Origin of the sequence: Dickeya fangzhongdai, from assembly GCF_002812485.1 — a bacterium.
Classification (GTDB): Bacteria; Pseudomonadota; Gammaproteobacteria; order Enterobacterales; family Enterobacteriaceae; genus Dickeya; species Dickeya fangzhongdai.
The window spans coordinates 689,933-747,136 of record NZ_CP025003.1 but is presented as its reverse complement, the minus strand read 5'-3'; the positions used below and the strand labels follow the sequence as shown (position 1 = coordinate 747,136).

Annotated in this window: 55 protein-coding genes and 1 tRNA gene (2 of these 56 only partly in view); 23 read left to right on the top strand and 33 right to left on the bottom strand. The window is 55.7% G+C overall.

The features are described 5' to 3' along the window. Positions 1-1,216, bottom strand: the 5' portion of a protein-coding gene (gene ftsH / locus CVE23_RS03565; RefSeq protein ID WP_071605151.1) for an ATP-dependent zinc metalloprotease FtsH. 737 nt of this gene lie to the left of the window's left edge; only the first 1,216 of its 1,953 coding nucleotides appear in the window; it begins with the start codon at positions 1,214-1,216; its stop codon lies beyond the left edge, outside the window. A 47-nt stretch (positions 1,217-1,263) separates the two neighbouring features. Beyond that, complete coding sequence (rlmE, locus tag CVE23_RS03560; protein ID WP_038662433.1) at positions 1,264-1,893, bottom strand: 23S rRNA (uridine(2552)-2'-O)-methyltransferase RlmE; 630 nt, start codon at positions 1,891-1,893, stop codon at positions 1,264-1,266. Positions 1,894-2,051: 158 nt separating this feature from the next. Between rlmE and yhbY the strand changes: the two genes are divergently transcribed. After that, the gene (gene yhbY, locus CVE23_RS03555; protein WP_013316313.1) at positions 2,052-2,345 is read left to right on the top strand and encodes a ribosome assembly RNA-binding protein YhbY; all 294 of its coding nucleotides are present in this window, start codon (positions 2,052-2,054) and stop codon (positions 2,343-2,345) included. Between the two features lie 125 nt (positions 2,346-2,470). On the opposite strand, the gene greA is transcribed toward yhbY, so the two are convergent. Then, positions 2,471-2,947, bottom strand: a complete 477-nt coding sequence (gene greA, locus CVE23_RS03550) for a transcription elongation factor GreA (RefSeq protein WP_019843796.1) — start codon at positions 2,945-2,947, stop codon at positions 2,471-2,473. Positions 2,948-3,163: 216 nt separating this feature from the next. Between greA and dacB the strand changes: the two genes are divergently transcribed. Further along, positions 3,164-4,597 (top strand): serine-type D-Ala-D-Ala carboxypeptidase, encoded by a 1,434-nt coding sequence (gene dacB / locus CVE23_RS03545; RefSeq protein ID WP_100848915.1) that lies wholly within the window; start codon positions 3,164-3,166, stop codon positions 4,595-4,597. 105 nt (positions 4,598-4,702) lie between these two features. Here dacB and cgtA read toward each other — a convergent pair whose 3' ends face one another. The 4 genes from cgtA to rplU form a co-directional block, all read right to left on the bottom strand. Continuing rightward, a complete protein-coding gene (gene cgtA, locus CVE23_RS03540) occupies positions 4,703-5,878 on the bottom strand; it encodes an Obg family GTPase CgtA (protein ID WP_100848914.1) in 1,176 nt (391 codons plus the stop codon). A 266-nt stretch (positions 5,879-6,144) separates the two neighbouring features. Further along, on the bottom strand, positions 6,145-7,089 hold the full coding sequence (locus CVE23_RS03535; RefSeq protein ID WP_049854587.1) for a DMT family transporter: 945 nt from the start codon (positions 7,087-7,089) through the stop codon (positions 6,145-6,147). A gap of 121 nt (positions 7,090-7,210) precedes the next feature. Beyond that, a complete protein-coding gene (rpmA, locus tag CVE23_RS03530; protein ID WP_022632116.1) occupies positions 7,211-7,468 on the bottom strand; it encodes a 50S ribosomal protein L27 in 258 nt (85 codons plus the stop codon). A 19-nt stretch (positions 7,469-7,487) separates the two neighbouring features. Continuing rightward, on the bottom strand, positions 7,488-7,799 hold the full coding sequence (gene rplU, locus CVE23_RS03525) for a 50S ribosomal protein L21 (protein WP_016943772.1): 312 nt from the start codon (positions 7,797-7,799) through the stop codon (positions 7,488-7,490). 260 nt (positions 7,800-8,059) lie between these two features. Here rplU and ispB point away from each other — a divergent pair, with 260 nt between their 5' ends. Next, a complete protein-coding gene (gene ispB / locus CVE23_RS03520; protein WP_100848913.1) occupies positions 8,060-9,031 on the top strand; it encodes an octaprenyl diphosphate synthase in 972 nt (323 codons plus the stop codon). A gap of 1 nt (position 9,032) precedes the next feature. Here ispB and CVE23_RS03515 read toward each other — a convergent pair whose 3' ends face one another. Further along, complete coding sequence (locus tag CVE23_RS03515) at positions 9,033-9,407, bottom strand: DNA-binding protein (RefSeq protein ID WP_038920789.1); 375 nt, start codon at positions 9,405-9,407, stop codon at positions 9,033-9,035. Between the two features lie 226 nt (positions 9,408-9,633). Continuing rightward, positions 9,634-10,020 carry a DNA-binding protein gene (locus CVE23_RS03510; RefSeq protein WP_100848912.1) on the bottom strand — a complete coding sequence of 129 codons (387 nt, stop codon included), beginning with the start codon at positions 10,018-10,020 and terminating at the stop codon, positions 9,634-9,636. Between the two features lie 188 nt (positions 10,021-10,208). On the opposite strand from CVE23_RS03510, the gene CVE23_RS03505 reads away from it, so the two are divergent. Further along, a complete protein-coding gene (locus CVE23_RS03505) occupies positions 10,209-10,490 on the top strand; it encodes a helix-turn-helix domain-containing protein (RefSeq protein ID WP_022632112.1) in 282 nt (93 codons plus the stop codon). 70 nt (positions 10,491-10,560) lie between these two features. On the opposite strand, the gene mdh is transcribed toward CVE23_RS03505, so the two are convergent. Further along, positions 10,561-11,502: a malate dehydrogenase gene (gene mdh / locus CVE23_RS03500; RefSeq protein ID WP_038662455.1), complete on the bottom strand. Its 942-nt coding sequence runs from the start codon at positions 11,500-11,502 to the stop codon at positions 10,561-10,563. Positions 11,503-11,992: 490 nt separating this feature from the next. Here mdh and argR point away from each other — a divergent pair, with 490 nt between their 5' ends. Then, a complete protein-coding gene (gene argR / locus CVE23_RS03495) occupies positions 11,993-12,463 on the top strand; it encodes a transcriptional regulator ArgR (protein ID WP_013316302.1) in 471 nt (156 codons plus the stop codon). A gap of 45 nt (positions 12,464-12,508) precedes the next feature. Here the strand turns inward: argR and tsaD are convergent, their stop codons facing one another. After that, positions 12,509-13,522 carry a tRNA (adenosine(37)-N6)-threonylcarbamoyltransferase complex transferase subunit TsaD gene (tsaD, locus tag CVE23_RS03490; RefSeq protein ID WP_038917799.1) on the bottom strand — a complete coding sequence of 338 codons (1,014 nt, stop codon included), beginning with the start codon at positions 13,520-13,522 and terminating at the stop codon, positions 12,509-12,511. A gap of 246 nt (positions 13,523-13,768) precedes the next feature. Here tsaD and rpsU point away from each other — a divergent pair, with 246 nt between their 5' ends. The 4 genes from rpsU (at position 13,769) to CVE23_RS03470 (ending at position 18,196) form a co-directional block, all read left to right on the top strand. Continuing rightward, entirely contained in the window at positions 13,769-13,984 is a 216-nt protein-coding gene (rpsU, locus tag CVE23_RS03485; RefSeq protein ID WP_001144069.1) for a 30S ribosomal protein S21, read from the top strand. A 127-nt stretch (positions 13,985-14,111) separates the two neighbouring features. Continuing rightward, on the top strand, positions 14,112-15,866 hold the full coding sequence (gene dnaG / locus CVE23_RS03480) for a DNA primase (RefSeq protein WP_042858619.1): 1,755 nt from the start codon (positions 14,112-14,114) through the stop codon (positions 15,864-15,866). A 156-nt stretch (positions 15,867-16,022) separates the two neighbouring features. Next, on the top strand, positions 16,023-17,858 hold the full coding sequence (gene rpoD, locus CVE23_RS03475) for an RNA polymerase sigma factor RpoD (RefSeq protein WP_049854589.1): 1,836 nt from the start codon (positions 16,023-16,025) through the stop codon (positions 17,856-17,858). A gap of 262 nt (positions 17,859-18,120) precedes the next feature. Beyond that, positions 18,121-18,196 (top strand) — tRNA-Ile (locus CVE23_RS03470). A gap of 149 nt (positions 18,197-18,345) precedes the next feature. On the opposite strand, the gene CVE23_RS03465 is transcribed toward CVE23_RS03470, so the two are convergent. The 4 genes from CVE23_RS03465 to CVE23_RS03450 are packed head-to-tail and all read right to left on the bottom strand — an operon-like array spanning position 18,346 to position 21,486. Further along, entirely contained in the window at positions 18,346-19,347 is a 1,002-nt protein-coding gene (locus CVE23_RS03465) for an NADP-dependent oxidoreductase (protein WP_038917797.1), read from the bottom strand. 29 nt (positions 19,348-19,376) lie between these two features. After that, a complete protein-coding gene (locus CVE23_RS03460; RefSeq protein WP_100848911.1) occupies positions 19,377-19,781 on the bottom strand; it encodes a hypothetical protein in 405 nt (134 codons plus the stop codon). Between the two features lie 16 nt (positions 19,782-19,797). Continuing rightward, positions 19,798-20,610: an oxidoreductase gene (locus tag CVE23_RS03455; protein ID WP_100848910.1), complete on the bottom strand. Its 813-nt coding sequence runs from the start codon at positions 20,608-20,610 to the stop codon at positions 19,798-19,800. Between the two features lie 12 nt (positions 20,611-20,622). Continuing rightward, positions 20,623-21,486 carry an SDR family NAD(P)-dependent oxidoreductase gene (locus tag CVE23_RS03450; protein ID WP_038917794.1) on the bottom strand — a complete coding sequence of 288 codons (864 nt, stop codon included), beginning with the start codon at positions 21,484-21,486 and terminating at the stop codon, positions 20,623-20,625. Between the two features lie 111 nt (positions 21,487-21,597). Here CVE23_RS03450 and CVE23_RS03445 point away from each other — a divergent pair, with 111 nt between their 5' ends. Both CVE23_RS03445 and CVE23_RS03440 read left to right on the top strand, forming a co-directional pair. Then, on the top strand, positions 21,598-22,647 hold the full coding sequence (locus CVE23_RS03445; RefSeq protein ID WP_100848909.1) for an aldo/keto reductase: 1,050 nt from the start codon (positions 21,598-21,600) through the stop codon (positions 22,645-22,647). Positions 22,648-22,739: 92 nt separating this feature from the next. Beyond that, positions 22,740-23,321: a TetR/AcrR family transcriptional regulator gene (locus CVE23_RS03440; protein WP_100848908.1), complete on the top strand. Its 582-nt coding sequence runs from the start codon at positions 22,740-22,742 to the stop codon at positions 23,319-23,321. Positions 23,322-23,350: 29 nt separating this feature from the next. Here CVE23_RS03440 and CVE23_RS03435 read toward each other — a convergent pair whose 3' ends face one another. From CVE23_RS03435 to rlmG, 12 genes are all read right to left on the bottom strand, one after another. Beyond that, complete coding sequence (locus tag CVE23_RS03435) at positions 23,351-24,322, bottom strand: FAD:protein FMN transferase (protein ID WP_049854594.1); 972 nt, start codon at positions 24,320-24,322, stop codon at positions 23,351-23,353. Positions 24,323-24,425: 103 nt separating this feature from the next. Next, complete coding sequence (locus tag CVE23_RS03430) at positions 24,426-27,203, bottom strand: flavocytochrome c (protein ID WP_100848907.1); 2,778 nt, start codon at positions 27,201-27,203, stop codon at positions 24,426-24,428. Positions 27,204-27,899: 696 nt separating this feature from the next. Then, positions 27,900-29,336: a coniferyl aldehyde dehydrogenase gene (locus CVE23_RS03425; protein ID WP_100848906.1), complete on the bottom strand. Its 1,437-nt coding sequence runs from the start codon at positions 29,334-29,336 to the stop codon at positions 27,900-27,902. Between the two features lie 160 nt (positions 29,337-29,496). Continuing rightward, on the bottom strand, positions 29,497-30,546 hold the full coding sequence (gene apbE / locus CVE23_RS03420) for an FAD:protein FMN transferase ApbE (RefSeq protein ID WP_038917788.1): 1,050 nt from the start codon (positions 30,544-30,546) through the stop codon (positions 29,497-29,499). A 223-nt stretch (positions 30,547-30,769) separates the two neighbouring features. Beyond that, the gene (spy, locus tag CVE23_RS03415; protein WP_038917787.1) at positions 30,770-31,237 is read right to left on the bottom strand and encodes an ATP-independent periplasmic protein-refolding chaperone Spy; all 468 of its coding nucleotides are present in this window, start codon (positions 31,235-31,237) and stop codon (positions 30,770-30,772) included. A gap of 282 nt (positions 31,238-31,519) precedes the next feature. Continuing rightward, positions 31,520-32,911 carry a hexose-6-phosphate:phosphate antiporter gene (gene uhpT / locus CVE23_RS03410; RefSeq protein WP_100848905.1) on the bottom strand — a complete coding sequence of 464 codons (1,392 nt, stop codon included), beginning with the start codon at positions 32,909-32,911 and terminating at the stop codon, positions 31,520-31,522. Between the two features lie 254 nt (positions 32,912-33,165). Continuing rightward, a complete protein-coding gene (gene uhpC / locus CVE23_RS03405) occupies positions 33,166-34,527 on the bottom strand; it encodes an MFS transporter (protein WP_049854599.1) in 1,362 nt (453 codons plus the stop codon). Next, the gene (gene uhpB, locus CVE23_RS03400) at positions 34,527-36,038 is read right to left on the bottom strand and encodes a signal transduction histidine-protein kinase/phosphatase UhpB (RefSeq protein ID WP_038917785.1); all 1,512 of its coding nucleotides are present in this window, start codon (positions 36,036-36,038) and stop codon (positions 34,527-34,529) included. The genes uhpC and uhpB overlap by 1 nt, the downstream gene beginning before the upstream one ends. Then, positions 36,038-36,628, bottom strand: a complete 591-nt coding sequence (gene uhpA, locus CVE23_RS03395) for a response regulator transcription factor UhpA (RefSeq protein WP_038917784.1) — start codon at positions 36,626-36,628, stop codon at positions 36,038-36,040. The genes uhpB and uhpA overlap by 1 nt, the downstream gene beginning before the upstream one ends. 144 nt (positions 36,629-36,772) lie before the next feature. Further along, the gene (locus tag CVE23_RS03390) at positions 36,773-37,720 is read right to left on the bottom strand and encodes a pectate lyase family protein (protein WP_038917782.1); all 948 of its coding nucleotides are present in this window, start codon (positions 37,718-37,720) and stop codon (positions 36,773-36,775) included. A gap of 431 nt (positions 37,721-38,151) precedes the next feature. Then, a complete protein-coding gene (locus CVE23_RS03385) occupies positions 38,152-38,448 on the bottom strand; it encodes an MbeD/MobD family mobilization/exclusion family protein (RefSeq protein ID WP_100848904.1) in 297 nt (98 codons plus the stop codon). A gap of 80 nt (positions 38,449-38,528) precedes the next feature. Beyond that, positions 38,529-39,680, bottom strand: coding sequence for a 23S rRNA (guanine(1835)-N(2))-methyltransferase RlmG (gene rlmG / locus CVE23_RS03380; protein WP_100848903.1), 1,152 nt, complete (start codon positions 39,678-39,680; stop codon positions 38,529-38,531). 435 nt (positions 39,681-40,115) lie between these two features. On the opposite strand from rlmG, the gene CVE23_RS03375 reads away from it, so the two are divergent. Beyond that, a complete protein-coding gene (locus CVE23_RS03375; RefSeq protein ID WP_100848902.1) occupies positions 40,116-41,069 on the top strand; it encodes a TerC family protein in 954 nt (317 codons plus the stop codon). 45 nt (positions 41,070-41,114) lie between these two features. On the opposite strand, the gene CVE23_RS03370 is transcribed toward CVE23_RS03375, so the two are convergent. The 4 genes from CVE23_RS03370 to uxaC all read right to left on the bottom strand — a co-directional run bounded on the left by CVE23_RS03370 (position 41,115) and on the right by uxaC (position 46,465). Next, complete coding sequence (locus CVE23_RS03370) at positions 41,115-41,660, bottom strand: YgjV family protein (protein ID WP_038662528.1); 546 nt, start codon at positions 41,658-41,660, stop codon at positions 41,115-41,117. Positions 41,661-41,790: 130 nt separating this feature from the next. After that, positions 41,791-43,281 carry a UxaA family hydrolase gene (locus CVE23_RS03365; protein WP_038917776.1) on the bottom strand — a complete coding sequence of 497 codons (1,491 nt, stop codon included), beginning with the start codon at positions 43,279-43,281 and terminating at the stop codon, positions 41,791-41,793. An 18-nt stretch (positions 43,282-43,299) separates the two neighbouring features. Beyond that, positions 43,300-44,751 carry a tagaturonate reductase gene (locus CVE23_RS03360; protein ID WP_100848901.1) on the bottom strand — a complete coding sequence of 484 codons (1,452 nt, stop codon included), beginning with the start codon at positions 44,749-44,751 and terminating at the stop codon, positions 43,300-43,302. A gap of 304 nt (positions 44,752-45,055) precedes the next feature. Continuing rightward, on the bottom strand, positions 45,056-46,465 hold the full coding sequence (gene uxaC, locus CVE23_RS03355) for a glucuronate isomerase (RefSeq protein WP_100848900.1): 1,410 nt from the start codon (positions 46,463-46,465) through the stop codon (positions 45,056-45,058). A gap of 516 nt (positions 46,466-46,981) precedes the next feature. Between uxaC and CVE23_RS03350 the strand changes: the two genes are divergently transcribed. The 9 genes from CVE23_RS03350 to CVE23_RS03310 all read left to right on the top strand — a co-directional run bounded on the left by CVE23_RS03350 (position 46,982) and on the right by CVE23_RS03310 (position 54,027). Continuing rightward, entirely contained in the window at positions 46,982-48,283 is a 1,302-nt protein-coding gene (locus tag CVE23_RS03350; protein WP_100850400.1) for an MFS transporter, read from the top strand. Positions 48,284-48,524: 241 nt separating this feature from the next. After that, positions 48,525-49,304, top strand: coding sequence for a transcriptional regulator ExuR (exuR, locus tag CVE23_RS03345; protein ID WP_022632078.1), 780 nt, complete (start codon positions 48,525-48,527; stop codon positions 49,302-49,304). A gap of 734 nt (positions 49,305-50,038) precedes the next feature. Next, the gene (locus CVE23_RS03340) at positions 50,039-50,713 is read left to right on the top strand and encodes a DedA family protein (protein WP_038917773.1); all 675 of its coding nucleotides are present in this window, start codon (positions 50,039-50,041) and stop codon (positions 50,711-50,713) included. 3 nt (positions 50,714-50,716) lie between these two features. Next, positions 50,717-51,067, top strand: coding sequence for an EnvZ/OmpR regulon moderator MzrA (mzrA, locus tag CVE23_RS03335; RefSeq protein WP_038917772.1), 351 nt, complete (start codon positions 50,717-50,719; stop codon positions 51,065-51,067). A gap of 187 nt (positions 51,068-51,254) precedes the next feature. After that, positions 51,255-51,560: an ElaB/YgaM/YqjD family protein gene (locus CVE23_RS03330; RefSeq protein WP_038917771.1), complete on the top strand. Its 306-nt coding sequence runs from the start codon at positions 51,255-51,257 to the stop codon at positions 51,558-51,560. Positions 51,561-51,563: 3 nt separating this feature from the next. After that, on the top strand, positions 51,564-51,962 hold the full coding sequence (locus tag CVE23_RS03325; RefSeq protein WP_038662552.1) for a phage holin family protein: 399 nt from the start codon (positions 51,564-51,566) through the stop codon (positions 51,960-51,962). Beyond that, entirely contained in the window at positions 51,959-52,255 is a 297-nt protein-coding gene (locus CVE23_RS03320; protein WP_049854606.1) for a YqjK-like family protein, read from the top strand. The genes CVE23_RS03325 and CVE23_RS03320 overlap by 4 nt, the downstream gene beginning before the upstream one ends. A 285-nt stretch (positions 52,256-52,540) precedes the next feature. Further along, positions 52,541-52,936: a DoxX family protein gene (locus tag CVE23_RS03315; protein WP_038662558.1), complete on the top strand. Its 396-nt coding sequence runs from the start codon at positions 52,541-52,543 to the stop codon at positions 52,934-52,936. Positions 52,937-53,040: 104 nt separating this feature from the next. Beyond that, positions 53,041-54,027, top strand: coding sequence for a glutathione S-transferase family protein (locus CVE23_RS03310; RefSeq protein ID WP_100848899.1), 987 nt, complete (start codon positions 53,041-53,043; stop codon positions 54,025-54,027). 106 nt (positions 54,028-54,133) lie between these two features. On the opposite strand, the gene CVE23_RS03305 is transcribed toward CVE23_RS03310, so the two are convergent. Beyond that, positions 54,134-55,030: a LysR family transcriptional regulator gene (locus tag CVE23_RS03305; RefSeq protein ID WP_038917767.1), complete on the bottom strand. Its 897-nt coding sequence runs from the start codon at positions 55,028-55,030 to the stop codon at positions 54,134-54,136. A gap of 109 nt (positions 55,031-55,139) precedes the next feature. Between CVE23_RS03305 and CVE23_RS03300 the strand changes: the two genes are divergently transcribed. Both CVE23_RS03300 and zur read left to right on the top strand, forming a co-directional pair. Next, a complete protein-coding gene (locus CVE23_RS03300; protein WP_100848898.1) occupies positions 55,140-55,844 on the top strand; it encodes a pirin family protein in 705 nt (234 codons plus the stop codon). A 252-nt stretch (positions 55,845-56,096) separates the two neighbouring features. Then, a complete protein-coding gene (gene zur / locus CVE23_RS03295) occupies positions 56,097-56,606 on the top strand; it encodes a zinc uptake transcriptional repressor Zur (protein ID WP_033570633.1) in 510 nt (169 codons plus the stop codon). Positions 56,607-56,909: 303 nt separating this feature from the next. Here the strand turns inward: zur and lexA are convergent, their stop codons facing one another. Continuing rightward, positions 56,910-57,204: the 3' portion of a transcriptional repressor LexA gene (gene lexA / locus CVE23_RS03290; RefSeq protein ID WP_022632067.1), read on the bottom strand. 317 nt of this gene lie beyond the right edge of the window; the window shows 295 of its 612 coding nt (coding positions 318-612); its start codon lies off the right edge, out of view — the gene reads right to left on this strand; it ends in the stop codon at positions 56,910-56,912.

Genomic DNA, 57,204 nt, shown 5'->3' with positions numbered 1-57,204 from the left:
TCACCATAGAGCGGCGTTCCGCCCCCATCATGATTTTGTCCTTGGCCTTCTCGAATTCCACCATCGAAACCACGCGACGGTTGCCGCGAGCCGCAAACAACGCAGCTTCGTTCACCAGGTTAGCCAAATCCGCACCGGAAAAGCCCGGCGTACCACGTGCGATAACGGAAGCGTCAATATCCGGCGACAGCGGTACGCGGCGCATATGGACTTTCAGAATCTGTTCACGGCCACGGACATCCGGCAAGCCAACCACCACCTGACGGTCAAAACGACCGGGACGCAGCAACGCCGGGTCCAGCACGTCGGGACGGTTAGTCGCGGCGATAACGATGATGCCTTCGTTGCCTTCAAAACCATCCATCTCAACCAGCATCTGGTTCAGCGTCTGCTCGCGTTCGTCATGACCACCGCCCAGACCCGCGCCACGCTGGCGGCCCACGGCGTCGATTTCATCGATAAAGATGATGCAGGGCGCAGCTTTCTTGGCCTGCTCGAACATGTCACGCACGCGAGAAGCACCGACGCCCACAAACATTTCTACGAAGTCGGAACCGGAAATGGTGAAAAACGGCACTTTCGCTTCACCGGCGATGGCTTTCGCCAGCAAGGTTTTACCGGTCCCCGGCGGGCCGACCATCAGCACGCCTTTCGGAATTTTACCACCCAGTTTCTGAAAGCGGCTCGGCTCGCGCAGGTACTCCACCAGCTCGGCAACTTCTTCTTTGGCTTCATCACAGCCCGCCACATCGGCGAACGTGGTTTTAATCTGATCTTCCGTCAGCATCCGTGCCTTGCTTTTACCAAAAGACATGGCACCTTTGCCGCCTCCGCCCTGCATCTGGCGCATGAAGAAAATCCAGACACCAATCAGCAACAGCATCGGGAACCAGGAAATGAAGATAGAAGCCAGCAGGCTCGGTTCTTCCGGCGGTTCGCCAACCACTTTCACATTTTTGGTCAGAAGGTTATCCAGCAGTTTAGGATCGTTGACAGGGATGTACGTGGTGTAGCGGCTGCTGTCTTTTTTGACAACATTGATCTCGCGCCCGTTGATACGCGCTTCACGGACCTGATCCTGATTCACTTCAGTCAAAAAGGTTGAATAATCCACCCTACGGCCATTCGACTCGCTGGGCCCAAAGCTCTGGAATACGGACATCAGCACTACCGCGATGACCAACCAGAGAATCAGGTTTTTCGCCATGTCACTCAAGGGATTAACCTCATATTACAACTGTGTTAAAAAATAGCGTCAGGGTACTACAGTTTACGACCTGTCGCTACAATGTACACCTCACGGGACCGGGCTCGCGAGGCATCTGGCTTACGAATCTTCACCGTCGTAAACAGGGAGCGAATCTCACGCAGATACTCATCGAAGCCCACTCCCTGAAATACTTTCACTACGAAACTGCCACCAGGCGCTAATATATCCCGACACATGTCCAGCGCAAGTTCAACCAGATACATGGCGCGGGGAATATCCACCGCCGGAGTACCGCTCATGTTCGGGGCCATGTCGGACATCACCACCTGAACCTTCTCGTCTCCAACCCGCTCCAGCAGGGTTTTGAGCACTAATTCATCACGGAAATCCCCTTGAAGGAAATCGACTCCAACAATAGGATCCATCGGTAAAAGATCGCACGCGATAATGCGCCCTTTTCCACCAATCTGACTGACAACATACTGGGACCATCCGCCTGGCGCTGCGCCAAGATCCACCACGGTCATGCCGGGTTTGAACAGCCGGTCAGTCTGCTGTATCTCATCAAGTTTAAACCAAGCGCGCGAGCGAAGCCCTTTTTTCTGCGCCTGCTGTACATATTTGTCGCTAAAGTGTTCCTGCAACCAGCGGGTGGAACTTGCAGAACGCTTTTTGTTAGCCATCGATTTTCCAACTATGATTTTTTCTAACTAGTGTTAATTAAGTGCCAGCGGCGGGCAAAACGTCTCAACGACAGCCAATCTGTATAGCCGGATTGGTGATAATCATGAGATGGCGGTAGAATGGCCCGTTTTCAATCCCAACCTAAGCAAAAAAGACAATGAATCTGAGTAACAAACAAAAACAGCACCTGAAAGGCCTGGCTCACCCGTTGAAGCCGGTCGTCATGCTGGGCAACAACGGCCTCACTGAAGGTGTGCTGGCTGAAATCGAGCAGGCTTTGGAACATCACGAACTGATCAAGGTGAAAATCGCCGCTGAGGATCGTGAAACCAAGGGCCTGATTGTCGATGCCATTCTGCGCGAAACCGGCGCCAGTAATGTCCAGGTCATCGGCCACACTCTGGTGCTCTATCGTGCGTCAAAAGAACGCAAGATTGTGTTGCCCCGTTAACATTTTTGGTTCAGGTTACCCTGTTTCCCGGCAAGGTTCCATGACCCGCTGGTGAGAAAAAAGGCCGATATCGGCCTTTTTCCTTTCTTTACAATCGAGGCTGGCGCCTTGCCAGTCAATAGGAATCAGAGATATTCCACCTTCAGGATTTCGTACTCCACGACCCCGCCCGGCGTGCTGATCGTCACCACGTCATCCTCTTCTTTGCCTATTAACCCCCGCGCAATCGGCGAGTTGACAGAAATGAGGTTCTGTTTGAAGTCGGCTTCGTCGTCACCCACGATACGGTAGGTCTGCTCTTCTTCGGTATCCAGGTTCATCACGGTTACCGTAGCGCCAAAAATCACGCGACCGTTCGCCGCCATCTTGGTGACGTCGATAACCTGGGCGTTAGACAGTTTGGCTTCAATTTCCTGAATCCGACCTTCACAGAATCCCTGCTGCTCGCGAGCGGCATGGTATTCTGCGTTTTCTTTCAAATCACCGTGCTCACGCGCCTCGGCAATCGCCGCAATAATTTCGGGCCGGCGTACTGACTTCAGGAAGTCCAGCTCCTCGCGTAACTTTTCAGCACCACGCAACGTCATCGGAAATTGTTTCATATCGTCACTACCTCTAAAAAATCCGTACGGCTCACGTTACCGTCATCCTGACAATTTAAACAAAAATAGCCTCGCCCGGAACATTCCTTCCAGGCCAGACGCGTTTTTGCATTTTGATACGCATTTTACCCCAGAGTTCCACCAGGGTCATCGTTTACTTTATCCCTTGATGCGCCGTAGTATGACCACCACGTTACCCTGTACTTAATTGAGATTATGCGTTTTTTATCGATTCTGACCGGTTTTGCCTGCGCAGTTGCCCTACAGGCCAACGCCGCCCCCATTGACGAGTACACCAAATATCTGCCCGATGGGGCCAATCTGGCGCTGGTGGTGCAAAAAGTCGGAGCATCTACCCCGACTGTCGATTATCACAGTCAGCAGATGGCGCTGCCCGCCAGTACGCAGAAAGTCATCACCGCGCTGGCTGCGCTGTTGCAACTGGGGCCGGATTACCGTTTCGTCACCACGATGGAAAGCAAAGGCACGCTCGCCAACGGGGTATTACGCGGCAATCTGGCGGTGCGCTTCAGCGGCGATCCATCGCTGAAACGACAGCAACTCCGTAACATGGTACAGGAACTCAAGAAACGGGGAATTCGAGAAATCAGCGGTGACGTCCTGATCGATACGTCCGTATTCGCCAGCCACGACAAGGCGCCCGGCTGGCCCTGGAATGATATGACTCAGTGTTTCAGCGCGCCGCCCGCTGCCGCGATTGTCGACAAAAACTGTTTTTCCATCTCGCTCTACAGCGCCCCCAAGGCAGGCGATAACGCATTTATCCGCGTCGCGTCCTATTATCCGGTGCAAATGTTCAGTGAAGTTCGCACCCTGGCGAAAGGCTCCCCAGACGCCCAGTATTGCGAATTGGACGTAGTGCCGGGTGAACTCAACCGCTTTACCGTTACTGGCTGCCTGACGCAGCGCGCCGAACCGTTGCCGCTGGCGTTCGCCATACAGGACGGCGCCAGCTACGCCGGCGCGATCGTGAAAGACGAACTGCAACAGGCGGACATCCGCATCGCCGGCAGTCTGCGCCGGCAATCGCTGCCTGGCGCTCCCGGCACCGTACTGGCGCAAACCGAGTCGGAGCCGTTGCACGAATTGTTGACCACCATGCTGAAAAAATCGGACAACATGATTGCCGATACCGTATTTCGCACCATCGGGCATGAGCGTTTCAAAGTTCCCGGAACCTGGCGCGCCGGCGCTGACGCCGTTCGCCAGATCCTGCGTCAGAAAGCCGGAATCGACCTGGGCAACACCATCATCGTTGACGGCTCAGGGTTGTCCAGACATAACCTGATCGCGCCGGCAACCATGATGCAGGTGCTGCAGTATATTGCTCAACACGATAACGAATTGAATTACATCAAGATGCTGCCGCTGGCGGGCTATGACGGGACATTACGCTATCGTGCCGGCCTGCATGAAGCCGGGCTTGATGGCAAAGTCTCGGCCAAAACCGGCGCGTTGCAAGGGGTGTACAACCTGGCGGGCTTTATCACCACCGCCAGCGGCCAGCGAATGGCCTTCGTACAGTATCTCTCCGGTTACGCGGTTCCACCGGAAGATCAAAAAGAACGCCGCATTCCGCTGGTTCGCTTCGAAAGCCGCGTTTACAAAGATATATACCAGAACAATTAACTGACTGATAAAAAATTCCCTTATCTGCCTGGCAGATAAGGGAAACATACACAACTAACAAGCAAATTTTTCTTTTCGGCCACCGCTTAGATGGCCTGGTGGCGATTAATGCTGGTAAATAATTTCAACGCCTTCGTCGTCATCTTCATCCCAGTCGTCATCCCACTCCTCTTCAGCTTCCGCCTTGGCGGCTTCCAACTGTTCGCGGTGGTAATCATCCCACATGAAGTCGACTTTCTCAGGCGCCTTGTTCTCTGCTTCGGCCAGCGCTTTCGGCTGAGTATTGAGGAAATTCATCACATCCCAGCACAGGGCATTTACCCCTTCCCGGTTGGCTGCGGAAATCAGGTAATATTTACCTTCCCAGCCAAGTGCGGCCGCGATCTCTTTCGCGCGTTTTTCCGCCTCGCCTTTCTCCAGCAGATCAACCTTGTTGAACACCAGCCAGCGCGGTTTTTCCGCCAGAGACGCGCTGTACTGCTGCAATTCATTAACGATCACTTTGGCATTTTCGATCGGATCGGATTCATCGATCGGCGCCAGATCGATCAGATGCAGCAACACGCGGCAGCGCTCCAGATGCTTCAGGAAACGGATCCCCAGCCCAGCGCCTTCGGACGCGCCTTCGATAAGACCGGGGATGTCTGCCACCACGAAGCTCTTCTCGCTGTCCATGCGCACCACGCCCAGGCTCGGCACCAGCGTGGTAAACGGATAATCCGCCACCTTCGGCTTAGCGGCCGACACTGCGCGAATAAACGTTGATTTCCCGGCATTCGGCAAACCCAGCATACCGACATCCGCCAGCAGCAACAGCTCCAGCATCAACTCACGCTCTTCGCCCGGCGTACCGTTGGTTTTCTGTCGCGGCGCACGGTTGACGGAGGATTTGAAGCGGGAATTACCCAGCCCGTGCCATCCGCCTTTGGCGACCATCAGTTTCTGCTGATTACGGGTCATGTCACCCAGCACTTCACCCGTGCTTTTATCCAGCACGCGCGTACCGACGGGGACCTTGATGGTGATGTCTTTGCCACGCTTGCCGGTGCAGTCACGGCTCTGACCATTCTGGCCGCGTTCCGCACGGAAGCTTTTCTCAAAGCGGTAGTCAATCAGGGTATTAAGGTTTTCATCCGCCAGCAGGTAGACGTCACCGCCGTCACCGCCGTCACCGCCGTCAGGCCCGCCATTGGGAATATATTTTTCACGACGGAAGCTGACACAGCCATTGCCACCGTCACCCGCCACCACCAGGATGGTGGCTTCATCTACAAACTTCATGAACTGTCTCCGCAAAAAACCAATAGAGAATGACCGACGCGTTTGAATAATTTATTGGTTCTCTTTGGCTCAACGAATTGGGTTGATGACAGATAACCGCAGTATGTCACCTGCCACTGAAAAACCGACGCATCAGAACCGTTCCGATAAAAGGGCGCTGATTGTACCTGCTTGGCGAAAGGATTTCACCTGTATTAAAAATAATCAGCCCTGATTCGCTTCGCCACCCTTTGTTCAGAGTATCTGCGCGGCCTGTTCCTACCTCATCAAACCCTAGGACGCTTGTCGCGTTTTAATGCGATCAGACGATGCCCAATCGCAGAGAACATCGCGCCGGTCACCACGACAAAGGCGCCGATATACCCCAGCAGATTGAGAGCCGGCGCGGCAAATACCGAAGGCCAGGCCAATGACAATAAATCCGAAAAAAACAGCGTAAACAACGGCGTCAGCGTAATGATGGTACTCACCTGAGCGGCCTGCCAGCGCGCCATAGCCTCAGCCAGCGCCCCGTATCCCACCAGAGTATTCGCGCCGCAAAACAGCAGACAGGCCAATTGCCAGCCAGTCAGTTGGAAAATCCCCCCCGGTTTTGCCAACGGGGTGATAAACAGTACACAGAGCGTATACAGCAGAAAAAGCAGCTGTTGCGAAGTCAGACGACGCAGTAACACCTTTTGTGCCACGCCATAGGCCACCCATACCGTGGAAGCCGCTACCCCCAGCAATATCCCGAAGGTGTAATCCGTCAGTCGGGTAAAAAGCTCCACCAGACTATTGTTGAAAAACATCAATAATCCGCAAATCAGTACCCCAGCGCCGATGATTTGATTCACGCGCATCTTTTCCTTGAGGATCACAACGCTGGCAACCATCAACCCCACCGTCGACAACTGCCCGATCACCTGCGACGCCGTAGGGCTCAGATATTGCAAAGATGAGCTGAACAGCACGAAATTGCCCAGCAACCCGCCGGTGGCTATCAACAGCAGAATCCACCAACGCTGATGATCAAATACCCGCGGCGTCGGCAATTTGCCTTTGCTGTACAGGAAAATCCACAGCCCGACGGATGCGATCAAAAAGCGGTACCAGACGATGGTATAAGGCTCCATCGCTACCAGAACCTGTTTCATCGCGATTGGCAGCGCTCCCCAGCATATGGCGGTAGTCAGCGCCAGACAAAACCCGATGACAGCATTCTGTTTCATCACATCACCTGTTCTTTTTATCGATTTCTGTATTATGCCGCGTATCTGTATTGTGCCGCGCAAATGTAAAAAGCCCTGCAACAAGTTGCAGGGCTTTATTATTCAACCTGATACCGAAAAATTACTCAGCGACGATGCTGATATATTTACGGCTGTTCGGGCCTTTAACTTCGAATTTGACTTTACCGTCAGACAGAGCAAACAGGGTGTGGTCTTTACCGCAGCCTACGTTGCTGCCTGCGTGGAACTTGGTGCCACGCTGACGAACGATGATGCTGCCAGCCAGAACTGATTCACCGCCGAAGCGTTTTACGCCAAGACGTTTGCTTTCTGAGTCGCGGCCGTTACGAGTAGAACCGCCAGCTTTTTTGTGTGCCATTAATCCGCTCTCCTAAAACTTAAGCGCTGATGCCGGTGATTTTCACGTCAGTGAACCACTGACGGTGGCCAGCCTGCTTACGGTAGTGTTTACGGCGACGAAACTTAACGATTTTAACTTTCTCGCCACGGCCGTGAGCAACGACTTCAGCCTTGATTTTGCCGCCGTCGACGAAAGGAACGCCGATTTTGACATCTTCACCATTGGCAACCATCAGAACCTGGTCAAACTCAACAGCTTCACCGGTTGCGATGTCCAGCTTTTCCAAGCGAACGGTCTGGCCTTCGCTTACTCGGTGTTGTTTACCACCACTTTGGAAAACCGCGTACATATAAAACTCCGCTTTCCGCGTGCTTCTTTGAATGATGTGAAGCGCGCTATAAATATTCACAATAGGGCGCGAATTCTACGCAAAAAACCCACTGATGACAAGCGCAGAATCAATCAATGTGAAGAAAAAGGATACAACCCATGAACTGCCGTTTATCTGCGCCGTTTTTCAAGTACAATCAGGCCTAACGTTCCCCTTTTCAGTGCCGACACCATCAGCATTTTCACGGCAGAAACAGAAGCAATCAGCTGGCAGAAACAATGAACTTAGAGCAAATCACAGCGTTAAGCGCACAGGATATGGCCGCCGTCAACCAGACCATACTGGATCAGCTCAACTCCGACGTTGTCCTGATCAATCAGTTAGGAAATTACATCATCAGCGGCGGCGGCAAGCGTATCCGGCCTATGATTGCGGTATTAACCGCCAGGGCGCTGAACTACCAGGATGACAAACACATTACCGTTGCCGCGCTGATTGAATTCATCCATACCGCCACTCTCCTTCACGACGATGTGGTCGACGAATCCGATATGCGTCGGGGAAAAGCTACGGCAAATGCCGCGTTCGGCAATGCCGCCAGTGTGCTGGTAGGCGACTTCATTTATACCCGCGCTTTTCAGATGATGACCAGCCTGGCTTCGTTGCGCGTCATGTCGGTGATGTCCGACGCCGTCAACGTCATCGCAGAAGGCGAAGTACTCCAGCTCATGAACTGCAACGATCCGGACATTACCGAAGACAGTTACATGCGGGTGATTTACAGCAAAACGGCCCGGTTGTTCGAGGCGGCGGCGCAGTCATCCGCCATTTTGTCGGGCGCCAGCAGCGAGCAGGAACAGGCCTTACAGGACTACGGCCGTTACCTCGGCACCGCCTTCCAACTGATTGACGATTTGCTCGATTACAGCGCCGACGGCAAAACGCTGGGGAAAAATACCGGCGATGATCTGAACGAAGGCAAGCCCACGTTGCCGTTGCTGCATGCCATGCATCACGGCAACGAAGAGCAGCGCGCCATGATCCGCCAGGCGATCGAAGAAGGTAATGGGCGCCATTTGCTGGAGCCCGTGCTGGCGGCCATGCAATCCTGCGGCTCTCTGGCTTACACCCGACAGAGAGCCGAAGAAGAAGCCGACAAAGCTATTACCGCTATTCAATGCCTGCCTGCCAGTGATTTTCGCACGGCGCTTGAAGGCCTGGCTCATCTCGCGGTACAACGCGACTTCTGAGTCATTCTTCCTTAATTTTGTACTCCTGTGGCCCGTTTTCCAGGCGGGCCAGCATTCCCATCGCCCCTTCGCGCAGAATATGTCCAATCAGCCGGGTACGTTCTTCCACGGAAAGCTGGTGGTAAATCTGTATCCAGGTGTGTTCCTGAACAGTCGCCGATTTCCCGACGTAGTCGGGCGGGGTTTCCTGCATGAGGCTGGTTTTCACCTCCTCCGGCAAGCTCCAGACAGCGTATTCGACGCCCTTACCCTGAACGCCTTTGCGACGCCGTTTCTCCCAGCCATGTTCCTTGGCTCTTTTATTGAGCCCCTGGCGAGACTTCGGCAACCCTGCCACGCCTAACAATTCATTGGTGGTAAACCATGCCTTTTCCATCATCATTCTCCCTTTCATCTCGTTCCTGATACGAATACGCAATTAGATGACTAAAACAGCAATTACGTTTCCATATAATAGACTAATTTTATTCAAACCACTAATGCAATAGTGTTAAAGGTAGCATTAATCGCGATCAGGAAAGTTCCACAGAGAGAAATCAGGTGAGGATAAAGAGGGGAGAAAGCCATTCCGCAATACAGAAAATCGGGAATGGCTGAGTCACTTAATCAGAAAAATCTTTTATCAAAGTCACGCTTGCCGGATTGGCAAGACCCAGCTGTTTCAGCGTGGCAGACACGCCTTCGCGCATGATATACGCAATCAGTTTTTCCCGTTCCGGGACAGATAACTGATGGTAAATCTGGATCCAGACTGACAGCATGTCTGACGGCTTTGCCGAATATTCACCTGACGTTTCCTGCATCAGCAGTGTTTGCTGAACAGACTGAGGCAAGCTATGGATAGAATATTCTACCCCTCGTCCTTGTACACCTTTACGGCGACGCTTTTCCCAACCATCTTCTCGGGCTCGCTTATTCAATCCTTGCCGTGATTTAGGGAGTCCGCCAATACCAACCAATTCGCTGGTCGCAAACCACTCTTTTTTCATGTCCTTTTCATCCCGATAGAGATACTCGTTACCTATTCAGATCCATTTGGAAATTAATTTGGAAATATTAAGGAAATTGGTGCTATATTATTTCCAAATAATGGCTTTTGGTTAGCGAAACCATTCACCATGAGCCGTTAGTTATACCATTAATACGCTGTCGTCTTAATAGCAATAAGGGAAGGATTATGAATTCAAGGAAAAATGACTGGCATCCCGCCGATATTATTGCGGCACTGAGAAAGAAAGGGACAACGCTCGCGGCCGTATCACGAGCCGCCGGGTTGAGTTCTTCCACGCTGGCCAATGCTTTATCCCGCCCATGGCCGAAGGGCGAATGGTTAATAGCCGACGCGCTGGGTATTCACCCATCGGAAATATGGCCCAGTCGCTATTACGATCCTGAAACACAAGAACTACTCGACCGCAAAAAACTGATCCGTCCGCAGTCTGATCCGCAATCCGAATAATGCTTCCGGAAAAAAGAAAGGCCGGAGAATAGACTCCGGCCTTATCAACAGTATGTTCACACAAAGGTGATTATTTCTTGTTAACGAACTCTTCGCCCAGCGCGATATCCTGCTTCAGGGTATCCAGCATGCTAACCAGAGCCTGTTGTTCAAACGCGCTCAGCGCACCGATGTCTTTACGCTCGGCAATGCCGTTTTTGCCCAGCAACAGCGGTTGAGCAAAGAAACGAGCGTGTTTGCCATCGCCTTCCACATAAGCGCACTCAACCACGCCGCTTTCACCCTGCAGAGCGCGAACCAGAGACAGACCAAAGCGTGCGGCTGCCTGGCCCATAGAAAGGGTTGCTGACCCGCCGCCGGCTTTCGCTTCCACAACTTCGGTGCCCGCATTCTGAATACGTTTGGTCAGATCGGCCACTTCCTGCTCGGTGAAGCTCACGCCCGGAATCTGGGACAACAACGGCAGGATGGTGACGCCGGAGTGGCCGCCGATAACCGGCACGTCGATGGCCTGCGGCTGTTTGCCTTTCAGTTCGGCAACGAAAGTGCTGGAACGGATAATGTCCAGCGTCGTGACGCCAAACAGTTTGTCTTTGTCATACACGCCGGCCTGCTTCAGCACTTCGGCGGCAATCGCCACCGTGGTATTGACCGGGTTGGTGATAACGCCGATACAGGCTTTAGGGCAGGTACGGGCAATCTGCGAAACCAGGTTACGCACAATCCCTGCGTTCACATTAAACAGGTCGGAACGATCCATCCCCGGCTTACGGGCCACCCCGGCAGACATCAGCACAACATCTGCGCCTTCCAGAGCAGGAGTAGCATCTTCACCGCTGAAACCTTTGATTTTCACATCGGTGGGAATGTGGCTCAGATCGACAGCTACACCCGGCGTAACGGGGGCGATATCATAAAGAGAGAGCTCTGAACCTGAAGGAAGCTGGGTTTTGAGGAGAAGGGCAAGGGCTTGACCAATACCACCTGCGGCTCCGAGAACTGCAACTTTCATCCTAAACTCCTTATTATGTTAAGTAAAATTACCGTGGATGCGTTTAGTTAAAAACGTTTATGCTCGCGAGAGAAGCCAGGCGTCAGACCTGTTTTCAGAAGGACACTACATAGGTCCGCAGCGATAAATAGGCACGCAGCGATAACGCACTATGTGATTAATAATAAACTAACAATCTGCCTGATATCTGAAAGGTAATTAAAGTAACAGGCAATTGTAGTATGCCCCGGCATAAGCCCACGACTGATTAACGGGTGTGTTACATTACACCGACCATCAGCCTCCAAACAACATCATTTTGATAACATTTATTTTACTTTTATGTGATGAAGAGCACATTTTTTGACACCCTGGTAAAGTATTGCCCCACCGCCCACTAAGTCCGCTGTCTCAGGCCAATAATCCGGTTTTATACGCGCTCATATTGCATAAAAATTCATTCAAATGCATAATGGCCGCATGTTCCACTTTTTCCCGGACACGGTGCAGAATGCGTAACTCCACTAAACAAGAAGATCTGGTTAAGGCGTTCAAAGCGCTGTTAAAAGAAGAGAAATTCAGTTCGCAAAGCGAAATTGTGCAGGCGCTGCAGGACGATGGATTCGAGAACATCAACCAGTCCAAGGTATCCCGCATGCTGACCAAGTTTGGCGCGGTGCGTACCCGCAACGCGAAGATGGAAATGGTTTACTGTCTGCCTGCCGAACTGGGTGTCCCCACCACCACCAGCCCGCTAAAAAACCTGGTGCTGGACGTGGATTACAACGACGCGGTGGTCGTGATTCACACCAGCCCTGGCGCAGCCCAGCTGATCGCCCGCCTGCTGGACTCGCTGGGCAAATCGGAAGGGATTCTCGGCACCATCGCCGGCGACGATACCATTTTCACCACCCCAGCCCGGGGCTTCAGCGTCAAGCAACTGTATGAAGCAATACTGGTATTGTTTGAACAGGAACTGTAATGCTTCTCCGCCCCGCTATGCGTTTGGGGCGGAATAGCCGGAAAATCACAGCGCAGGCAATTCAGCCAGCGGCCAACGCGGCCGAACCGTGATGCCAAGCTCATCCGTCACGCCCTGGGCAAGACGAACCGCTCCGGCATAAGCAATCATCGCGCCGTTGTCGGTACAGAATTCAGGGCGGGCATAGAACACGTCGCCGCCTCGTTTCGCCATGATGTCCGCCAGCCGCTGGCGCAATGTCCGGTTGGCGCTCACGCCGCCGGCCATCACCAGCCGGCTGAACCCTGTCTCATCAAGCGCACGCCGGCATTTGATGGCCAACGTATCCACCACCGCATCTTCAAACGCCCGCGCGATATCCGCCTGCGTCTGCGGATCGCTGCCGTTTTCACGGATAGTATTGGCGGCGAAAGTCTTCAGCCCGGAGAAACTAAAATCCAGACCGGGTCGATCGGTCATCGGCCGGGGAAAAACAAAACGGTCGGAATGCCCGCCTTGCGCCATTTTCGACAGCAACGGCCCACCGGGATAATCCAGCCCCAGCAGCTTGGCGGTTTTGTCGAACGCCTCGCCAGCCGCATCGTCAATGGACTCACCCAGCAACCGGTATTCGCCAATGCCGGTAACGCTGATCAACTGGGTATGACCGCCGGACACCAGCAGCGCGACAAACGGAAACGCCGGCGGATTATCTTCCAGCATCGGCGCCAGCAAGTGACCTTCCATGTGATGCACCGGAATGGCCGGCACATCCCAGGCAAACGCCAGCGAGCGCCCTACCGTCGCACCGACCAGCAGCGCCCCAACCAGACCAGGGCCGGCCGTGTAAGCGACGCCATCGATATCACTGTGCTGTAGCCCGGCGTCTTTCAACGCCGCCTGAATCAGCGGCACGGTCTTGCGAACATGATCGCGGGAGGCCAACTCAGGCACCACGCCGCCATAATCGGCATGCAACTTCACCTGGCTGTAAAGCTGATTCGCCAGTAGCCCGGCCTGCGTGTCATAAATCGCGACCCCGGTTTCATCGCAGGATGTTTCAATACCCAATACGCGCATTGCTGTTTTCACTCTCGTTTACATTTACGGCGGCGGTTACATTTACGGCGGCCCGCCACGGCTGCTTGATTCAGGCGGGACATAGTCTATCATAAGCCAGTCCACTGACGAGCGAACCGGCGCCGCGCGTTTTATGATCGCTGATGCACTTTACAAACGCGCCACAGTTGCAGTAGAATTCCGCACCATTTTGAAAAGGCTGGCACAAGGCCAGCAGCAAACCGAATTTACTGAGGTGAGAGGCACATGCCGGTAATTAAAGTACGTGAAAACGAGCCGTTCGACGTCGCTCTGCGTCGTTTCAAGCGTTCCTGCGAAAAAGCAGGTGTTTTGGCTGAAGTTCGTCGTCGTGAGTTCTATGAAAAACCGACTACCGAACGTAAGCGCGCTAAAGCTTCTGCTGTGAAACGTCACGCCAAGAAGCTGGCTCGAGAAAACGCACGCCGCACTCGTCTGTATTAATTTTCTGGAGGGTTATCCTCCACCGCGTGATTAATCCGCAGACTTAGCAGTTGCATACGAAGGCCGTGCTTTCCGAAAGGAATGCGCGGCTTATTGTCGTTTATAAACGTATATAGATAAGGGGCTTATGGCTGGACGTATTCCCCGCGTATTTATTAATGACCTGCTGGCCCGCACCGACATCGTTGACCTGATCGATGCGCGCGTCAAACTGAAAAAGCAGGGCAAGAATTATCACGCGTGTTGCCCGTTCCACCACGAGAAAACCCCTTCGTTCACCGTTAACGGTGACAAGCAGTTCTACCATTGCTTCGGCTGCGGCGCCCACGGCAACGCGATTGATTTCCTGATGAATTATGATCGTCTGGAATTTGTTGAAAGCATTGAAGAACTGGCTGCAATGCACGGCCTGGAAGTTCCTTACGAAGCAGGCACCGGTCCGACCCAGCTCGAACGCCACCAGCGGCAAAGTTTATACGAGCTGATGGAACAATTAAGCGCTTTTTACCAACATACCCTGAACCAACCTGCGGGTACGCCGGCCAGAGAGTATCTGTCCAGACGCGGCCTGAGTGATGAGGTGATCCGGCAATTCGCCATCGGATGTACGCCGCCAGGGTGGGACAATGCGTTAAAGCGTTTCGGCCGCAGCAGCGAAAACCGGACCACGTTGACCGACGCCGGCATGCTGGTGACCAACGATAATGGCCGTACTTACGACCGTTTCCGCGATCGGGTGATGTTCCCAATCCGCGACAAACGTGGGCGGGTTATCGCTTTTGGCGGTCGGGTGATGGGAGATGGTATGCCCAAGTACCTGAACTCGCCGGAAACCGAGATTTTTCACAAAGGCCGCCAGCTGTACGGCTTGTACGAAGCGCAACAGAAAAATCCGGAATTGAAGCGGTTGTTGGTAGTCGAAGGCTATATGGATGTGGTCGCGCTGGCCCAGTTTGGCATCGATTACGCGGTGGCCTCGCTAGGAACATCAACGACGGCGGACCATATCCAGTTGTTGTTTCGCGCCACCGATCAGGTGGTGTGCTGTTACGATGGCGACCGCGCCGGACGCGACGCCGCCTGGCGCGCGCTGGAAACCGCGCTACCCTATCTGGATGACGGTCGGCAGTTGCGCTTTATGTTCCTGCCCGACGGCGAAGACCCGGATACGCTGGTGCGTCAGGAAGGCAAGGCTGCTTTCGAGCAACGTATCGAACAGGCAATGCCGCTGTCGGCGTTTTTGTTCGACTCGCTGCTGCAGCAGGTGGACATGAGCACCCCGGACGGGCGCGCCAAGCTCAGTACGCTGGCCCTACCTCTAATTGGGCAGGTACCGGGCGAAACGTTGCGATTATACTTACGTCAACAACTTGGCAATAAACTGGGGCTGTTGGACGACAGCCAGCTGGACCGCCTGCTGCCGAAAGCGGCGGAGCAAACATCGTCCTACCAGCCTCCACGGCTAAAAGTCACAACTATGCGTATACTGATAGGACTTTTAGTACAAAATCCGAGGTTGTCCGCCGAGGTGCCGGAACTGGCGCTGGAAGGGGTGGAAGAGAACAAAGTTGCAGGACTGGAGCTGTTTCTGGATCTGGTGAAAACCTGCAATGAAAGCCCAGGTATGAACATGGGACTGCTGCTGGAAAAATATCGCGAAAGTAAATATCGCAAGCAGCTTGAAACCCTGGCCGCCTGGGACCATATGATTGAAGAGGAAGAGCTCGAAGAAAAATTCAGGGTCAGCCTGGCCGAGCTCTACGACCAGTTGCTGCAGTTGCGGATGGACACGCTAATCGCCCGCGAGAGAACGCATGGGCTGAGCACGAACGAGCGCAAGGAACTGTGGTCGCTGCAACTGGCGCTGACGCGAAAAAACTGATTTCCCGCGGCTTAATTGCCGATAAATAGTAGGGTCGAGCCCTACAGCGTGCCGCTACGGGGGCTGCGGCGATAAGAAAAATTCCCCTAATGTTATTGTTAGCGATTTACGCTGACCGACACCAACCCCAATATTCTGAAGTGTGGATACCGTCTTATGGAGCAAAACCCGCAGTCACAGCTCAAGCTACTTGTCACCCGTGGTAAGGAGCAAGGCTACCTGACCTATGCCGAGGTCAATGACCATCTGCCGGAAGATATCATCGACTCCGATCAGATCGAAGACATCATCCAGATGATTAACGACATGGGCATCCAGGTGATGGAAGAAGCGCCGGATGCCGATGATCTGATGCTGGCTGAGAATACCGCCGATGAAGACGCTGCCGAAGCAGCGGCGCAGGTATTGTCCAGCGTTGAATCGGAGATTGGCCGCACGACCGATCCGGTTCGCATGTACATGCGTGAGATGGGTACCGTCGAACTGCTGACCCGTGAAGGGGAAATCGATATCGCCAAGCGAATCGAAGACGGTATCAATCAGGTACAGTGCTCCGTAGCCGAGTATCCGGAAGCCATCACCTATCTGTTGGATCAATACGATCGCGTCGAAGCGGGAGAAAGCCGCCTGTCCGATCTGATCACCGGCTTTGTTGATCCGAACGCCGAAGAAGACCTGGCGCCGAATACCACGCCCGAGAACGCCGAATTGGCCGACGACGGCATGGATGATGACGACGAAGAAAACGAAGAAGACGAAGACGACTCCGATGATGACAACAGCATCGACCCGGAGCTGGCGCGTCAGAAATTCACCGAGCTGCGCGATCAGTATGAAGCGACCCGCGTAAGCATCAAAGCGCATGGCCGCAGCCACCCGACCGCGATTGATGAAATCAATAAGCTGTCTGAAGTGTTCAAGCAGTTCCGTCTGGTGCCGAAGCAGTTTGACCTGCTGGTGAACAACATGCGCACCATGATGGACCGCGTGCGCACGCAGGAACGCCAGATCATGAAACTGTGCGTCGAGCTGTGCAAAATGCCGAAGAAAAACTTCGTAACGCTGTTCACCGGCAATGAAACCAACAGCAAGTGGTTCGACGCCGCGCTTTCCATGGGCAAACCCTGGTGCGAAAAATTGCGCGAAGTGGAAGACGACGTGCATCGCAGCCTGCAGAAACTGCAACAGATCGAAGAAGAAACCGGCCTGACCATCGAGCAGGTGAAAGACATCAACCGTCGCATGTCGATTGGTGAAGCCAAGGCGCGTCGCGCCAAGAAAGAGATGGTGGAAGCCAACCTGCGTCTGGTTATCTCGATCGCCAAGAAATACACCAACCGCGGCCTGCAGTTCCTGGACCTGATTCAGGAAGGCAACATTGGCCTGATGAAAGCGGTAGACAAATTCGAATACCGCCGCGGCTACAAGTTCTCCACCTACGCTACCTGGTGGATCCGTCAGGCGATCACCCGCTCCATCGCGGATCAGGCGCGCACCATCCGTATTCCGGTGCATATGATTGAGACCATCAACAAACTCAATCGTATTTCCCGCCAGATGCTGCAGGAAATGGGCCGTGAGCCGACGCCGGAAGAACTGGCCGAGCGTATGCTGATGCCGGAAGACAAGATCCGCAAGGTATTGAAGATCGCCAAAGAGCCGATCTCCATGGAAACCCCGATCGGTGATGACGAAGATTCGCATCTGGGGGATTTCATCGAAGATACCACGCTGGAACTGCCGCTGGATTCCGCAACGTCGGAAAGCCTGCGCTCCGCCACCCACGACGTGCTGGCCGGCCTGACCGCCCGCGAAGCCAAAGTGCTGCGTATGCGTTTCGGTATCGACATGAATACCGACCATACGCTGGAAGAAGTCGGCAAACAGTTCGACGTAACCCGCGAGCGTATTCGTCAGATCGAAGCGAAAGCGCTGCGTAAACTGCGTCACCCGAGCCGTTCCGAAGTACTGCGTAGCTTCCTGGACGATTAATAAGATTCTTTATTGAATCGGTGCTATCAACCCCCGGTCCCGACCGGGGGTTTTCTTTCTTATATCCGTGGTTACTCACTGCGTAACGCCAGACCAATACATTCTGGTCCCCTGCCTTTATTCACGATTACCGCCCTATCCCCACGGTAAATACAATGAATTCTTAATAATAACAATCTGCTGAATACTGGATATAAAACAACCATATGGCCGCCAGACTATAGACCCCACCAGCCGGATTACCTATAATCGAAGTATAATTGGCCCCTTAGCTCAGTGGTTAGAGCAGGCGACTCATAATCGCTTGGTCGTTGGTTCAAACCCAACAGGGGCCACCAGATTTCAGCAGAAAAATCATATAATTAAGCCACCTTTGACGGGTGGCTTTTTTACTAATGCAGCTTAGCGTGGCGATTCAATGCCAAAGTAGCACACAGGACCATCGGGCAGCTAAGCCGTCACGCATCCCTTCACCAACAGATAACCACTATCTCAATCTGACGACCACCTTACCTTTCGCCCGCCCGGTCTCAACGTAAGATAGCGCATCTGCCGTTGCATCAAATGGAAAGACCCGATCCACCACCGGCCTGATGATGCCTGACTCAATGAGAGCGCTAATTTCATCAAGCTGCTCTCCGCTGGCCCGCATAAAGACAAACGCATAACTCACGCCCTTCTGCCGGGCCTGCTTCCGGATACGGTGACTCAGGAGACGCATCACCTGTTTCAGCCCCCATGACAACCCCTGTTCTGTCGCAAACTCCGGTGCGGGCGGGCCGGAGATGGAGATGAGCTGCCCGCCGGGTCTCAACACCCGCAGCGATTTTTCCAGCACGTCATTGCCCAAACTGTTCAGCACCACATCGTAGCCATGCAGTACGGTTTCAAAATCCTGCTTCCTGTAATCAATGACCACATCCGCCCCCAGCGCTTTTACCCATTCGACGTTACTCGTGCCGGTGGTGGTGGCGACGAAAGCGCCGAGATGTTTGGCAAGCTGGATAGCGATGGCGCCCACGCCGCCGGAGCCGGCATGAATCAGCACCTTCTGCCCTTTCTTCAACTTTGCGGTTTCAACCAACACCTGCCAGGCCGTCAGGCTGACCAGCGGAATAGAAGCCGCTTCTTCCATGCTGAGGTTGCCGGGTTTCAGCGCCAGCGAATCCTCTTTGACGGCGATGAATTCGGCAAAGGCGCCGATACGTTCCTGGTCTGGCCGTGCGTAGACCTCATCGCCCGGCCTGAATCGCGTTACCTTTGACCCGACGCGAACGACAACGCCTGCGACATCGTTTCCCAACGCCAACGGCAAACGATACGGCAGAATCAGCCTGAATTCGCCGTTCCTGATTTTGGCATCAAGCAGATTGACGCCGGCGGCATGAACCTGAATCAGGACGTCATCGCCCCGTAACTCCGGCTCAGGCATTTCGCCAATTCGTCCGCTGCTTCTGCGGCCATAGCGATCGATAATGAACGCCTTCATAAAGTGTTGCTCTCCAGAATGATTACCTATTAACGGCCTGCCCGCCTGCGGTTATCGGTACGAATGACGGAAAGAAAAGCCAGTGCGAGGACCACTTCTAACACGGCAGCCAGCAAGATCCCGCTATTGGCGTGTCCTGCAACAAACTCCCCCACCCCAAGCGTTGCAAGTATCATGCAAGTGACCACTACGCCCTTCATCAGGGATGAGCGGGCTGGCGATGGCGCTACATTTCTGGCCAGGAAGAACATGACGCCAACTCCGGCATACAGCGCCGCTGAACGACGACTAACCAGCCCCGCCGAACTATTGAAGTCAACGCCCCAACTGGCCAGCATCAGAGCTGGCACCGATATCCAGGCGACGGCGAGCACAAAGAACAGCAGCGCCGACAAGATAGCCAGCGGCCGGAATCTGAGTGATAAGACGGTCATATGCTGAGTTCCTAAGCTACGCATCAAGCTGCAAACTTTTGCGGATACCCGAGTCCAGTAAACCCGGCGCGAATCGGCGCAGCAGTCGCAGGCGAGCCGCGGCCGCGCCTGCCGAATAGCGAAGTTTCGGACGTTTTGCGCGGGCCGCTTTCAGTACAACCTCAGCTACCACAGCCGGATCATCCGCGCTCGCCATTGCCAGCCTCACCACCTTTTCCAGCGCCCGGCGTACCGGGGCGTATTCATCCAGCACCGCATCCGGCGGCACGTTGTTGGACTCGAACTGCGTTTTGGTATACGCAGGCTCAATGACCGAAACCCGGATACCGCGCGTGCGTAATTCGTGATCCAGCGCCTCTGAATAGCCTTCGACCGCATGTTTGCTGGCCGCGTAAAGCGCCACATAAGGCATCGGCACGACGCCGAGAATGGAACCGATGTTGATGATGCGGCCGCCGCCCTGTTGGCGCATGTGGGGCACCACGGCGCGGGTCATACGGACAACGCCCAGAAAATTGGTGTCGAAGACCGCTTGCGCCTGTTCGATTGAGCTTTCTTCCGCCCCGGCCGGGCTAAGTCCAAAACCCGCGTTGTTCACCAGCAGATCGATACGCCCTTCCCGCCGGAGTAGTTCGCTCACGGCGGCGTCGACCGATTCATCAGAAGTCACATCCAGCGCCAGCAGATCAAACCGCCGCTGCCCGGCCTGAGCACCTCGTCTGCTGGTGCCGTATACCTTATAGCCGGCCTGTACCAGCCGTTCCGCTGTAGCTTCACCGATTCCCGATGAGGCGCCGGTAACCAGCGCGATGGGTTTATTTGATGTCATAAAATACCTTGTCTATTGCTTCGTCATCAGGCTGTCTGTTGCCTGAGTAAATAAAACCGGCGCGCTACGGACGCAATTCTGTATCGGCGAGTGCATCAGTCGATAACGTGCGGCGGCATTCGCCTGCGAAAACCCCGGCAGCATGGCTTGCCGGGCGTGTTGATAAGCATCCCATTGCCCGGCTTCGTGGAGCGGCGGGATAGTTACCGGCTCGCGGCGATCAAAACCAACCAGCGCGGCATCCACCAGTTCCTCAACTTCCATCACGGCGGGAAGCGTATTGATGTCGGTGCCTGAACGTTCCCAAATCTCTGTGCGCGTCGCCGCCGGAAGCACTGCCTGAACGTAGATGCCCCTGGGAGCCAGTTCGAGGCTGAGTCCCTGAGAAAGAAACAGCACAAACGCCTTGGTCGCACCGTAAACGGTCAACCCGAACTCCGGCGCCAAACCGACTACAGAGCCAATATTGATGATGGCGCCCCCGCCTGCCGTCGCCAGACGCGGTGCAACCGCGCTGGCAAGCCGCACCAGCGCCATCGTGTTGAGCGCGACAAGCCGCTCGATATCGTCCGTCGCCTGTTCAAGGAAGCTCCCACCGATATTCATACCCGCGTTATTCACCAGGATCCCGATATGGCTGTCTTCGCGCAGTCGCGTCTCCACCGCAGCAAGCTCGTCAGGTTGGGTAAGATCGGCAGGCAGGACATCAACCGTCACGCCGTAGTCCTGACGCAGGCGAACAGCCAGCGTATCCATCCGCGTATGGTCGCGGGCAACCAGCACCAGATCATGGCCGCGACGCGCAAAACGTTCGGCATAAACAGCGCCAATCCCCGATGACGCACCAGTGATGAGAACAGCAGGAGTGGTATTCATTTATTTATCCTTTTGTCAGCGTGAAGAAGGTGGATGTCGCACTTGCCAAATAGATGATGAATGACATATATAATAGATGTCAATCGACATTTAAATAAAAGGATCGATAGCATGCAATACACCACGTTTGGCCGAAACACAGGATTACGCGTCTCTGAACTGGCCCTCGGCACCGGTAATTTTGGCACCGGATGGGGCTATGGATCAGAAAAAGAAGAAGCGAAACAGGTATTTGAACGCTACGCTGACGCCGGCGGCAATTTCATCGACACGGCAGACGCCTATCAGTTCGGCCAGTCCGAGCAGTTGGTAGGGGAGTTCATCGCTGCCGAACGCGATCACTTCGTGGTCGCCACCAAGTATACCCTTGGCGCGGCGCCGACCCCGGATATCGCGCAGACCGGCAACAGCCGCCGCAATATGATTTCCTCGGTGGAAAATAGCCTGAAACGGTTGAAAACCGATCGCATTGATGTGCTATGGGCACACTTTGACGACCAGTTAACCCCGCTTGAAGAGATCGTCCGCACCTTTGACGATCTGATCCGTGCCGGAAAAATTCAGTATGCCGGGCTATCCAATTTCCCTGCCTGGCGCATCGCCAGAGCGGATACGATGGCGGAACTGCGCGGCTGGTCGCGTATCGCCGGGATACAGGTGGAATACAGCCTGGCACAACGCACCGCCGAGCGGGAACTGCTGCCGATGGCGGAAGCGCTGGGGCTGGCGGCGACACTCTGGTCGCCGTTGGGCGGTGGTCTGCTGACCGGAAAATACCGTCACAGCAATGAAGGGCGTCTGACGGGGTTTGGCGGCAGGCTGGTGCATATCGAGCAGGATACCGCGCTGCTGGATGAAGTCATCGCCGTATCACAGGAGCAACAGCGACAGCCCCTGCACATTGCCATCGCCTGGTTGCGACAGAAAGCGGCCCATTCCAGCACCAGTCTGATCCCCATTCTGGGTTCCCGCACCCGAAATCAGTTGGATGATACCCTCACAGCGCTGGAGGTGACGCTAAGCGATGAACAGATGGCGCGCCTTGAGATCGCCAGCGCCATTTCGCTCGGAACGCCGCACGATCAGATCGCCGGCAGTCTGCCCCGCGCTCAGGGCGGCGACAGCGCTCGCATCGCCAGTCTACGACCGCCGCGCGCCTGAACCGGTTGATCATTATTGATGAAGGGCATCATCTATTGAGTCTGGTATTTCCATGCCCTAAGATGATGCCCGTCCGATGAGAGGAGAAAACAATGGCCCGTGTATCAAAACAGCAGATGGAGCGTAACCGCGAAGAAATTATTCAGGTTTCTTCACAGCTCTTTCGTGAACGTGGCCTGAATGGCGTCAGCGTGAATGATTTGATGGCGGCAGCCGGGTTAACCCACGGTGGTTTCTACGGACACTTTGCCTCCAAAGATGAACTGGCCGCTATCGCCAGCCGTAAAGCTCTTGAAGATTCCAGCACCCGCTGGCAGGCGCTCAGCCAACAGCCGGATCAACACAACCTGCGTACGCTGGTAGAAAACTACCTGTCTTCCGCCCACCGCGATGGCGTGAAGGACGGATGCGCGATCAGCGCGTTAGCCAGCGATGTGGCTCGGGAAAGCGAAGATAAGCCAGTACGTGAGGTGTATCTCAATGGCGTGAAAGCCATGCTGGGCAGACTGGAGTCCCTTTCCGAGACGGAAGACGACGAACAGCGCAGGCAACAGGCGCTGACGCAGGTGGTTTTGTTGGCCGGCGCGCTGATGTTGTCACGCGCGACCGCCGGGGACCCGTTGTCGGATGAGTTTCTCGCCGCAGCCAAAAAAGCGCTGCTGGGCGAAGAGTAACACTTTCGCACTTTCGCATTCTCGCGCTATCACACCGCAGCCAGCTCGTACCCCGTATCCAGCAGCGTAAAAGCATACTGCCGCTGCGAGGAGAGAATCACCCGCCGGTCTTTGGTCACGAAAATGGCTTCGATATGCGGTAGCCGGGACAGGTAAGCCACGCCTTTTTCCACGCCCAGGCCGTAAATCAGGGTGGTGTAGATGTCCCCGTCGATGGAGGCATCGGAAATGATGGTCACGCTGAGCAGTTCGTTATCCAGCGGGTAACCGGTTTTCGGGTCGAGAATATGGTGATAAAGGCGGCCATCGCACTCGAAATAACGCTCGTAAATGCCGGACGTCACCACCGACTTGTTCGCCACGTGAACCACGCCGATCAGCTCGCCGTTGTCGCCAAACGGCTTTTGCAATCCTACCGACCAGCCCGCCTGACCGCCGCTCTGCGGTCTGCCAAGCGCCAGCACGTTGCCGCCCAGATTGATCAGCGCATGATAGACATGGTGCTGATACAGGAATTGCCTGACGACATCGGCGATATACCCTTTCGCGATCGCCCCCAGATCGATTTCCATCCCCGCTTTTTCCAGCCATACCGAGCAGTCCTGCGCATTGAGCACGACGTGGTGAGGGTCGGTCAGCGCCAGTAATGCCCGCAATTCGTCGGCGGGCGGCACGCTGTGGCCCTGAAAGCCGATTTTCCAGCGTTTCACCACCGGCCCGATGGTGAAATTGAAGCAACTGCCCTCCAGCAGGCTGACCTCTCTGGCGCGCTTAATCAGATTGAACAGCAGCTGGCTGACGACAACCGGGTGTTTGCCTGCGGCACGGTTGATGTCCATGACTTCGGAATCAGCCCGGTTAACGGTCAACGTATCCTCCAGTTGTTTAATGCGGCCAAACACCTGCGATGCCAGATGTTCATTCGGTTCAAACAATTTGAGAAGAATGGGCGAGCCCATGAGTACGGTGGAATAGACGTAAACCCGATCGTCTGACGGCATGGCGGATAGTCCTGGAAGAAAAGCGAATAATGCCTGCATCAGCAACGGTCGCTGACGCAGGCAATTCTTGCTTACAACGGCATTTACTTACAACTGCCTTTACTTATAACTGCACGTAAGATGCCGCGTTACGGCCCGCCTGAATACCAAAAACGATGATATCGGCGACGGCGTTGCCGCCGATGCGATTACCGCCGTGGATGCCGCCCACCACTTCACCGGCGGCGAAGGCGCCCCGGATCACCCGTTTCTTGCTGTCCAGCACCGCGGTATCGGTGTTGATCACCACGCCGCCCATGGTGTGGTGCACGCCGGGCGCGATGCGGATAGCGTAGAACGGCCCCTGATTGATGGGGTGGCGCAACGCGGTTTTACGGCCGAAGTCGTCATCATGCTGCTTGTCGACAAACAGGTTGTAGCGTTCCAGCGTCGCCAGCAGAGCGTGGAAGTCGATAGACAGCTTGTCCGCCAGCTCGCGCGGAGAAGCGGCGCTCACCACAAAACCACGGGACAGATATTCGTCCGCCGCCTTGTTCTTCGCCCTCACCTGCTCGTCAAACAGGATATAGGCATACTTCTCCGGCAGGCCGATAATTGCCGCCGACACCTTGTCGCGGGTTTCCATCTCGTTAAAGAAGCGATGCCCCTGCTGGTTCACCAGAATCGCACCGCCGCCGCGAATGGATTCGGAGATCAGGTAAGACGTGGTCTGCTCGACCGTCGGGTGGATCTGAATTTCCCCCAGGTCGACGGTATCGGCGCCCACTTTCTCCAGAATCTCAATACCGCTGCCGGTAGCGCCTTGGTGGTTGGTGGTGACGAAGCCGTCCAGATCCGGGCGGTATTTCACCACCATCTCGCGGTTGGCGCTGAACCCGCCGGTGGCGACCACCACGCCTTTGGTGGCGATGGTCAGCTGTTCATTGTCCTCGTTAAGCACCCGTACACCGGTAATCGCGCCGGCGTCATGGACGATATCGACAACCGACGTCTCCAGCATCACATCGATATTGCGCTTGTTGATGTTTTTCACCAGACCGCTGATCAGGAAGCCGCCTACCGCCGAACCATCCGCCGGGCGATGGGTGCGATCCACGCTCATCCCGCCGGTAATGGTAATGTCGTTCAGTTCGATGCCGCGCTCCGCCAGCCACTCGATCGCCATCGGCGCACCTTCCACGAATCGTTTCAGCAATTCGGGATTATTTTTTAACTTACCGCCTTTCAGAGTCTCCTCGTAGAACCGTTCCTTGTCGTCTACGATGCCTTTTATTTTCTGGAAACGAGTTCCTGCCGCGTTCATACCCACGGACGCCTTGATGGTGTTGCCGCCGATGCTGGACATCTTCTCGACAATCAGCACGTTGGCGCCGTCATCGCAAGCCTGAATCGCCGCAGCCAGACCGGCGCCGCCGCTGCCGATCACCACCACGTCATAACGCTGCATGTCCGCCGGGTCGCCGCCTTCCGCCATAATCGCCGCTTTACAGGACTTAGCCAGCGCCTTGGACACCGCTTTTTTCACCGCTTCGCTCTGGGTGGTGGCGCCGGTGACCGCATCCACATGCGGGCTATTGGCGTCAAGAATACGGGAGCGGATAACCTCAAAGCTGCTGACGAAATCGGTATTCAGCTGCGAATTAGGCTCCAGCGTAACATCGGCGATGCGATCCGTTTCCAGGCTGACGTTGATCACCAGCTCGCCGGCGTCGTCCTGCACTTTCTCCTGAAACACGCCCGCCTTGAATTTTTTCGCCGACAAGCTCATGTCGCGGATCATCGCTTCCACCAGCGAGAAGCGCCACAGCGGTTCGGGAATGGTCAGGGCTTCACGTTGGGTGCTGTCGATAAACAGTTCGAGCTTCTGTTGATTGATGAGGCGATCGGTCCAGTCCGGATAGGCAATGCAGGCTTTCCCCACCGCCACCAGATCGTAACCGTGTTCCAGCGCCGCGTCGGCATCCGCTTTATTCACCACGCCGCCGACGCCGATTACCGGCACCTTAGCCAGCGTATCGGAACGCATGGCGACATATTTGCCAATCAGCGGGGTGGGATCGGTGGTATCGACGATGGATGAGCGCAGAGTGTATCCCATAGAAAAATGCAGGTAATCCAGCCCACGCGCCGCCAGTTTTTCCAGCAGGTACAGGGTGTCGTCAAACCGGATGCCCGGCTCTTCGATTTCCTCCGGCGAGAAGCGATAGCCGATGATGAAGGACGCATCCGCATACTGGCGCGCCATCTTGTGGGTGATTTCCAGCACGGCGAGCGGGAATCTGGCGCGATTGTCGCGGCTGCCGCCCCATTCATCGGTGCGCTGGTTGGAGTTCGGGGAGTAAAACTGCTGAATCAGGTAGGTATTGGCGCCGTGGATTTCCACGCCGTCGAAGCCGGCTTCAATGGCGCGGCGCACCCCTTCGCCAAATTTGGCGATCATGGCTTCCACCTCTTCGCCCGTCAGCGCGACCGGAACGGCCGCCCCTTCGCGCGGCGCGGCAACGGCGCTCGGCCCGACCGGCGACTGGCCGCCAATCAGTTTCGGCTCCACCATGCGCCCGCCGTGGTAGATCTGCAAAATGGCTTTCGAGCCCTTTTCCTTGATGGCCGAGGCGACTTTCGCCAGTCCGGCGATCTTGTCGTCGTTGTCGATGCCAATCGCGCCCGGAAACGCCAGCCCTTTATCATCGATAAAGCAGCACTCCACAATCACCGCGCCGATGCTGCCGGCACGCACCTGATAGTACTCCACCAGCTCTTTGGTGACGGTTCCGTCATAAAAGCCGGTGCAGGTGGTCATCGGCGCCATCAGGAGACGATTTTTAAGCTCGACGCCATTTGGCAAGATAAACGGACTCAACACCTGGTCGTTAATGTTCATAGTCAGTGACTCCATAATTACAAATATTTCATAGGCTTTAAATTTGTTATCGGTTTATTGTTTTTTATTTTGCTTAGCGGGCCGATGTCATAACGTTAATATGATTGGCTTTTTAGTTTATAAATAATCAAATTAGTTAATTAACTAATATTCCACTATTATGTCATAGCGTTGTTTAAATACTGATTCAGTAAAAAATAAACCATTCACATTCGGTTAAAATAAAGTAACGCTTTATTTACCTGAATATGCCGCACCCCGAATATATGTGCTATACCCTAAATAATTCGAGTTGCAGGAAGGCGGCAACCAAGTGAATCCCCTGGAGCTTACATCAGTAAGTGACTGGGGTGAGCGAGGGCAGCCAACGCATCTGCAACTTGAAGTATGACGGGTATATTCTTCAGGTTACCGCGCCATGAACCCAGACCAAAGCCAGCCCAGACTGCTCATACGCCACATGACCATGCGCTGTTGAACGATGTCAGCTGCCTCTGCCGGGGCAATCTTAAATATGACCAATCACGCTTAATAAATAAAACACCGGTTCATTATTATTCGCTCCAGAATACCTTTAATAATTAACCTTGTTTTTTGTAAGCCTATTACATCTGACAACCCGGTTATTTATTACCACCCTGAGAGTGGGCCGATATAAAAAAGCCGCCTGATGGCGGCTAATATAAATGATTACGCTCAGGCCATGTCCTCGTCGATTAACTGCGCCACCCTCCGGCGGGACGCTTCGTCAAACGGCGCGCGCATCAGCAGATTCGATTCTCCCCCGGCGCTCTGATAAAACACCGGCCGCGCGTGCGAGAACCGTTTGAAACCGATATCGCCGTGATAAGCCCCTATCCCCGACGCGCCAACGCCGCCGAACGGAATGTCATGCACCAGCACATGGCTCATCACGTCATTGATCACCAGCGCGCCGGATAGCGTGCGGTGCCGGATCTGCGCGATCTCTTGCGGGCTCTCGCCGAAATAGTAAGCGGCCAGCGGACGATCCATCCCGTTGATGATCGTCAGGCACTGCTCGATATGGTCGTAGGCGATCACCGGCAACAGCGGTCCGAAGATTTCCTCCTGCATAATGCGGGCGGTGGGCGGCGGGTTGATTACCAGCGTCGGCGCCATACGTCGACGCGGCAAATCGTCTACCTCCTCCGTCGCGCGCACCAGCGTCGCCCCCTGATGACGCGCGTCATCCAGCAGCGCTTTCAGCCGTGCGGTCTGGCGGGCATTAACCACGGATGTGTATTCGCGGTTTTCGATAAACGCCCCGTAGGTCTGGCGCAGAAACACGCAGGCCTGTTCGACCAACGCCGGCAGATCATCCCGGTGCACCAGCACATAGTCGGGCGCAATACAGATTTGCCCGGCATTAAACGTTTTGACGGTCATGATGCGCTGCGCCGCCAGTACGATATCGCTGCCGCGCGACACGATGACCGGCGATTTGCCGCCCAGCTCCAGCGTCACCGGGGTGAGGTTTTCCGCCGCGGCCTTCATCACCTGCCTGCCGGTAGCGGTGCTGCCGGTAAACACCAGATGGTCGAACGGCAGCGACGAGAAGTGTATTGACGCGTCAACACCGCCCTGCAACGTCGAGATTTCGTCTTCGGCGAACCGTTCCGCAATCAGCCGACACAGCAGCCGGCTACCGTTTTCAGCCAGTTCGGAGGGCTTAATCATCGCCCGGTTGCCGGCGGCGATCACCCCGGCCAACGGGCCAAACGTGAGCACCAGCGGGAAATTCCACGGACTCATGACGCCAATCACCCCCAGCGGTTTGTACTCCACCACCACCCGGGTGCCGGGAAACGGCGAGGTTCTCCGCTCTTCCTCCGCCCATTGATCCAGATGGCGCGCCGCGTGGCGCAGCGCATCAATCGAGCCGAGAATATCGGAAATCAGCGTGTTGCCGGGAGCGCGGTAGCCGAAATCCTGGCTGTAGGCGTCGCACAGCTCATCCTGATGCGCTTTCAGCAATTCAATACAGCGATTCAGAATGGAAATACGTTCGGGGATTGTCAGCGGACGGTCGGTGGCGGCCGCGTGCATACGAGAAAGGTGCTGTGAAATAACATCAGCCGAAACAGGCTGATTATTGAGAATAAAATGACTCATGACGACTCACTTAACAAACATGGGAAATGGCGCCTTCTGAAAAGAAGGATGCGGAGATATGAATTTGATAAGTAAGTAGCCGGGGCGAATTGTACGTGCGCGGCGCCGGATTATCCAGCACTAACCGAGCCTGATGAGAGGCATCAGGCTCGTTGTCTGATTACGGCGTCGGCAACAGAAACGCCTTGAACTGCGGCGTCATGACGGCCTCAAACCCTTTATCGGTTTTGGTGATCAAATAGACCGCCAGTCCTTGCTGTTCCGCCAGTTTCAGCGCCTTTTCGGTGCCCAGCACCATCAGCCCGGTATCCCAGCCATCCGCCTCCAGCGCGGTTCTGGCAATCACGGTGGCGGAAACCAGCTGATGCGTAATCGGCCGACCGGTGGCTGGGTCGATGACATGAGAATAGCGTTTGCCGTCCTGCTCAAAATAGTTGCGATAGCTGCCGGAAGTGCTGATGCCGTAGCCCTGCAGGTCTACCGCCGCCTGAATGGCATTCTCCTTGTCGGTAGGCTTCTGAATGGCGACCCGCCAGGGCTGCCCCTGACCGTTGACGCCGCGGCTGGAAATCGCGCCGCCCACCGACACCAGATAGTTGGTGATGCCTTTGCGGGTCATCAGTTGCGCCAGCAGGTCCGCACCGTAACCCTCGCCCATAGTAGACAGATCCACATACAGGCCCGGCAGATCTTTCTGCAACCATTCGCCCTGATGATTGCTGATCAGGCGTAGGTGGTTCAGCCCCACTTTCCGTCGCGCATCATCAATCTGCTGCTGGCTGGGAATCGCCACCGGCTGCTTCTGCGGCCCGAATCCCCACAGGTTGACCAGCGGCCCCACCGTGATATCCATCGCCCCGCCTGTCGCCCGGCCGATGCGCTGCGCGGCCAGAATGATATCCGCCATGCCATTGCCGATAGGCTGCGGGTCGGTACCGGTGTCGCGGTTAAAACGGGACAACACCGAGTCGTTACGGTAGGTGGAAATGTCGTTGTTGGCCTGTTCCAGCAAGGCGTCGATCTCCTGCTGCAACTGTTGCCGGTCTTCCGGCAATTCTCCGCTGATCTTCACGCTATAGAAGGTACCCATCGTTTTACCCTCAAACGTGGTAAACGGACGTGAGCTGTCCGCGGTCGCCCCCGGTTTGCAGGCGCTCAGCACGCTGAGCACAGCCAGAAAAAGGATGGATTTTAAGGCGGAAAACGCCATGAGCCGCACTCCCTGAATCACAATGACGCGCTATTGATAGAGCAAGATCGGGCGATTGAAAAGTGCTGATGGGGAAAAACCTGTCTGAACGCAAGAGATCGGCCAAAAGCGGTGTGCCGGTCGGCCAGGCTGGCGCAGAAAAACCGCGCAGAAAGATGAGCGCTTGCGGCGATAAAGACGAAACGCGCCAGCAGGCGCGTTTCGGGTATATCAGGCTAGACGGTTATTGCGGCGCTTTTGCCGGCGCCGGTTCTTTCAGGTGTTTGGCAAAGTTGTCGTTGAACTGCTTTTTCTGTTCCGGCGTCAGCACGTTGTACATCTTGTTCTGGATTTCCAGACGTTTCAGCATATGGGCTTTGCTGGTTTCAGCCATTTTGTTAGCCACCGCTTCGGCTTTGGCTTGATCAAAGCTGTCGGCGGCAATCAGGCTGTGCCATTCAGTGCGTTCCTCAGCCGAAGGCCGCTCACGGTCCTGTTTAGCGTTCTCCATGATGTCACGCATTTTCTGGCGCTGTTCATCGGTCAGATTCAACCCTTTGAACATCATGTTCTTTTCCATGCCGCGCTCGCCGTCATGATGCTTCATCATACGCGCGCCCTGATCCGGCGGGGTATTATCCTGAGCGTAGGCGAACCCGGCGCTACTCAGCGCCAGCGCAGAGGCAATCACAATCGCAGTTAACTTAGACATAAGACCTTCCTTCACGTTACGGTTTTAATTATTAACGCACCGGAATGCGTCAACCTTTGCGATGCAGTATAGGCCGGGGAATTTCAGTTAACCGGGGGCTAGGGTAAAGCTTTGCAAGGGAGATATTCACAATTGCGCCAATTGTGGAGAAAGCGGAAATATTCCGTAAGAGGCCGGTCAGAAGAACAGAGCAACGGTGCTGGCCCACCGGTGAAAGCCGCTGGCAGGCCGCCGCGCCGTGGCTCGTCACCCGCCGCCGGCAATGCACCGGCGGCAGAGTCATCAGGCGGTTTGCGTCTGACGCAGGCGTTTTTCGCGGCGGATTTTGCGCTCTTCCATCACCGCTACCAGCGCCATCAGGCAGATACAGCCGATCGCGGCGGCGTCCAGCGCGGCAAAGGTGCCCGCCCAGCCGGTCAACCCGAAAATCGGGGTGCCGTCGGCGATCATGCCCAGCCCCAGCTTGGCGAAGCTGTCGCCAATCAGATAGGCGAAGGTGCCTTTGATGCCGTCGGCGGCGCTGATGGCTTTCTTCGGCACAAAACCGACGGCGGCCACGCCAATCAGCAACTGCGGGCCGAACACTAAAAAGCCCAGCGCAAACAGCGACGACAGATAAACATACTGGTTGCTGGCATGCTGATAGACGCCAAGCGTCACGATGATCAACGCCAGCGCGATGCAGGCCACCAACCCGCGGCGACCGTTGGCGAGATCCGACAGCCAGCCCCACAGCAGCGTACCCACCAGCGCACCGGCCTCGAACAGGGTAAAGCCCTGAATCGCCACCGCTTTCGGCAGTTTCAGTTCCTGATAGGCGTAAACCGTGGACCACTGGTCGATGCCGATGCGCACCACATACAGAAAGATGTTGGAGAAGCACAGCAGCCAGATCACTTTGTTTTTCAACACATACTCGACGAAGATCTGCCATTTGGTCATGGCGCCGTCTTCCGTCTCCTTGTCTTCTTCGGAGATAGCCTCGTCAAACAGCTCTTCGGCTTTCCCCAGGCCGTAGGCTTCCGGGGAGTCGCTGCCGAAACGCAGGCCGATGAAGCCGACAATCAGCGCGATGATCGACGGGAAGATAAACATCCCGATTACATGGCCGTCGAACAGGTAGTTAGCGCCGAACAGCGCTACGCCCGCCGCGCCCGCGCCGCCGAGGTTATGAGAAATGTTCCACAGCCCCAGATAGGTGCCGCGTTTGCGGCGCGGCGTCCACTTGGTGATGGTGGAGTAGCTACACGACCCGCCGGTGCTCTGGAAAAAGCCGCTCAGCGCATAACACGCGATCATCAAAAACAGGCTCACGGACCCCGTCCCCATGCTGGCGCTGAAACCGAGCATGCAAATGGCGGACAGGATCAGCATAAACGGCAGGAACTGCTTGGTGTTTTTGCCGTCCGCATAATAGGACACCAGCGTTTTCCCAACGCCGTAGGTTATCGAAAAACCGAGGCCAATCATGCCAAGCTGCGTCATGCTCAACCCGTAGGTGCTGATCATGTCGTTCTGCGCGATGTTGAAGTTCTTACGGATCAAATACATGGTCAGGTAGCCGATGAACACCACCAGATAAGACTGCATGAACGGCTTGAACCACATTTTACGCCGCACATCGAGCGGCAGATCCAGCGTCGGTTGACGCACCTGGGTTAAAAAGTTGAGCATGATGTTTCCTCTTACAGGACGAAACGGCTTGCAGCCTTATCTCGCCCGCATGGGCTTTGTTTTAGGTGATTTGTTTTTGGGTAATTCGTTTTGGGTGATTCGCTTTGAATGATTTGTTTTGAGTGATTTATTTTGAATGATTTATTTTGAATGAATTGTAAAAAAGCCCGCGAATGCGGGCCTGAGGGAACGTCCTGCTTCAACTAGGAAATTTTCCCGGTTTTCGCCGATTCAGCGCAAAAGGGTGAAGCGAATCACGCTATGTCGGCCGCGGCGCGCGGCGACGAGGCACGCAGGAAAGGCAACAGCAGTAGCGCCGAGACGCCGGCGGCCACCGCAATCACCGCGAAAAAGCCGCTCCAGTGCCACACATCCATGATGCGCGCCAGCGGCCAGCCGGACAGCGACGCGCCAAGATAGGCGAACAGCCCCACAAATCCGGTGGCGGCGCCGGCGGCGTCTTTGTGGGAGCATTCGGCGGCCGCCATGCCAATCAGCATTTGCGGGCCGAAGACGAAGAAACCGGTGGTGAAGAAGCAGGCGGCCTGCATCACGTAGCTGGCGAACGGCATCAGCCACAGCGAACCGACGGACAGTAAAATGCCGGCGGCGAAGATCAGGTTCATCGGGCCGCGGTTGCCGTTAAACAGCTTGTCCGATCCCCAGCCGGCCACCAGCGCGCCGATAAATCCGCCCAGTTCGAACATGGTCACCGCCGAGTTAGCGGTCACCAGATCGACCCCCAGCGTTTCCGACATGTAGAGGTTGCCCCAGTCGTTGATGGCGGCGCGCACCACGTACACCAGCACATAACAGCAGGCCAGCAGCCAGATATACGGATTGGTGAACACGTATTTATGCAGGATTTCCCGACGCGACAGCCCGGCGCCCTCCTGCTGCTGGGCGATCTCCAGCGCATCCTGACGCCACTCGCCCACGCTCGGCAGGCCGAGGGTCTGCGGCTTGTCGCGCAGTCGCCAGCATAAAAACAGCCCGGCGACGATCGCCAGCGAACCGGCGATCATCATCCCGGCGCGCCAGCCGTAATGCAGCGCCGCCGCTCCCACCACCATCGGGATCAACGCACCGCCCACGTTATGCGCGGTATTCCACAGCGCCCACCAGCCGCCGCGCTCGGTGCGCGAATACCAGCTGGTGAGCAGCCTGGCGCACACCGGCGCGCCCCAGCCCTGAAAAAAGGCGTTCGCCATCCACAACGCGGCGAAGGCCCACAGCGACGAGGAAAAGCCAAACAGAATATTCACCACGCCGGTCGCCAGCAGGCCGATGCCCATAAAGTAGCGGGCATTGGAACGGTCGCTCACGATGCCCGAGAGGAATTTCGACGCCCCGTAGGTCACGTAAAACAGCGTCGCCAGCATCCCGATATCGGTACGCGCCATCAGCCCGCTGGCGAGGATTTCCGGCACCGCGGCGTTAAAACTTTTACGGGTGAAGTAAAACAGCGCATAGCCCAGATATAGCGTCATCAGGATATGCCGACGCCAGTAACGGTAGGCTTCATCAATGGCCTGACGGTCGGCCAGCGGCGGCGCGCCGGCGGGAATTTTAAGGAAACGCGTATTCAGGAAACGAATGTTCAGAAAGCCGGACATCAAGACTCCTCGCTGGCTGGCAGCGGCAGGATGACGGTTAAACGGGTGCCATGAGTACAGGAAAGCTGCAAGGTGCCGCCCAGCGCCGTGACGCGCTCGCGCATCCCGAGCAGGCCAAAGCCTTCCGCGCCGGAACCCGGCGGCAGCCCGCCGCCGTCGTCCTCGATCACCAACGTCAGTCGCTCGCCCTGCTGCCAGACCTGCAACGTCACCGCGCTGGCGTTGGCGTGTTTCACAATATTATTCAGCCCTTCCTGACACACGCGAAACAGCGTTACCCGCAGCCCTTCGCCGAGCGACGCTTCGTCAATGTGCCAAGCGAGATGGCTGACGATGCCATTCGCTTCCAGCTCCATCTCGCGCATCAAAGAACGCACCGCCTGCTCCAGAGTGAGATCGTCCAACTGGCGCGGACGCAGGCGACCCATCAGCCGGCGCACCGAATCATACACCCCGAGCGATAACTGCTCGATGAGCGCGCCGCTCTGCCGCACGTTGCGGTTCTCCGGCGCCAGCCGTTGCAAAATGCCCGCCTGCGTACGAATCGCGGTGATGGTCTGGCCGATGTCGTCGTGCAGCTCCCGCGCGACGTCGCGCCGCACGTATTCTTCCGTCGCCAGCAATCGTTCCGCCAGACGGCGATTACGCGCCAGCTGATTTTGCAGCGACAGGTTCAGCTCGCGCAGGCGCTGGATGCCGGCGCCGAGCAGCAGCCCGGTCAGACTCTGAGCCAGCAGCGACAGCAGCAAATCCACCGGATGTTCATGCCAGGTCTGGCTGGCGATCAGCGCAATGGCGTTCATCAGCGTGGCGATCAGCGCGCCTTGCCAGCCATAGTGCCAGGCGAGCGCAATGATCGGCAGCGCCAGACAGAACGGGGTAAAGCGCGACAGCTCCGCCGGCAACCCCAGTTGCAGCCACAGGCTCACGACAAACAGCAGCAAATACCAGAGCAGATGGCGCCCGCGCCAGTTCACCGGCTGGGAAACCAGCGACGGCCCGAGCGGCAGCCAGGTAGAACTGGACAGATAGTGCCAGATAAGCAAACAGGTGGGCGAAAGCGTCAGTCCGCCGGTCAGGGTCAGCAGCAACACCGTGAGCGCGTCCTCGCCGCGGCCGAGCCACGGCAGGGATTGCAGCAGCGCCGCCGCAATCAGCGCGCCGCCCTGCCACAGCAGCGTGTGCCAGTCATCCTGACGCGCCCGCCGCGATGCCAGCATCACCGGCAGCAGCGCCAGTACGCTGCCCGTCAACAGCAGCGGCAAATGCGCCAGCGCCACTTCCTTCGCCAGCCAGACCAGAAGCAACCACTCGCTGCCCAGCAGCACCGGCCAGAAACGGCGCGGCGATTGCAGCATCAGCCCCAGCCGCAGGCCGAAAGGAAACAGCAGCGCGGCCAGATCCGGGCGCGTCACCAGATGCAGGCTGATGCTCCACAGGCAAAACCACGCGGCGGAGAAGATAAAACAGCTGGCGAAGGCGGCGATAAGCCAGGTAGCAATCGGGCGCATCACCAACCATCAAACATACGGCGGGCCAACTCCACATCGTTGCTGACGCCCAGTTTTTCCATCAGGTTGGCCCGGTGAACGTGTACCGTTTTCGGCGACAACCCCAGTTCGGCGGCAATGGCTTTCACCGCCATCCCCTGCGCCAGCTTTTCCGCTACCTGACGCTCACGACGCGTCAGCGGATCTCGCCGGCCCGACGCCAGTTTCAGCGCGATATCCGGCGTCAGGTAACAGCCGCCGCCCGCGACGGTGCGCACCGCCGCGATCAGCTCATCCGGGCTACAGCGTTTAGAGAGAAAACCGCGCGCCCCGGCGTTCAGCGCCTGTTCTATCAGCGCCGGGCTGTCGTGTACCGATAGCATAATCACCGCCATGCCTTTCGGCAGTTGACCGAGCAGTTCAAGCCCGGAGAGATCCGGCATCGAAATATCGCAGATGCAAACCTGCACGCCTCGCCCCGGCAACCCGGCGAGCGCCTCGCGCCCGGAGCCGAATTCCCCCACCACCTGCATATCGGGCTCAAGCCCCAGCAGTTGGGCAAAACCGGAACGGACAATAAGGTGATCGTCGATAAGAGCGAGGGTAATCATGGTTGAACCTGGGTGACCGAGAGGCGCTTACCTTAGCGTTAAGACCTGGCGTGTTCAAGGGTTGAGCAATCAGGTGTTGAGCTACCCGGCATGGAGCTATCAGGTAATGAGTAAAACGGGCTGTCGCCAGCCCGTTAGTATCGCTTATCCGCCGAAAGTCAGGCTGCTGCTTTGTACCCCGGCGTATTTCTGGGTAAAGGTTTTGGCTTCAGAAACCGTCTTCAGCTTGTAGCTGTAATTGGAAGACGGCGTCCACTTGCTGGCCGAAGAGGTCTGGTTGGTAATGGACGGCGTGCTGCCGGTATCAGTAAATGTCCCGCTCCCTTTGTCGTCCAGCATCCCTTTGTTACTGCTGGTGGTGGTGCCGAAATAGTTATATTCGGACACAATTTTGGCATTCTGCGCCAGCGTGAACCCCAGTTGGTATTTGTCGATGAAGTTGTTATAGGCGTGGTAATAGCCATAACGCATCAGCCCCGGCGCACGCACGTAGATATTGCTGAAATAACAGTGGCAAATAGTCAGGTGCGGGTAACCGTCGTAGGTGGAACCATTGCTGCTGCCGTCCTGCGGATAACCGAAGATCAATCCGTACTCATGGTTTTTGAACAGGCAATTGCTGATGGTGATGTAATCGGCTTTTTCTCCGATATAAATCAGTTTATCCAGCCCGCCGTCGGTCAGCGTATAATCGTGGCCGGGAAAAGTGAGATGATCCAGCCAGTATTTATTGCCGTGCGTGAGGTAAATCTGAATATCATCATTACCTTTAATGGTGCTGGTGTGTTTAAACGTCAGGTTCTGAAAAATAATATTCTTCGAACTCGACGCGCTGCGAAAATGAATATTAGTCAGCGTATTACTGCTATAAGAACCAATAATCGATTTATTCGCCCCCAGCGTTACCTTGGTTAATGAACTGGCGCTGATATTGGCGTTAATCACCAGGATTTTCGCATCTGTTCCCGCCACGTGGGTTTTCAGGTCGCTCAGGCTGGTAATAGAAACCACGCTGCCACCTGTGCCGCCGGTGGTGCTGCCCGATTTTGCAAAACCGACCATACCGGATGTGCCTGTAGTTGGATAGGCCATAATAATGCTCCTGTCGAAATATCCCGCCATACTTCAAGTTACAGGTGCGTTGGCTGCGTTTGATTACCCTGGTGACTTACTAGAATAAGCTCACGAGGATGCACTCGGTTGCTGCTTTTCTGTAACTCTAATTATTTAGGGTATAGATGAATGAATAAAAAGAGAGGGATTCTCTTTTTTTCTCGCCTGATGTTTCAGACATATTCACCCTACAACAGGAATTGATGACTCTCATTATTTGGGTATTGGCTCATCCGCCACACAACGGCCAATATAATTTCTTTAAATAAAACAAACATAAAAAATACGAATGAAAAAAAGATAATTAAATTATAAATAAAATATCAATGCCGCCAGAAAAAAATAAAAACCAAATATAATCAACCTAAATGATAATACCGAGAATAAAATAGAACGGCCCTGACCGTTCGTCAGGGCAGAGAACGATAAAACGCAGCGGCTTCGTTGGCTAGCGCATCGAGGTGGGCGCGGATCAGGTTGATCTTCTGCAGCAACGGATTGCGCTCGGGGGATTCATCCATCATGTTGACCCGGGTAACCAGCTCATTGATTCTTGCGCACAAATCCGCTTCGCGCTGGCGAGCCTGCGCCAGTTGCAAATGAAGATGCTGATAATCGCGCTGCCAGATCTGTTGCTGTCGGCTGACGCTGGCTTCCAGCGCCTGCAGCGCGCTGTCCAACCGCGCTTCCAACTCTTCGATATACATAGGGGTTCCTTCGCTGACGTAACCTGCGGATTATAATGACAGTCCCGCGCGACAACAAATGCCATGCGGGACTACACCGCTTAACGACTGCGGGTTTTCACCGCCCGCAGCACGACAAACTTCGCATTGCTGGCGACGTTTTCGCAATTGCCGAACAGCCGCTTCAGCTTGTGGAAGTAGTCCAGATGGCGATTGCCAACGATCCGCAACTCTCCGCCAACTGCCAGACAGCGGCGCGCATCAAGGAACATCTGCCAGGCGATATCATCGGTAATCGCCTGTTGCTGATGGAACGGCGGATTGCACAGCACCGCTTGCAGGCTGTCCTGCCCGACGCCCGCCAGCGCATGGTTCACCACAAAACTGCTGCGCGCCATATCCTGCGGCCGGTTGTATTCCACATTGCGCCGACTGGAGGCCACCGCCATATAGGACTCGTCGAAAAAGCTGACGTAGGCCTGCGGGTTCAGCGCCAGCGCGGTCAGGCCAATGACGCCGTTGCCGCAGCCCAGATCGACAATCTTGCCGTCCAGTTGCTGCGGTAAATGCTGCATGAAAAAACGGGCGCCGATATCCAGCCCGCCGCGGGCAAACACATTGGCGTAGTTGTGAATGTGATAGTGGTGGGTAGGATCATCCGTGCCGTCCAGCGGCCAGACCGTCATCACCGGTTGTTCATCAACAGTACGCGGCTCCGGCTGGCAGTGAATCAGCCGGGCCTTTTTCCAGGCCAGCGAGGTGCGGGTCGGCCCCAGAATCTGCTCGAACAGTTGCAGCGTCGAAGTATGGATATCCCGCGCTTTAGCGCCAGCGATGACCACGGTCTGCGGCGTCGCCACTTCACGCAGTTGCCGTAGCTGATGTTCCAGCAACGCCAGCGTTTTCGGTACTTTCAGCACCACCAGCGCCGGTGCGTCCGGCAGCGGCACCAGGCTGTCCAGCAGGGTGACCGATTCCGGCGCGTATCCATTGAGCGACAGATTATGCCGGGTCGCCAGTTGGCTCAGGTACGAGTCGCTGATGCAGCAGGGCGACTGCGCCTGCAAGCCGCAGGCCAGCGCCCCGAACGCATCATTGAAAATCAGCCGGGGACCGGGCCCGATCGGCATCTCGGCCAACTCCCGCAGCAGATATTCATCCGCCGCTTCCCACGCCTGCAACGGTGACTCGCGATCGGACTGCGGGTAACGAACCAGCGTCAGGCTATGTGTTTCCAGATCAAGTTGGCTCATGGCCTCTCCTGCAATACAAAATCTGGCGCTGTTTATCCCTTAAAACGGCGTCGCAGTAAATGGTTTTCCTGTCGAATCGCCGAGAGTTCGTCACGCCGGCGGCCTATTCATCCACTAGCGTAGACGTCATTTGCAGCGATGCCTTCGCGGGATAAAGCGCCAGCGGAATTGTTTGACCCTGTACAGGAACTATCCTATCTTTGGTGTTGCAAAGGGGAGTAACTTTTCGCTGGTCAATCGTCATTACAGTGCAATAGCACTCGGTTACCAGGCAACCTTAATGACTATTCCGCATTAAGTTGTAAGTGAGACCTTGCCAGAAGGCGAGGTCTATTTGCAGCTTAATAGCAAACGGCCTGTGCCTTCTGACACAGGCCGTTTTGTTTTCTGACGACAGAGCCGACCCGGATGGGATAGGTTCTAAGGGATACTGTTATGGTAACTATAGGTACCCCCCTGATGTGGGGCAGCTTCGCAATCATTGTGGTGGTCATGCTCGCCATCGACCTGTTTTATCAGGGTAAGAAAGGCTCCACGGTCATGACCTTCAAACAGGCCGCCGTCTGGTCGCTGGTGTGGGTCACACTCTCAATACTGTTCAACGCCGGTTTCTGGTGGTACCTCACCGGCACGATGGGCCGTGAGGTGGCGGATGCTCAGGCGCTGGCGTTCTTTACCGGTTATCTGATCGAAAAAGCACTGGCCGTCGACAACGTGTTCGTCTGGCTGATGCTGTTCAGCTATTTTGCCATCCCCGCCCAGTATCAGCGCCGGGTGCTGGTGTACGGCGTGCTGGGGGCGATCGTACTGCGTACCATCATGGTGTTCGCCGGCAGTTGGCTGGTCTCCCAGTTCCAGTGGCTGCTGTATCTGTTCGGCGCATTCCTGCTGCTCACCGGCCTCAAAATGGCGCTGGCGAAAGCGGACGACACCGCCATCGGCGATAAACCGGTGGTCCGCTGGCTGCGCAGCCACCTGCGGATGACCGACAACCTGCAAGGCGAGCATTTCTTTATCCGCCAGAACGGCCTGTGGTACGCCACGCCGCTGTTTCTGGTGCTGGTGATGGTGGAAATCAGCGACGTGATCTTCGCGGTAGACAGCATCCCGGCCATTTTCGCCGTCACCACCGACCCGTTCATCGTGCTGACGTCAAACCTGTTCGCCATTCTGGGGCTACGCGCCATGTACTTCCTGCTGGCCGGGGTGGCGCAGAAGTTCTCGATGCTGAAATATGGGCTGGCGGTGATCCTTGTCTTTATCGGTATCAAGATGATGCTGATCGATCTGTTCCACATTCCGGTCGCCATCTCGCTCAGCGTGGTGGCCGCGATCCTGCTGACAACCATCCTGATCAACATCTGGGTGAATCGCCGCGCCGGCCGCTGATAGCGCCGTCTGTTAACGCAAGCCCCGCAGCCGCGGGGCTTTTTCTCAGGCGCTCTTGGTAGACGAGTGCTCATCCATCTTGAACGGGTCGATGCCGTTACGCTGCATACGCCAGAAACGAACGATGTTGTATCCGTTCATCACCAGGAAACTGGCTTCAATCAGCGACCCGCCGATCGACCCCAGCCAGATGTTGTGTATCACCCATAATGAGGTTGAACACCAGATAATGCCGCGCATCGCCAATCCATGAGCCCGGAATAGCGCCCAGGTGCTGCACACGGTGCCGATGATCGGCAACAGTTCCATCGGGTGTTTCACACCCGGTAAACCCAGCGCCAGCGTCAGCGTAATAAACACGAACATCACCGCGATATTGTTGGTTTTCAGGGTGATCAGGGTTCGACCCGAGTTCAGCATGGCGCTCATGCCGGCCGCGTTCGCTCCCATCAGAAAGAAGTGACACGCGATAACCGCGCTGTAGGCGGAAAGCTGAATTTTAAATTTCTTTTCACTGCGGTTGAAAAACATAGTAATACCGACCAGAAAGGCCAGTACGCCAACTGCCTGAGCAAACACGTAAGATGTCATGATCCCTGCCTTAAAAGCGCCATTGCGAAAAAAACGGCGTTCAAATAATGAAACGCCGTTTTATTTTATTTGGAATCGTTTAGATTTACAACGACCGTATTGATAACGATCGGGTTTGTCATGATCCGCTTTACAAGGTCACACCGCTTTTAAAGATCGCCAGTTCGCGGAAATCGTTGATCTCGTTTTTCGCCAGCTTGCCGTTGGCGATCTCGACGATCAGATCGACAAACTGCGACAGCAGCTCGTCCATCGACATACCGTGAATCAGACGCCCGGCGTCAAAGTCGATCCAGTGCGGTTTCTTTTGCGCCAGCTCGGTGTTGGTCGCCAGTTTCACCGTCGGCACAAAGCCGCCGTAAGGCGTACCGCGACCGGTACTGAACAGCACCATGTGACAGCCGGCGCCTGCCAGCGCGCTGGTGGCTACCGCATCGTTACCCGGCGCGCTCAGCAGGTTCAGCCCCGGCGTATGCAGGCGTTCACCGTACTTGAGCACGTCCACCACCTGGCTCTGCCCCGCTTTCTGGGTACAGCCGAGGGATTTCTCCTCCAGCGTGGTGATGCCGCCGGCCTTGTTGCCCGGCGACGGGTTTTCGTAGATCGGCTGGTTATGTTCAATGAAATACTGTTTGAAATCATTGACCATGTGCACGGTTTTCTCGAATGTGGCTTCGTCGCGGCAACGGCTCATCAGGATGCGCTCGGCGCCGAACATTTCCGGCACCTCGGTCAGCACGGTGGTGCCGCCGTTGGCGATGAGGTAATCCGAGAAACGCCCCAGCAGCGGGTTGGCGGTAATGCCGGACAGGCCGTCCGAACCGCCGCACTCCAGACCAAACTTCAGCTCGCTGAGCTTGCCCGGTGCCCGGCGATCGTCGCGCATCACCTGATACAGCTGGTGCAGACGTTCCAGACCGGCTTCCACTTCATCTTCCTGCTGCTGACAGATCATGAAGTTGACGCGATCGGCATCGAACTCGCCCAGCGTATCGCGGAACGCAGATACCTGATTGTTCTCACATCCCAGACCGATGACCAGCACCGCCCCCGCGTTCGGGTGACGCACCATGTTCTGCAGCATGGTGCGGGTGTTTTCGTGGTCCTGCCCCAGTTGGGAACAACCGAACGGATGAGTGAACAGGTAAACGCCGTCGATACCTTCCGCATCGTTGGTTTCCTTGAGGAAACGCTGCTGGATCTGACGGGCGATGCCGTTGACGCAGCCGACGGTCGGCAGGATCCACAGTTCGTTGCGGATCCCGACGTCGCCGTTTTTGCGACGGTAGATTTGAACCTCGCGATCCGCCAGCTGCGCCGGCAGATCGATGAACTCCGGCTGGTACTGGTACTCGTCCAGATCGCTCAGATTGGTTTTGGCGTTCTGCGAGTGGATGTGCTCGCCGGGCGCGATGGCGACCAGCGCGTGGCCGATGGGCAGGCCGTATTTCACGATCATCTCGCCGGACGCAATCGGCCTGAGGGCGAACTTATGCCCGCGCGCTACCGGCTGCGGCAACGCCAGGGAGATATCGCCAACCGACACCGTTTCATCCTGCGCCAGATCGCGCAGGGCGACGGCGACATTGTCCAACGAATGAATTTTGATGATGCTCTGCATGGATAAAACCTTATGCGATTAGCAATAACCCGCCACCGCGTCACGCATGCCGCGCTCAACGATAGCCTGCAGTTGTTCGGTGACCAGCGCCGCCAGACCGGGCACCAGCGTCAAATCCTGCTCCCAGTGCTCCGCATCGCTCAGCACCGCGTTCACTACCTGCGCCAGCGACGTGGTGCCGGCGCGCACGCCGCCCCACAGCACCTCATAACGCTCCAGCCAGTGAGCGTCGTCCTGCAGCGGGTAGCTGTCGCCGTTGCGCTCGCCGCGATAAAAAGCGATCAGCGCCGCCAGCGCGAAGGCCAGGCGTTTCGGCAAAGCGCCGTGGCGTTCGCGGTAGGTCAGCAGCTGCGGCAGAATGCGGGTACGGAATTTGGTCATGCCGTTCAGGGCGATAGACAGCAACTGATGCTGGATGAACGGGTTTCTGAAACGGCTCAGCACCGCCTGCGCGAACGACACCAGCTCGTCGTGCGGCAGATCCAGCACCGGTACGATCTCCTCGGCGATGGTGGTTTCGACAAACTTGCCGATCTGCGCATCGTTCAGAGATTCGCCCACGGTATCCAGGCCGGCCAGGAACGCTACCGGCACCAGCGCGGTATGCGCGCCGTTAAGGATCGCCACTTTGCGTTCTTTGTACGGCTTGATGTCGTCGACAATACGCACGTTCAGTTTCAGCTTGTTCAGGCGCAGCTCTTCCGCCAGCCATTGCGGCCCCTGAATCACAAACAGGTAGAAGTACTCGGCGGTATCCAGGAAGGTGTCCTGATAGCCCAGTTCCTGCTGCAGCGCGTCCACTTCGGCGCGCGGGTAACCGGTTACGATACGGTCCACCAGCGTCGAGCAGAAGGTGTTGCTCTCGTTCAGCCAGGCGGTGAACGCCGCCGGCAGCTCCCACTGCGCCGCGTAACGCAGCACCAGCTCTTTCAGTTTTTCGCCGTTGTAGTCGATCAGTTCGCACGGCAACAGTACCCAGCCTTTGTCGGCGGCGCCGTTAAAATGGTTAAAACGTTCGAACAGCAGGCGGGTCAGTTTGGCCGGGAAGCTGGCCGGCGGCGTGTCGGTCAGGCGATCGTCAGCATGGTAGCTGATGCCGGCTTCCGTCGTGTTCGAAAACACAAAGCGGATGTTGGCGTCATGCGCCAGCGCCAGATACTCGTCAAACTGGCGGTAAACATTGATTTCACGGTTAACGGAGCGGATCAGGCGCGGCTCGCGCACCGCTTCGCCCTGCTCGTTCAGGCCGCGGATGATGGTGGTGTACAGGCCATCCTGGGTATCCAGCGCGGGCGGAAAATCGGTATCAATCGGACGAACCACAACAATGCCGGCATCCAGATCGGTATGTTCATTCAACAGATCCAGTTGCCAGTCAATAAAGGCGCGAAGGAAATTGCCTTCGCCAAATTGGATGACGCGGTCAGGGTGACGACGGCCAGGAAAATCACGACGATTCAGCGTTTGCATTAACAAGCTACCTCAGAACACGACACTTCGGGACAAACGCCAGTCGGTACAACCGTCAGATCATTACGACAGCGTCAGGTCAGCACGACAGCGTCAGGGCGGCGGATTCAGCACCCTGCGCCAGCCCGAAATCACAACATTGACAGACGGGCCCGCGATAGCGCCCGCCCTCCCTTTTCTTATATACCCGTCATACTTCAAGTTGCAGGTATGTTGGCTGCCCTTACTCACCCCGGTCACTTACTGATGTAAGCTCCCAGGGATTCCCTCGGTTGCCGCCTTCCTGCAACTCGAATTATTTTGGTTATAACTCGATGCCGAAATAGTTTTTGGCGTTATCGAAACAGATATTTTTCACCATCTCGCCCAGCAGCGGCAGGTCGCCCGGCGCCTCGCCATCTTCCACCCAGCGGCCGATCATCTGGCACAGAATGCGGCGGAAGTATTCATGACGGGTGTAGGACAGGAAGCTGCGGCTGTCGGTCAGCATGCCGACGAAACGGCTCAGCAGACCCAGTTGCGCCAGCTGCGTCATCTGACGCTGCATGCCGTCTTTCTGGTCGTTGAACCACCAGCCGGAACCGAACTGCATCTTGCCCGGCATACCTTCGCCCTGGAAGTTGCCGATCATGGTGCCCAGCACTTCGTTATCACGCGGGTTCAGGCAGTACAGGATGGTTTTCGGCAGCAGGTTTTCTTCATTCTGCTTGCTGAGCAGACAGGACAGCTCCTGCGCCAGCGGGCGATCGTTGATGGAGTCGAAGCCCACATCCGGCCCCAGCAGATTGAACTGGCGCAGGTTGTTGTTGCGCAGTGCGCCGATGTGATACTGCTGCACCCAGCCGCGGCGTGCGTATTCGGCGCCCAGCCACACCAGTACCGCGGTTTTGAACTGCGCCACTTCGTGTTCGCTCAGGGTTGCGCCGGACAGGCGACGGGCCAGAATGCCATCCAGCGTGGCTTCATCCGCGTCGGCGTACAGCACGACGTCCAGCGCATGGTCGGACACTTTACAGCCGTGTGCGGCGAAGTGGTCCAGACGCTTGGTCAACGCGGCCTGCAGGTCGCTGAAACGGCGGATGTCGGTATCGGACACTTCACCGAGCTTCGCCATATAATCGTTAAAGGTCGCCAGTTCGATATTGAATGCCTTGTCAGGACGCCAGCTTGGCAGCACCTTGATAGAGAAGGTTTTATCCTGAGCGACCGCTTTATGGTGCACCAGATCGTCGATTGGATCGTCGGTGGTGCCGACCATTTTCACGTTCATCTGCTGCATGATGCCGCGCGCGCTGAACTCGTCACGCTCCAGCAGAGCGTTGGTGCGGTTCCAGATGTCTTTGGCGGTAGACGGCGACAGCAGGGTGCCGGTGATGCCGAACGGACGGCGCAGTTCCAGGTGCGTCCAGTGATACAGCGGGTTGCCGATGGTATGCGGTACGGTGGCGGCCCAGGCTTCGAATTTCTCCCAATCGCTGGCGTCGCCGGTACAGAAACGCTCCGGCACGCCGTTGGTGCGCATGGCGCGCCATTTGTAATGGTCGCCCTTCAGCCAGATGTCATACAGGTTTTTAAAGCGGTAATTCTCGGCAATCTGCGCAGGCGGCAAATGGCAGTGGTAATCAAAAATGGGCTGATCCGCTGCGAATTCATGGTACAGCCGACGGGAAAACTCAGTATCCAACAAAAAATCTTCACTTAAAAACTGGGGCATGTTCGCTTCCTCACACTACATTTGCCAACCAAATGCGGTCACGCTTACAAAGATATCACACCAATTATCTGCGATAACTGACACCATTAGTGAGGTCATGATCGCAAAAATGGCATAAATCGCTTCCCATCACACCATTTTTACGCTTCCACCTCGCCAGACGGCGGTTCCTGTGGGCCGGGTTATTTTATTCCCTATCAAAATAATGGTTTTGTGATATCACTCAACTTTTAAATTGGTATGACAAATTATTGTAGCGCTGCCTGATGAGGGGATTCAATCTCAATATTGTCAACAGGGTTGATATCCCCGCCGGAAAACAATAACGCGCGCGGCGGGATCGCCGTCGCAGCCCGCCAGCCGTGCCCGGCGGCAGGGCAACCGGTCAGGCGGCAACTCCCGCAGGCTTTGACCGGGGCGCAGCTGCGCCCCGTCACTTTCGGCGTGGTCTACACCTATCGCGGCAGACCGATGACAGGTTCCGCTGTGGTAATTAAACTCGGAGAGATATTTAACATGTTCAAGATCAAAGGCTTGCGCTGGTACATGATCGGACTGGTGACCATCGGTACCGTTCTGGGCTACCTGACGCGTAACGCAATTGCCGCAGCGGCGCCAACACTGCAGGAACAGCTCCATATCAGCACCCAGCAATATTCCTATATCATTGCGGCCTATTCAGCCTGCTACACCATCATGCAGCCGATCGCCGGTTATGTACTGGATTTGCTGGGCACTAAAGTCGGCTATGCCGTATTTGCTATCCTGTGGGCGTTGTTCTGCGCCGGCACCGCGATGGCTAACAGCTGGGGCGGCCTGGCCATCGCGCGCGGCGCGGTCGGTGCGGCAGAAGCGGCGATGATTCCCGCCGGCCTGAAAGCCAGTAGCGAATGGTTCCCGGCCAAAGAGCGCTCCGTCGCGGTCGGTTACTTCAACGTCGGTTCTTCAATCGGCGGCATGCTGGCTCCGCCGCTGGTGGTCTGGGCTATCATGGCGCACAGCTGGCAGATGGCGTTCCTGATCACCGGTGCGCTGAGCATGGTGTGGGCAATCGGCTGGTTGTACTTCTATAAGCATCCGAAAGATCAGAAAAAACTCAGCGCGGAAGAGCGCGACTACATCCTGAGCGGTCAGGAAGCTCAGCATCAGGTTGGCAACGCCAAGAAACTGTCCGCCTGGCAGATTCTGCGCAACCGTCAGTTCTGGGGCATCGCGCTGCCGCGTTTTCTGGCTGAGCCGGCCTGGGGTACTTTCAACGCCTGGATCCCGCTGTTCATGTTCAAAGTCTATGGCTTTAACCTGAAAGAAATCGCCATGTTCGCCTGGATGCCGATGCTGTTCGCCGACCTGGGCTGTATCCTTGGTGGTTATATGCCGATGTTGTTCCAGAAATACTTCAAGGTGAACCTGATCGTTTCCCGCAAACTGGTCGTCACCCTGGGCGCGCTGCTGATGATCGGCCCCGGCACCATCGGCCTGTTCACCAGCCCGTATATCGCTATCGCGCTGCTGTGCGTCGGCGGCTTTGCCCATCAGTCCCTGTCCGGTGCGCTGATCACCCTGTCTTCCGACGTGTTCGGCCGTAACGAAGTGGCCACCGCCAACGGTCTGACCGGGATGGCCGCCTGGACCGCCAGCACCCTGTTCGCCCTGGTGGTAGGTGCGCTGGCCGATACCATCGGCTTTAGCCCGCTGTTCGCCGTACTGGCTATCTTCGACCTGCTGGGCGCGATCGTTATCTGGACGGTACTGAAAAACCACCCGGCTTCCGAAGAGGGAAATAACGGCACCGACCTGAAAGCCGCACAGCAACACTAACAGACAAATTTCTGCTTCACGCCATTCATCCGGTATCATGATCATGGGATACCGGATGAATCCTTTCCTCTGGGTTTATCACAACAGCTAACTGTGACGTGGGTGTTGGTCGCCGTCCGCTGTAGGTGGTATAACAAATCTACTCTGAATATCAGTCTACATTAACGAAATCATCATAACGAGATAGACGCAGTGACGCACGTTGCCTCAGGGAGCGTCCTCTATCTTAAGAGCAGGCATCATGGCACTGACAGAATCCAGACGGCTCTACCAGCAGTTGGCCGCAGAATTGAAACAACGCATTGAGAACGGCGTTTATCCGGTGGGCGACAAGTTGCCGGCCGAGCGCAATATTTCCGAAGAGATGAACGTCAGCCGTACCGTGGTACGTGAAGCCATCATCATGCTGGAAGTGGAAGGTTACGTGGAGGTTCGCAAAGGCTCCGGCATTCACGTTATGTCCAGTCAACAGCGCCATCTGCTGGCCGCCAACGGCAGCGACGCCGATTTTCTTACCGCCGGGCCGTTCGAGCTGCTGCAGGCGCGCCAATTGATAGAAAGCAATATCGCAGAGTTCGCCGCCACTCAGGTCACCCGGCAGGACATCATCCAACTGATGGAGATTCAGGAAAACGCCCGTCAGGAAGATCGTTTCCGCGATTCGGAGTGGGATCTGAAATTCCACGTACAGGTCGCGCTGGCTACCCAGAACTCGGCAATGGCCACCATCGTGGAAAAGATGTGGAGCCAGCGTATCCACAACCCTTACTGGCGCAAGCTGCATGAACATATCGACGACAAGTCGATCGAAAGCTGGTGCGAAGAGCATGATCAGATTCTTAAGGCGCTGATCCGCAAAGATCCTTACGCCGCCAAACTGGCGATGTGGCAACACCTGGAGAACACCAAGCAGATGCTGTTCCGCGCCACTACCGATGACTTCGAATTTAATGTCGATCGCTACATGTTCGCCGAAAATCCGGTCGTCCATCTCGATCACATCACCAACGGCAAATCCTGAATTTCTGCATACCTTTCCTGCATTTTGCCCCCACCATTCGGGGGCAAAAAAGTCATCCAGCGTCGAGTTCTGTCAGCAAGTGTAAAATATGACGGCAATCACAACCTTTTCCCAATAAACAGGTCGTTATACGTTTTCAGAACGTGATATTTTCCTATCTCGCCCGCACTGCTTTTGTTACAGTTAGGGTACTTTTTTTACGCTTAATTACTGGCAGAACGACCTGAAAGGCAAAATAACCGGAAAGGAACATGGCAAGTGGGGAAATGCGCTGAAAAGCGCCAGTATGCCCCGGCAAGCCGGTCAACTGCCCGTATCGCAACGTTTATCAGCGTAAACAGGACATGCCATCGGCCACACACGGATAATGACATCAGTCTGTACCCCAAAATTCGAGTTGCAGGACGAAACGCTCGCGTGTTGAACAAGGCAACGCGTTTGGTCCTTCAGGATAGGGCTCATTACGAGTCTTGTAACGCGGCAAGCGAGTGACTCCCCAGGAGCCCGGTAAGCGACTGGAGTGATCGAAGGCAGCCACTTGAAGTATGAAGGGTATATGTGCAGGCTCGTGAAGGAGCACGCCACCCGATGTACAGCAATGACCGCTCTGCGTACCCGGCTCATCAGCGCGCCCGTTCATGGTTCAGAACATCGGACTATGCCAACGGCGGCAGCGCTGACGGGTCACAGGTTCTCAGCGTGGTTTCTCCAACGCCGCAGTACAGGAACACCAGATGGATATAGTTAAAGAACTTTTGCATGCTCTCTGGCACCAGAATTTCGAAGTCCTGGCCAATCCCAAACTGGTCTGGACGATTTACCTGCTGCTGTTTTTGATTTTGTTCCTGGAAAACGGCCTGCTGCCGGCGGCTTTCCTGCCGGGCGACAGCCTGCTGATTCTGGTGGGGGTGCTGGTAGCCAAAGGCACCATGAATTACCCGTTCACCATCGCGCTGTTAACCACTGCCGCCAGTCTTGGCTGCTGGGTCAGTTATCTGCAGGGAAAATGGCTCGGAAATACGCGAGTCGTTCAAGGATGGTTGTCGCATCTTCCATCACACTATCACCAGCGGGCGCATCAGTTGTTCCACCGTCATGGGTTATCGGCGCTGTTGATCGGCCGTTTCCTGGCCTTCATCCGAACCTTGCTGCCGACCATTGCCGGGCTGTCCGGGCTGAATAACACCCGTTTCCAGTTCTTCAACTGGATGAGTGGTTTTTTGTGGGTCATCATTCTGGTTTCTCTCGGTTTCGCGCTGGGCAAAACCCCGGTATTCCGCAAATACGAAGACCAGCTGATGTTCTGCCTGATGATGCTGCCGCTGGTTTTGCTGTTTATCGGGCTGGCAGGGTCGCTGCTGGTGCTGTGGCGTAAAAAACGCATGATGGCACGTGAAAAAAGGAATTGATTGATGACCAACCGCAGGTTCAGAAAGCCCTCCGCCTGGCGTCTGTTGCTGCTGCTGTTGCCGCTGGTCGTGCTGCTCTCTATGTCGTCACGGCGTCTGCCGGACGAGGTGATGCTGCACATTACCCCGCTGCATCAGGGCGCGCCTTTGCCGGATGGCTTCTATATTTACCAGCGGCTTAACGAACGGGGTATCGCCATCAAGAGCATTACCCCGGAAAACGACAGCATCATCGTGCGGCTGTCTTCGCCGGAGCAAAGCGGCGCGGCCAGAGAAATACTGAGCACCGCGCTGCCGCACGCCCTTGTCATCGCCCAACGCATCAACGGCGCTTCGCCGGTTATCAGAAGCTGATCCCCTGCGGACACGAACTGTGCGCCGCCTGTTATGTCATTCCCTTCTTTTCGAACTAATTTCGCCAGTTTTACAGCGGGTTATCAGAATTATCCGTAGTCATTCCTTCAGCAAAGATGAAAATCTGCACTATAGTTAACACTGAAAGTGGTTAACACTATGATTCATCAAATAAAGGAGTGTTCACATGGCACAAGAATCCAATACCGAACAGTTGCGAGCAGAGCTGCGTTCTCTGGGAGACACACTGGAAGAGGTGTTACGCTCCTCCAGCGATAAGTCCAAAGCCGAACTGGACAAACTGCGCGATAAGGCTGAAACCGTCCTCAAAGAGTCACGCGAACGTCTGAATGACACCGGCGAACGGATTACGGCGCAAGCCCGCGAAGCGACCCAGTGCGCCGATGATTTCGTACATAAAAATCCCTGGACCGGGGTTGGCATCGGTGCCGCCGTCGGCGTGGTGTTGGGTCTGTTGCTGGCTCGCCGTTAACTTATGGAGACAGAACCGCAACGCCAGGGCCCCGGCAGCACCGCCGTTTCCACCGTACAGCGGATTCTCGCCATTCTGGTCGGTATGGCGGAAACACGCCTCAGACTGGCGGTGGTGGAACTGGAGCAGGAAAAAAACCTGCTGATTCAGTTGTTGCTGATGGTGGGGTTGACCCTGCTGTTCACGGCGTTTGGCCTGATGAGCCTGATTGTGCTGATTATCTGGAGCATTGATCCGGCCTTGCGCCTGACGGCATTGTGCTGGATCACCGCCGCCCTGTTTGGACTGGCGTTGTTCGGCGCGCTCTGGACGCTAAAACGCCTGCGCCGTTCCACGCTATTGCGGGACACACGCAAAGAGCTGGCGACGGATCGTTCGCTGCTGGAGGATGAGTCAAAATGAATCGTCAGCAGCGTCTGGCCGCCGAAAAACAGCAACTGCTACGTCAGATCCAACAACAACGGCTGGATCTGGCGGCGAACAAAAACCGTTGGCTGGAAATCACCGCACCCTGCGACGACTACTGGCAGAAATTGGCGCGGATACGCCGCTATCTGGTCGTGATCCCGCCGATCGTCGCCATACTGGGGATACGCCACCCGCGGCGGCTGATGAACCTGGCACGCAAGGCCGCCGGCATCTGGAGCGCATTAAAGCTGATACGCTCCGTAGTGCAATCACCGCCACGGCGGTGAAGCCCGGTTTTCCATCTTTTCGCCGCACGGTTCGTTCACCATGTATCCTCGTCACGTTTTATCATCACCGGGGTCGGCATACATACCGTTTCCCGGTTTTTTCGTTCATCGGTCGCCGGCATGGTCAATTTTTCTGACATAAAACAACAATTTTACTCGCTGGCACCGGCCCGCTTTCGCCTCTAGTATTCTTCCCATCTGTTACACAAACGTTCTAAACAAGCCACGCCGGATGCGCCCTTGTCGATTTTGCTCCGGCAGCAAACACACTACTGGAGAATATCGATGAAAAATTTTGAGAATGCATTGCTGATGGTTGCCCGTATTCTGCTGCCAATCCTGTTTATCGTTGCCGGTTACGGCAAACTGGGCGCATCTTACGCCGCAACCCAACAGTATATGCAGGCGATGGGCGTTCCGGGCGCACTGCTGCCATTGACCATTCTGCTGGAACTGGGCGGCGGTCTGGCGGTTCTGTTTGGCTTCCTGACCCGCACCGCTGCAATCGCCACCGCAATTTTCACGCTGCTGACCGCATTCATTTTCCATACTGATTTCGCTCAGGGCGCCAACCAGTTGATGTTCATGAAAAACCTGTCTATCGCCGGCGGCTATGTACTGCTGTTCGTCACCGGTCCGGGCGCATTCAGCATCGACCGTCTGCTGAACAAAAAATGGTAATGGCAGTCTGAATAATCAGTTGAGCAACACAGCCTGACTATCATTTGATGGCGGTCGACAGCATGCTGTGACCGCCATTGTCATTATTCCTGGAGGATCCAGCTATGGGATTATTGGTTGACGGCGTATGGCACGACACCTGGTATGAAACCCAGTCATCCGGCGGACATTTCAAGCGGCCGCAGACATTTTTCCGCAACTGGGTCACCGCCGACGGCGAAGCCGGCCCGACGGGCACCGGCGGTTTCAAAGCAGAAGCTGGTCGCTACCATCTGTACGTATCGCTGGCCTGCCCCTGGGCTCATCGCACGTTGTTACTGCGAAAACTCAAAGGTCTGGAACAACACATCGATGTCTCGGTGGTGCACCCGCTGATGCTGGACCACGGCTGGACCTTCGACACCGATTTTCCACAGGCCACCGGCGACACGCTATATCAGCACGAATTTCTCTATCAGCTTTATCTGCACGCCAAAGCCGACTACAGCGGGCGAGTCACCGTTCCCGTGCTGTGGGACACTCAGCAGCACACCATCGTCAGCAATGAATCCGCGGATATCATCCGTATGCTCAACAGCGCGTTCGACGGTTGCGGCGCCATACCCGGTGATTACTATCCGCTGGCGCTGCGAGGGCAAATCGACGAGCTGAACGAGTGGATTTACCACCAGGTTAACAACGGCGTGTACAAAGCCGGCTTTGCCACAACGCAAACCGCTTACGACGAATCCGTCGGGCTGGTATTTACCGCCCTGGACAAACTGGAAACCATCCTCGCCCGGCAACGTTATCTGGCCGGCGATCGTCTCACTGAAGCAGACATTCGTTTGTGGACGACGTTGATCCGTTTTGATCCGGTCTATCACACCCATTTCAAATGCGACAAACGCCGGATAAGCGATTACCCGAACCTGTATGGTTATCTGCGTGAGATCTATCAGTTGCCCGGCGTAGCCGACACCGTGGACATAGCGCATATCCGCCACCACTACTATCGCAGTCACGGCACCATCAACCCTCACGGCATCATCTCCGTAGGGCCGGAGATGGACCTGAATACGCCGCACGGCCGTGATAAACGCTACCCGTAATCTCTGGTGAACAGCGCGTACGATTTACCGACACGCTCCAGACACAACAACGCCGCCGGTTGATTTTAGCCAACCGGCGGCGTTGTATTTTGCCTTCATGCCGCCATCAAAACGCGTTGAATATGCGCGGAATTTCCCGTAAAAACCACGCCTTGGCTTCGCCCATACTGTCGCGCCGCCATGCCATGATAATTTGAGCTTCCATGGAATCTTCCGGACTTACCACTCGCAGACGGCCTTCGGCGATATCCTGCGCCACCCGCTCATACGGCATGGTCGCCACCCCCAACCCGGCCAGCAACGCCCGGCGCTTGTCATCCATCGAACTCACGGTCAGGCGCGGCTGTTTATCCAGCAGTTGCACCGTCAACACCGGACGCTCGCGAGCGGTATCAGCGATAGCAATACCCCGGTATTTGACACGAGTCACTTCCGATAACGGTTCGGGCTCATCGTGAATCGGGTGGTCCGGGCTGGCCACATACACGTTTTTCATCAAATAGAGTTTGCGGGTGTTGATCTCTGAAGACGAACGAAAGTGCATGTCCGGCGCGACAACGATATCCGCTCGCCCCTGCTCCAGCCGTTCCCACGCCCCGGCCAGCACTTCGGTCAATAATGACACCTGGGTATTGGCCTTTAGCGATAGCTTGTCCAACAGCGGAAAAAAGTGCTCGGTCGGCACCAGCGCTTCCACCACGATGGTCAGGTGGGTTTCCCATCCTCGCGCCAGCGCTTCGGCATCCGTGGTTAGTTTGTCGGCGGCTTCCAGCAGAATTCGTCCCCGCTCCAGCAGCATCCGTCCGACATTAGTGAATTTGGTGCGATGGCCTGAGCGGTCGAACAGCACCACATCCAGTTCATCCTCCAGTTTCTGCATGGTATAACTCAGAGCGGACGGGACTCGCCCCAGTTCATCTGCAGCGGCAGCAAAACTTCCCCGGCGATCGATGGCGTCCATGACCCTTAAAGCTTCTAGTGTTAATGCCCGTTCTTTTGCCATTTCTTCACTCATTCAGGATTTTTGAACGTACCGACCAGATTAACTGGCTAACAATCCATCGTCCAGACAATTACTATCGCTTTATCAATAATTCTCAGGGTCGAATACCATGATCATTAGCAGAGCAGCAGAACAATGCGGCCAGGCTAACTATGGCTGGTTGCAGGCACGTTACACCTTTTCTTTCGGTCATTACTTTGATCCTGATCTACTGGGTTTCGCCTCGCTGCGGGTGCTCAATCAGGAAGTGCTGGCCCCGGGTGCCTCTTTTCAGCCACGAACCTATCCGCGCGTCGACATTCTGAACATCCTGTTGCAGGGCGAGGCGGAATACCGCGACAGCAACGGTAATCATACCCGCGCCAAAGCGGGCGAAGCCTTGCTGCTGGCCGCCCAGCCCAACGTTAGTTACAGCGAACACAATATCGGCGACGACACGCCGCTGACCCGGCTGCAACTGTGGCTGGACGCCTGCCCAACGCGGGAAAACCGGTGTTTGCAGCGGTTAGCGCTAAAAGACCAACCTTACCAGTTGCTGGCATCGCCGGATGAGTCGGCCAGCGCCTTTCATTTGCGTCAGCAGGTGTGGATCCACCATCTGAATCTGGCGGCCGGCGAGCAGCACAACCTGACGCTAAACGGCAACCGCGCCTATCTGCAATCGATTCACGGCACGATCAGCATCAACGGCAATAGCGCTGCGATTCCCAACGTATTGCGCTGCGGCGACGGCGCGTTTGTTCAGCAGGAAAACAGCCTTATCATCCGGGCGGAAACCGCCACACGAGCATTGCTGATCGATCTGGTGGTCTAAGCCTGACCCGTGCTCGTACAAAGTCCCGCCACGCATGTTGCCTTCCGCCCTGACCACCAGGTTTCAGGGCGGTGCCGGCGCCGCGAATCAGGCCGGTACACGGCAGGGATTCCGCTATGAAGAAAATGAATCGCCAGTTATGCAGTGTGACGAGAGATGGCCTAGCGCAACCTTGCGGCAGCCATCTCGGCGTTTTTATTCAGTCATGGTAAGATGCCGCCATGATTTCACACTCGCTTCAGGGTTACTGCAATGGATTCAACCAATCCGGACAAACTTGTTGCCCAGGCTGAACAGCTTTGCCAGCAACGCAATGTGCGTCTGACGCCACAGCGTCAGGAAGTGTTGCGCTTGATGGCCCAGCAACCCGGTGCGATCAGCGCGTATGATCTGCTGGATTTGCTTCGCGTTTCCGAGCCTCAGGCCAAGCCTCCCACCGTTTATCGCGCGCTGGATTTCCTGCTGGAACAAGGTTTTATCCACAAGGTGGAGTCCACCAACAGCTATGTGCTGTGCCATCATTTCGAAGAACATAGCCATACTTCGGCATTGTTTATATGCGACCGCTGCGGGCAGGTGACGGAACGTCAGACGGAAGGCGTTGAGGAAACGCTGCACCAGTTGGCGAAACAGGCTGGCTTCGCTCTGCGTCACAGTGTGGTGGAAGCCCACGGCTTGTGTGGCGAATGCCAGAAGGTGGAGTCCTGCGAACATCGGGACAGCTGTAATCATGATCACAGCATCATGGTGAAGAAACGCTAAGTGTGAAGCATTGCTTCACACTACTCTTTCTAAATACATGATTCTTAATGAATACATTATTCGTTCTGAAGGCAGCTATTTGTTCTGAAGGCAGCTATTCTTTCTGAAAACAGCTATTCGTTCTAAAGACAGTTATTCGTTCTGAATAAAGTGATTCTTCCTGAATACACCACGCGTCCCTGAATTCATACATCACGTTCAGCCCGGTCAAAGTACCGGGCAGTACAGGCGTTCATCCAGACAAGCTGAACACCTGCATGGGCGGCAGCATCCATCCTTCAAAGGCGGACTAAAGCAGGGGCGTTAGCTCCAGTCGCTGTTGCGGATTACGCCAACCGCCAATCCTTCAATCGAGAAATTCTGCTCACGCAGATCGACCACGATTGGAGCGAACTCTTTGTTTTCCGCCAGCAGTTGCACAACATTGCCCTGCTTTTTCAGTCGCTTGACCGTCACTTCATCTTCAATGCGCGCGACCACCACCTGGCCGTTACGCACATCCTGCGTTTTATGCACCGCCAGCAGGTCGCCGTCCAGAATACCGATATCTTTCATCGACATCCCGCTGACCCGCAGCAGGAAATCGGCGCTGGGCTTG

Excerpts from the sequence above, each read along its gene's own strand:
- CVE23_RS03300 (WP_100848898.1), top strand. The coding sequence starts at position 55,140 with ATGATCATTAGCAGAGCAGCAGAACAATGCGGCCAGGCTAACTATGGC.
- CVE23_RS03445 (WP_100848909.1), top strand. The coding sequence starts at position 21,598 with ATGCAATACACCACGTTTGGCCGAAACACAGGATTACGCGTCTCTGAA.
- CVE23_RS03435 (WP_049854594.1), bottom strand. The coding sequence starts at position 24,322 with ATGCCGTCAGACGATCGGGTTTACGTCTATTCCACCGTACTCATGGGC.
- CVE23_RS03430 (WP_100848907.1), bottom strand. The coding sequence starts at position 27,203 with ATGAACATTAACGACCAGGTGTTGAGTCCGTTTATCTTGCCAAATGGC.
- CVE23_RS03440 (WP_100848908.1), top strand. The coding sequence starts at position 22,740 with ATGGCCCGTGTATCAAAACAGCAGATGGAGCGTAACCGCGAAGAAATT.
- CVE23_RS03325 (WP_038662552.1), top strand. The coding sequence starts at position 51,564 with ATGGAGACAGAACCGCAACGCCAGGGCCCCGGCAGCACCGCCGTTTCC.
- CVE23_RS03425 (WP_100848906.1), bottom strand. The coding sequence starts at position 29,336 with ATGAGTCATTTTATTCTCAATAATCAGCCTGTTTCGGCTGATGTTATT.
- CVE23_RS03360 (WP_100848901.1), bottom strand. The coding sequence starts at position 44,751 with ATGCAAACGCTGAATCGTCGTGATTTTCCTGGCCGTCGTCACCCTGAC.
- CVE23_RS03375 (WP_100848902.1), top strand. The coding sequence starts at position 40,116 with ATGGTAACTATAGGTACCCCCCTGATGTGGGGCAGCTTCGCAATCATT.
- CVE23_RS03340 (WP_038917773.1), top strand. The coding sequence starts at position 50,039 with ATGGATATAGTTAAAGAACTTTTGCATGCTCTCTGGCACCAGAATTTC.
- uhpC (WP_049854599.1), bottom strand. The coding sequence starts at position 34,527 with ATGTCCGGCTTTCTGAACATTCGTTTCCTGAATACGCGTTTCCTTAAA.
- CVE23_RS03460 (WP_100848911.1), bottom strand. The coding sequence starts at position 19,781 with ATGACCGTCTTATCACTCAGATTCCGGCCGCTGGCTATCTTGTCGGCG.
- rpmA (WP_022632116.1), bottom strand. The coding sequence starts at position 7,468 with ATGGCACACAAAAAAGCTGGCGGTTCTACTCGTAACGGCCGCGACTCA.
- CVE23_RS03350 (WP_100850400.1), top strand. The coding sequence starts at position 46,982 with ATGTTCAAGATCAAAGGCTTGCGCTGGTACATGATCGGACTGGTGACC.
- CVE23_RS03465 (WP_038917797.1), bottom strand. The coding sequence starts at position 19,347 with ATGAAGGCGTTCATTATCGATCGCTATGGCCGCAGAAGCAGCGGACGA.
- cgtA (WP_100848914.1), bottom strand. The coding sequence starts at position 5,878 with ATGAAGTTTGTAGATGAAGCCACCATCCTGGTGGTGGCGGGTGACGGT.
- argR (WP_013316302.1), top strand. The coding sequence starts at position 11,993 with ATGCGTAACTCCACTAAACAAGAAGATCTGGTTAAGGCGTTCAAAGCG.
- dacB (WP_100848915.1), top strand. The coding sequence starts at position 3,164 with ATGCGTTTTTTATCGATTCTGACCGGTTTTGCCTGCGCAGTTGCCCTA.
- exuR (WP_022632078.1), top strand. The coding sequence starts at position 48,525 with ATGGCACTGACAGAATCCAGACGGCTCTACCAGCAGTTGGCCGCAGAA.
- rpsU (WP_001144069.1), top strand. The coding sequence starts at position 13,769 with ATGCCGGTAATTAAAGTACGTGAAAACGAGCCGTTCGACGTCGCTCTG.
- apbE (WP_038917788.1), bottom strand. The coding sequence starts at position 30,546 with ATGGCGTTTTCCGCCTTAAAATCCATCCTTTTTCTGGCTGTGCTCAGC.
- dnaG (WP_042858619.1), top strand. The coding sequence starts at position 14,112 with ATGGCTGGACGTATTCCCCGCGTATTTATTAATGACCTGCTGGCCCGC.
- mzrA (WP_038917772.1), top strand. The coding sequence starts at position 50,717 with ATGACCAACCGCAGGTTCAGAAAGCCCTCCGCCTGGCGTCTGTTGCTG.
- CVE23_RS03365 (WP_038917776.1), bottom strand. The coding sequence starts at position 43,281 with ATGCAGAGCATCATCAAAATTCATTCGTTGGACAATGTCGCCGTCGCC.
- uhpA (WP_038917784.1), bottom strand. The coding sequence starts at position 36,628 with ATGATTACCCTCGCTCTTATCGACGATCACCTTATTGTCCGTTCCGGT.
- greA (WP_019843796.1), bottom strand. The coding sequence starts at position 2,947 with ATGAAACAATTTCCGATGACGTTGCGTGGTGCTGAAAAGTTACGCGAG.
- rlmG (WP_100848903.1), bottom strand. The coding sequence starts at position 39,680 with ATGAGCCAACTTGATCTGGAAACACATAGCCTGACGCTGGTTCGTTAC.
- CVE23_RS03305 (WP_038917767.1), bottom strand. The coding sequence starts at position 55,030 with ATGGCAAAAGAACGGGCATTAACACTAGAAGCTTTAAGGGTCATGGAC.
- zur (WP_033570633.1), top strand. The coding sequence starts at position 56,097 with ATGGATTCAACCAATCCGGACAAACTTGTTGCCCAGGCTGAACAGCTT.
- CVE23_RS03370 (WP_038662528.1), bottom strand. The coding sequence starts at position 41,660 with ATGACATCTTACGTGTTTGCTCAGGCAGTTGGCGTACTGGCCTTTCTG.
- spy (WP_038917787.1), bottom strand. The coding sequence starts at position 31,237 with ATGTCTAAGTTAACTGCGATTGTGATTGCCTCTGCGCTGGCGCTGAGT.
- CVE23_RS03505 (WP_022632112.1), top strand. The coding sequence starts at position 10,209 with ATGAATTCAAGGAAAAATGACTGGCATCCCGCCGATATTATTGCGGCA.
- CVE23_RS03535 (WP_049854587.1), bottom strand. The coding sequence starts at position 7,089 with ATGAAACAGAATGCTGTCATCGGGTTTTGTCTGGCGCTGACTACCGCC.
- CVE23_RS03315 (WP_038662558.1), top strand. The coding sequence starts at position 52,541 with ATGAAAAATTTTGAGAATGCATTGCTGATGGTTGCCCGTATTCTGCTG.
- mdh (WP_038662455.1), bottom strand. The coding sequence starts at position 11,502 with ATGAAAGTTGCAGTTCTCGGAGCCGCAGGTGGTATTGGTCAAGCCCTT.
- ispB (WP_100848913.1), top strand. The coding sequence starts at position 8,060 with ATGAACTTAGAGCAAATCACAGCGTTAAGCGCACAGGATATGGCCGCC.
- tsaD (WP_038917799.1), bottom strand. The coding sequence starts at position 13,522 with ATGCGCGTATTGGGTATTGAAACATCCTGCGATGAAACCGGGGTCGCG.
- CVE23_RS03385 (WP_100848904.1), bottom strand. The coding sequence starts at position 38,448 with ATGTATATCGAAGAGTTGGAAGCGCGGTTGGACAGCGCGCTGCAGGCG.
- uhpB (WP_038917785.1), bottom strand. The coding sequence starts at position 36,038 with ATGCGCCCGATTGCTACCTGGCTTATCGCCGCCTTCGCCAGCTGTTTT.
- CVE23_RS03510 (WP_100848912.1), bottom strand. The coding sequence starts at position 10,020 with ATGAAAAAAGAGTGGTTTGCGACCAGCGAATTGGTTGGTATTGGCGGA.
- CVE23_RS03310 (WP_100848899.1), top strand. The coding sequence starts at position 53,041 with ATGGGATTATTGGTTGACGGCGTATGGCACGACACCTGGTATGAAACC.
- CVE23_RS03390 (WP_038917782.1), bottom strand. The coding sequence starts at position 37,720 with ATGGCCTATCCAACTACAGGCACATCCGGTATGGTCGGTTTTGCAAAA.
- uxaC (WP_100848900.1), bottom strand. The coding sequence starts at position 46,465 with ATGCCCCAGTTTTTAAGTGAAGATTTTTTGTTGGATACTGAGTTTTCC.
- CVE23_RS03330 (WP_038917771.1), top strand. The coding sequence starts at position 51,255 with ATGGCACAAGAATCCAATACCGAACAGTTGCGAGCAGAGCTGCGTTCT.
- rlmE (WP_038662433.1), bottom strand. The coding sequence starts at position 1,893 with ATGGCTAACAAAAAGCGTTCTGCAAGTTCCACCCGCTGGTTGCAGGAA.
- CVE23_RS03515 (WP_038920789.1), bottom strand. The coding sequence starts at position 9,407 with ATGGAAAAGGCATGGTTTACCACCAATGAATTGTTAGGCGTGGCAGGG.
- rpoD (WP_049854589.1), top strand. The coding sequence starts at position 16,023 with ATGGAGCAAAACCCGCAGTCACAGCTCAAGCTACTTGTCACCCGTGGT.
- CVE23_RS03455 (WP_100848910.1), bottom strand. The coding sequence starts at position 20,610 with ATGACATCAAATAAACCCATCGCGCTGGTTACCGGCGCCTCATCGGGA.
- rplU (WP_016943772.1), bottom strand. The coding sequence starts at position 7,799 with ATGTACGCGGTTTTCCAAAGTGGTGGTAAACAACACCGAGTAAGCGAA.
- CVE23_RS03450 (WP_038917794.1), bottom strand. The coding sequence starts at position 21,486 with ATGAATACCACTCCTGCTGTTCTCATCACTGGTGCGTCATCGGGGATT.
- CVE23_RS03320 (WP_049854606.1), top strand. The coding sequence starts at position 51,959 with ATGAATCGTCAGCAGCGTCTGGCCGCCGAAAAACAGCAACTGCTACGT.
- uhpT (WP_100848905.1), bottom strand. The coding sequence starts at position 32,911 with ATGCTCAACTTTTTAACCCAGGTGCGTCAACCGACGCTGGATCTGCCG.
- yhbY (WP_013316313.1), top strand. The coding sequence starts at position 2,052 with ATGAATCTGAGTAACAAACAAAAACAGCACCTGAAAGGCCTGGCTCAC.